The following is a 57,671-nucleotide window of genomic DNA, read 5'->3' as shown; positions in this document are numbered from 1 at the left end:
GGAACAAGCGTATTTAGAAAGGTTATTTGGTTATAAGGTTATTTAATTTTTTAATGAGACAGATTTTTGAAGTAAAAAATCTTATACTTCAACTTAATATCTAGCCTTTGTAGCTGTGAGTTTAGAGAGTTTAACGGGATCAAGAATAAGCTCAACGTTGAAACGTATAATTATCAGGGCGTGTTAGTAACGAGATTAAAAACTTGGACAAAAGTATGTTTATCGCAGTGTCTAATGTCGAACTCAGGAACGTCTCTAGAGGAGATGTCCTCTGCAGCGATCCGATTGCAAAAACCATTTATGCTCCCAATAATAGAGATGACGTTGCTAGCACGTTTCCGAGCAGATTGTTAGTAGACCTACCTCTATTTTGGATTTCTGATAAAACTTGGAACCTATATACTGGTCTAGCAATGACGAATCTCCTGAAGTGGACAAACTGATACGATCAGTGGTCAGTTAAAAGCTACAATACCGATTGAAGTGGTTTATTATACCATTATGCTGGCAAAGATTTTAGTGCTGTAAATGATTTCTAAATTAGTCCTGAATAATATTGTATGGATTGAGTTGAGGTAGCACCCAACTGTTAGCGAATTGATGATTTACGCTATTCTAACTAGGCATATTTCTTTGTATTTTTTCTCTAATTGAAGGTTCTACTAACGCTAATGCCCTATTTATCATGTTCATATCTCTGTCGTGAATGTTCTTAGGCAGTTCAGCGGAAGCTTGTAACCTAATCTTAAGGAAGACCTTCAGCATATCGTCTGACAAAGTCGATGCTAATTTCATGTTTGTCTTACAAAGGTTAATGTATTCTTCATCGTTAGCCTTCTCCCCCATTTCCTTAACTAAACCCTTTAACGTAGATAGTTTCTGATCGTCGTTTAGAGCGAGCAATTGTTGAAATAGGCTCCTCATTGTGGACTCTCTTTCCCTTTCACTTAACCTAGCTATTTGAACGACATCTATTTGCCCTGCCATAACAGATAACTGTGCGAGAAACTTTAAAAAACTTTCTAATGTAAAAACAATATAAATAATTATATCTTTTTCCCCTCCTATTTACCTATACGCTTGTCAATCTTCAATGTTTCTCTTAGCGTTATCCCTTGCTACTTTCTCGTCTTTGATTTCATTATAAACCTGGTAAGCGTGTTCAGCCAAATCTAGTCCATTGAGTGCGGGAAATCGCTTCCGTAAATCACCTTATCTGAAACTTCCTAAGCCTAGGCTTACACTTTAAAATATCTTTAGGAGGTATTGAACATTTCTAGATAAGCGCTGTTTATGAGTCTTGTCATGTGGAGAGCAGTAGAAAATCAAATTGGCCTTACAGCATGGGCACGATTTTAGGAAAATCCTTTGCAACGTCACCTACACAGGTAGGGTCCAGCTCATTCATTCCTGCCTTTAGCTCCAATGCTAGCGTCAGTTTATCATAACTGGCGTGACCTTCTGTTCGTAAATATAAAGTAAATCCTTTGATTCACCTTCCTCGCTATACGCATTGAATGAGATTTACAGGCACGCTCCTTAATCTCATCACACATAACTAGATTTTTTAGCTTCTCATGACTCACGGTCAAGATCAAAGAGGGTCCTCAAGATTACCACTGAATTAATTTAACTCTCATGTTTGTAATAAGGGGCAATCTCTATTATCCCGTTCCTCGAGCCATCTGGTAGATAAAGGTTGTAATAGAAACCAATCTCTATATCATCAATTTTAATGTAGAACTTTCTTTTCTCTACATGTCTTTTACTGTCAGTTCCTAATAGAACGTCTCTTATCTTTATGATGTTTTTCCCTATAGATTTACCTAACTCCAATACTTGATATGTGAATTCGTCCTTTAGATCTCTAAGCATGTATAATTGAGTTTCCCAATATGAGGAACCGTTTACGTATATTATTCCATTCGATTCGCTAACGTACACCATTGGATTACTAGGTATGTCGAAGTAGAACGTTGTGCCTCCTATAGGCACCTCTAAAGTCTTGTCAATTATCACTTTCTCCTTTGCCAATGGGTAAACTTGATGTTGAATCATTTTTGCCACGCAGTTCCTTTATCCTGGGATCAAAAAAGTGGTTAACCTAAGGTGTTAAAGTGCTCAAGATGGGAAGAAATCGCTCACTATACCTAATGTATTAGGCAACTCGTTTGATCGAGAGATCACGCGTCCGGCAGACAAAACGAACGCGTTGGAATTTAGACTAGGTGATGAGAAACGTGAGGGGCCAAAGTTTAAGAACCAAAAATCCATCGAAGGCCTAGGCGTTCACGGTACTGTTTGGTGCAGATCTAGTACGCTCATGCGTTACGTCATTCCAGCTTAAACTACTCTAATATATCCTAAAGAGACGAATCCGTTTAGTGAGCGCACGCGTTGTAGGACACGTACCAACGCTTGCCCTTGTACCAGCGAGGGATCTTAAAGCCTCCATCGTTAAGTTAACTCATTTTCCCCAAAAAGCTGAAGGTTAATGACGATCTTTACTCTTGAACAATTAGTATCGAAGGTGAAAATATTTAGTTTTCATGAAAGGAATGAAACACGTTACGTGTGTCTGTCCAAATAATATTTAACTGATTTTCTTGAGGCCCTACGCAATATCTCCTCTAAAGTCGGAGCGGAAACGCCTAACTTCTCCGCCAACTGAGTTAGAGTTATCTTCCTATCATCATTAAAGTATCCTAATTTATATGCCAATTTTAATATTTCTAATTGTCTTTCAGTTAATTCTGTATCTGATATCTCTGAAACGTTCAGGACCGTTACCTTCAACTTATTCTGTGAAAGGTTATACAACAATTCCTTCAAAGAGGAGTTATTAGGTACTAGCAAGGTGTACAACAAGTTCCTCTCCTTAATCACTTTAACCTTCTCCACGACGACATCAGAGGCGTAAAGTGTCTTACAGACCGCGCAACCGTTAGTTCTTACCCAAACCTTTCTATCGGTTAGTCTTAATACTTTGAGATTATTAGACTTTAATTTCAATATATCGTTCTTCTCAATCTCTTTTTCAAAAACGACTACGTGATCCGTCGTTTGTTCTCTCAACTTAACGTTCTCAACGCTGGCCTTCATACCGGTTTGCGAGATCACCCTCATTGCTTCACAAGGATGATCTTCTATTAGAACTGTGACCTCAAAGGGTGTCTTACGCACATTGTCACGTTGGTAAATCACGGTTTTAATAGCTTCTCAAGGTATTCTTTTAATGCAACTGCGTTGTTGTAAGGTGATTTAGAGGCGTAGACCAAAGTCACGTTAGTATTTTTCCTGATTAATTGTAATAGTATCTCAATTTTAGGATTTTTATCCAACTCGTCAAAGTACCTCCTCTTAAACTCCTCCCATTTGCTTGGATCGTGGTTGAACCACCTCCTCAAGTCCTCACTGGGAGCAACGTCTTTAAGCCACACGTCAACCTTACTCTTACTAACGCCTCTGGGCCATAGCCTGTCCACTAGTACCCTTATCCCATCATCCTTATCGACGGGTTCGTAAACCCTCTTCAGCTTTATCACGATCACCTTTATCATGATCTGTAACCGATGAAACAGCTTAAAAAGGGAGTCGCTAAGACGTTAGCGTAACTAACTTTTAAGTTATTGAGTGACCTCCACTCTAATCGGTTCATTTAAGTGTTGAAGACCTATGTGAGTGATTAGAGTGGGCGTTCGTTTTCTCTTCTCGTGACGTACTGGGCATTCGTAACCGTCTTCCCTTACTAGGTTATATTTAGAATGTTGCAAAACTTTATGCTGGTAATACAACGAATTAACGCTAAAGACCTCCCCACATACTTCGCACTTTAATAAAGTTCTTCTTAACATGATTAAAGTTTGTATAACGCTTTATTTAAACCTAGGCCTTAGCTATTAGGATCAAAGTGGGTTGAGATTGCAGAGGCTCGTGGGGAGTAACAGATAGGAGGAAGGGCTCGGTCCTTGGAACGTGATTAGAACTTCTTCACGATACGAACTATGAAACTCGCCAAGAACGCGACCCCTAAAATCAAAGGGAGGAGGAAGGTGCTCTCATTGGGTGACCCTATGATTGGTCTTGGCGAGCTCACGTTTGTGACGTTTGAGGTTTCAGTCACTCCACCCTTCTGGACGGTTGCGTTCTCGCTCGGTACGCTCTCGTTAGTGCCCTTAGTGGGGACCCCAGTGCTGTTCTCCACTTTAGATACGTTAAAGTTAGATCCGTTCTCTAACACGTTGTTGGAGAAGTAGTTCTGGCTAGAGATCTGCGTGACTGTGAAGTTGCTGTAGATCGAGTTGCCTGATATCTCGTTCTGGTCGCTCCGGTAGAAGTAGAGACCGTAGAAGGTACGATTTATCAAGTTTGTCATCACGTCGTTTAGGTTCGAAAGGTTGAACTTCATGCCGTACGCTCCCTCGTTCAGGACGTTCTTCGTTATGTCGTTAGAGTCTGAGCGGTAGAGGTAGATCTGAGTTAAAGCTACGCTCATCCTGTTTCCAGTCAAGTCGTCGTGATTCGAGTTCGTGAGCGAGATACCGAGCTCGCTTGAAGTCACCGAGTTACCTGATATGACGTCGTAACTGTCTGAGGAGAGGAGAAACGCTAGGTAGGTCTCTCTTATCGTGTTGTCCACGATCTCGTTGTTGTAACCCTGGGAGACGAGCACGCCCACCCCATCTGAACTTTCGTTAAGGTTCAAATCTGAGATCGCCATCGCGTTAGGTTTAATTAAGGTGATCTCGTTTCCCTCCACCACGTTGTTAGAACTTAGGTTGATGTGGATCCCTCCTCTTAACTCGATGAGGCTGTTGTTGACTATCGAGTTAGAACTGGAGTCATTAAGGATAAGACCAGTGTTCCCCATGAAGATCACGTTTCCCTCCACCAAATTGTTTTGCCCTAGGTTCATGAGAAGGCCCACCAGGCTCAAGTTCAGGATCTTGTTGTGCGAAACGTTATTGTAGCTTGAGTCGTAGAGGACCAGTCCCCTTGAGACCGAGCTTATGGAGTTTAGAGATACGTAGTTGTGCGAGCTCGAATTTAGAGATATCCCGTTCGAGTAACTTATCGTGTTGTTTGAGATCCTGTTGTAACTTGAGGAGAGCAGGTTAACCGCAGTGCCGGAGGAGATCAACTCGTTTCCGGTTACGCTGTTGAAGAGAGAGTCCTCGATCGTAATCCCGTTCCTGATCTTGTTCCCTGAGATAGAGTTGTTCCCTCCTTGAAGGATCTCGATCCCGTAGGGTCCCATCCCCTCTATCCCGTTGTGATTAACTGAGTTGAAGTAACTAGAGATCAAGTTGACTGAGGTTAAGAGGTTGCTAAACGTGTTTGAGCTTATCGATGAGTAGTTTGAGTCCATAAGGACTACGCCGTACGTTGAGTTCTGGATGAAGTTGTTTTGAAAGGTGAGGTGAGAGGATCGATAAGCCAGGAAGCTCACGTTGAACCCGTTCATAACAAGGGAATTTATTGTGACGTTATTCACTCCGTTAACCTCTATGCCGTAGTTCCCTCCCGTACCCTCTATCTGAAACCCGCTCCCTGAGAGGGTGATCCCTCCCCTCTCTATGACTATCCCTACTTTCCCCGTGAGCCTCATGTAGCTCTCAACGTAATACACCCCGTTGGAGTCAAAGATGGGGGCTTTCGATGGGGAGACCGTTCCGTTAGGAAGTATGTAGATAGTAGTGAAGGTCTGGGTGGCCCCGATTGATAGAACCGAGGTTAACGGTACGACCAGGGAGATGAGAACGAGTGCCACTAGAGTTAAGCCTTTCATTAGGTCTCTAATTTTAGTGAAAGATCGTGATTTATAAACCTTTTTAGAAAAATTCTTTAAAACAGAAACAACTTTCAACGTGAGCTCCGATACGGTTTAGGTTCAATTCGCCCTAAGTAGGGAGTTGAGGGAGGACTTAAGCTCGCTCGCCGTTGGTCTTACCCTGGGATCTGGGTCAACCGCATCTCTCACCAGCTTACTTAAGGATGGGTTAACGTTTGGTAAGGAGAGGGTCCTGTAGTGATTTGCGTAGATTAGGCGAGCTTTCCTTAAGCTCTCCTTAAAGGGTCGCCCACTAATGTAATTAGACGCGATCTCATCGAAAAGCTTGTACAGCTCAGAGGTGTTGAAGACGTAGCCTGTCAGGAGGGTGTAGCCAGTGGCGCCTAGGGAAAAGACGTCCATCTTGGGATCAGCTCCCCCTCCCGTGACCATGGCCTCGATCTGATCCACAGGGCAGTATCCTGGACTGTACTGGTCTATGCTAGATCCTATCCTCTTTGAGGCGCCGAGATCTCCTAGCTTCACCTTTACCCTCCCAGAGAGCAGGTTCGAGAGCACCTCGTCCCCAGTAGTGCCGGGCTTAGAGGAGAAGAAGACGTTCTGCGGCTTCACGTCCAGGTGGACGTACCCTTCGGAGTGAACTACCTCGAGTGCGCTCGCGAGCTTCAAGAGGATGAAGGTGACTATCCTCTCCCACCTGGAGGAGTAGAACACGTCCTTCACCTTCATGAGGGAGGCCGCGTCACCTCCACCCATGTACTCCATGACGATGGCCGGGGGAGTCCTCAGGTAGATCTCAGCCTTACCTTTTAATATCTCATATATTGAAGTCTTATCTATGAATATCCCGTAAAGGCCAACAGTCTCCTCGGACTTAGTCGAGACCTCTTGGAGTTTGGCCGACTCGTTAGCTACGCTCAGGAACGTGAGCTTAGTCGTTCTGGTCCTCTCGTTACCCTGACTTAGCTCTATTATCGGTACCTTCACGGCGTACTTAGCCCCTTCCCTCTCAGCGAGGAGGACGTAAGATGTACCTCCCTTACCTATCACGGAGCTAACCTTGTAACCGTACAAGTCCTGACCTACCCAGAGGGAGGGGTCCCACTGGGAGAGAGGAGGTAGGTTCAACGCCTTTGCCTTCTCGAGCTCCTGGGTGGAGGACAGGACGTTCCTGGCTATCTCCTTCGACTTGGGGTCTCTGGTCCTCGCCAGGATGAACCCGGCTAGCCTCTCGGCTGCCTCCCTGTCCCTCCTCTCAGTCGCGGTGAGCAGCTTGTAGATCGAGTCCGGGACGTCGTTGGAGCTCACTACGCACTCCACCACCTTCTTCAGGTCAGGGCAGCCGTCGTAGTTGATTGAGTTTACGTTCTTGATCAGCCAGATGACGGCCTCGCAGTTCCCCTCTGAGGAGAACTTGCAGATCAGATCGTCCAAGTTAGAGGGTAGGTAGCGAAGGTACTCAGCGGCCTCCGAGTAGGAGGACCTGGATAGGGCAGAGATCAGGTAGGACTTTACGTTGGAGACGTCGTTGAGACCTCTAGGTAAGACTGAGGCTCCCCCCGCGATGAGAATTAGTGGGAGGAGGTAGTCCTGCCTTATGAGGAAGAGGATTAGGGCTGAAGCTAGGGAGACAGACGAGAGGGTCAGGCTGAACGCTGCGGATCTCCTGAGGACGAGGGAGATGGGGATCAACGTTAGGGAGAGGACGGAGAGGTAGGTGAGGTAGCCGGATTGCTCGAGGCTGAGGAAGTTGACTGGGAAGAGCTGAAGTAGGTAGGCTGAGCCAGCGTAAGCTAAGATCAAAACGGGATAGGTTAGCCCCACCGACCTTAAGGTATCGATGGCTCTCACCCTGCTGTCCCTGAGGGCGAGCGTGAAGCCGACCGAGGAGAGGACGAGAACGGAGAGGTTGGCATAGGTTAAGCTTATCGGACCGAGCGTGTAGATCACGGTGGGATTCAAGTTTACCTCGCTCACGGCGAGCTCAACGAACAGCGTGTAGATAACGAACGCGAGCGCGTAAACTAGAGTCAAGGCTCTCCTCCTGGCCCTGCTCTTGAACCAGAACTTCCCCCTCGGTCTGTAGAGCGAAAGTGAGACGTGAGCGGAGACCCCTAGAGCGAGGATAGAGTAAACCAAGGGGATCACATCTGAGGGAGAGGAGAGTGAGGTTAACAGCGTCCTGAAAAGCAAGAGCAACGGGAGCCAGTTTAGAAGGACTATCCCGTAGACCTTAGGGGCGTTGTTAGCTAGCCCAGCGATGGCCAACATTGTGAGCAGAACGAGAGTGGGACTAATGAAGGAGGGACCTAGATGAAGTATCAGGTAGATCGTGAGTATTAAGGAGAGCTCGATCGCCCCTAGAGCTCTCACTAGGGTGGTCCACTTGGTTAGGGGTGCTCTCACGTTAGCCTTACTCATTAAGCTACTTGATTAACTTCAGTTAAAGAAATTTAAGGGTTGCCACAATAGATGGGTGAAGTTGTGACAAGGGAGAGAAGAGGATCCAGTTCATCGCTTGGGCACACGAGAGCTGAGATTAACTCTAAGGAACCTTAGGTGAGGTCATTTAGGAAATCGATGGGTTAAATACCTCCATCGTGAAAGGACTAGGGATCTTGGACTGGGCCCTAGTTGGAAAGCTGCTTTTCCTCTTTTTCAGGTGTGGTGTAAGCTGCCCTGTAAGCCTCAAGCCACCTTTTTGAGTAGTTACCATCTCTCCTTCTACGATAGGCTTCCTCGTCAGCCTTCTCTGCGAACTCTTTCCAATTACGGACCGGATAGGAGTCCTTGACTATTTCAGGATCAATCCCTAGGAATTCAGCTACCCCCTTAGCGTAACTGTTAGACTTGGCCGCCTCGTGGAGTCCGGAGGACCAGTTTCCTTGTTTCGCAGGGGCGTCTCTCCTCTTGACAGCTTTTCTGTTTTTGCTTGCCATGCATCTCTATTAGAGAACTTCTCATATATATATTAAAGAGTCGGGACGGAGCCAAGCGTTGAGTTGAGTGTCTAGCGAACTCGTGGAACTTCACGATGAGTCGAGAAGAACACAAGCGTTGAGAGGCTAATCCTCTGACCTAGTTCGGCTGAACTTTAAACTGGGTTGTCATGATGAAGGGTTTAGACTCGTGAGGATAATAGGTGAGCTCGATTGCCTTTTGAAGGTTTGACTTCGATGAGGTAGTACGTTAAGCCTCACGTCATCGCGAGTTAGCCACTCTCGTCTGAAAGACCCATCATCTCACGCTTAGATGAAACGCCCTCAAACGCGTCCCTACCCTTGAGTCCCTTATAGTTTAATTTAGTTCAGATAAGAACATGAATTTGTCCAACCTTTAAGTGAGTTCGCCCTTAGGCCAAACTTAAGGTCCTATTGAACTCAAGGTTTTTGATCACGGGACTTGCGAAAGGTAAGGACAAAGAAGACGTTAAGTTATATCTTAAAGTTTTTATCTACTTTTGAACACTTCAACAGATTTGAAGTCGTTTTGAACTTGAGTCCAAGGGTTCCACTTCATCCCTATATGGAAAGGCCACGAACGCGTGCCCGTTATAAAAGTTAACGATAAAAAATTCAAAATCAATTGTCATTGAGGAGGCTTTTGAAGTCTTTAACTCATTCTAATCTTTGAAGATGCTTAAATAATAATAGCAAATCTCTAAATCAAATCTCACTGATCAACGATAGGAGGATAAACTCAAAACCCACATCTTTTTATACTTTATCTTTATTTTCCTTTAGAAAAATAACTTGAAAGAGACTAGAACGTTAGAGAGAACAGCTCGTCCAAACACCTAGCGGTTGCACGATCTCTAAGCTCAATACCTCAATTAGGCCAGGTCTCAGAGTTGTTAACTTACTTCCTCTCCAACCTCAAATTTTTTATCATCAGTCCAATATGAAATATATTTAAGATAAAGTAAAAAAAGTTTAAGTAGTGATTAAAATGATAACTTTCACGGCTCCAGACTGGGTAGGAATATTCATAGGAGCGATAATAGGTGGCTTGGCAGAAATATGGGGAATATCAAACCCGAAAGTTCTCCTTAAATTATCCAAATGGGAAGATAGATTGTTCATAAACTGCATAGCAATAGCGATAGGTGCTGGAGCAGTACTATTGTACGGCTTGTCTTTGTTGGGAGTGGGATTTCACTGGGGAATAAAGCCGTTATACGTTGTAGGAATATTAATGGGTGGACTGCTTTTTGGGTTAGGAATAGCGATTTCTGGCTACGTTCCTGGCACAGTGTGGATGGCCTTGGGTGAAGGACGTAGAGACGCGATATTCGCCCTATTAGGCGGACTATTAGGGGCATCTACATGGACGGTTCTTTATCAGACCTCAGCTGGACAATGGCTTGTAAACACTTTAAACTTCGGTGAGGTATACCTAGGAGGTAAGGTTGCAACTAACTTAGACATAGGCTTTGGAATAGCAATAGCGTGGGCAATTATAATGTTTTTAATATCATATTACTTGCCAAGATATAAGGAAGGGAAGAGCTGCATTTATTATACAAACCCATTCAAACTATAAAATGAGCGATTACGAGTTAGCGATGCATAGGGAGACGAGTGAGATGTTGGTCGAAGGTTCCGCCATGCCCCAAGGACCTGATGACAGATTAGCGAAAAGCGCGAACGAGTATTGGGCTCCCAGCTCTGATTTGAGGGGACTCCTAACGTTCATTGGAGTAATTATTGGAGCTACAGTGGTGTTAGAAATGTTCTTGCACCAAATATTTGGAGAGTCAACAACCTACAGTTGGATAGCTGGCTACTTATGGTTGCCAACCTTTTCATACAGTAAATTAGTGTTTGATACTATTGGTTGGGAACCTTATAGCGACATAGGAACCTTATTGGGAGCGTTCCTAGCTGCTGTATTCGTAACTCGTAGATTCCAAGCGTTTAATAAATGGATGCCAAAAACTTGGACTACTAGATTTGGAGATAGCGAAGTGAAGAGAGCGTTTGGAGCGTTCATAGGTGCTTACCTTGTCCTGTTCGGAGCTAGAATGGCAGGTGGGTGCGCATCTGGCCACATATTAGAGACCTACAAATGGCCGTTAGCAGTATAGAGTTCTTCCTAGCGGTGATGGTTAGCATGTTGATATCTAGTAAGTTAATATATAGCAGAAGGTGAAGAGGTTATGGAGAAAGTAGGGAGAAAGAACGAAAGGGACGTGAAGGCGTTTATCATAGCGATGACAGCATTAATGATCGTTGCGGCAGCCATAACTAACGGTTTCTACAGCGGCTATGATCCTAAGCCCTCATCTGTAGCAATAACCGGGTTCATACTAGTGATAACTTTAGCGATTACTGCGATATGGTATAGATCTAAATATCCGGGGTACGTTAGGAGTAAATAAAATATTTTTTTCTTTTCTAATCTTTATTAGAAATAAATTCTAACTTAAAACGCCTTATAAGGAAATTAAGTGTTTAGATGAACTATTATATGAAATTTTCTTGGTGTAGTTTCATACTCGAGTTCCATAGGTGGAGACGTGATGAGTTCAGCGGCTTCCTCAGTTAAATTCGTAGAGTTTCTTCAACAGCGTTCATGAACCCATTGTGGGACTTAACGACGATGAAAGGTCTTACGTTCTCTTACCTCAATTGAGTTGTTTCGAAGTAGTTCGGATCGAACGGAGGCAGTCCTTCATCTCGAGGGTTTTAAACTTGTGAGTTGTTAGTTTGAGAAATTAACTAATTGAAGCTTAGCCAGGTCGCTAGGCTAGGTTCGTGTAGTCTCAGGTTAAACCAGGAGATCTCTTAGGTCGGAGTTAACTTCAAGTTCTATCGAGTTGAGGATAACATGGTTTCTCAAAGGCGGAATCACGTTTGATTCGAAACCAGATACCTAACGGTTTATGTTAAAAACGTCTTAAGTCTTTTTCATCTTCCCTTCAGGAAGTGATTCACGACCCTTATTACGACGATGAGCACTATCGAGAAGAGGAGGAGGGTCGCTGACGAGGTTATCGACGCGTTAAAGTAAGTTTGATACTGGTTGTAGATGTAAACTGAGGCGTTATAATCCCCGTTGAATATCCACCCAGTGACGTAGGGAGCCACAATGACGATTGAGCCGAACTCGCTTATCGCCCTAGAGATCGAGGTCAAACCCGAGGATACTATCCCCCTTATGGACTCAGGTAACATAACGTAGAGGAACACCGTTCCCTCTGAAGCTCCTAGACCCCTAGCGTACCTCTCGTAAGAGGTGGGAATGGATTCGAAGAAGTTCTGCATTGACCTGATGTAAATCGGTGAGGAAACTATCACCAGTGCCAGAATCATCCCTAGGTAGGTGTAATAGAAGTTTATCCCGTGATAGTAGAGTAGCCTACCAAGAGGATTGGTTGGACTGTCTATGAAGACGAGGGCTATCCCAACTAGAGGATGAGGGATGGAGGCGGGGACGTCAACGAGAGTCTCAATCAGGGGGTTGGAGTGTCTGGCGAGGTAAAACGCTAGGGGAGTGAATATCAAGATTATGATTAGGATAGAGACGGTTGAGGAAAAGAAGGTTAGAGCTATCGAAGAGAGGAGAGATGAGCTGAACGCCTCCGATCTCACGAAGAAGGGACCGTAACCGTAAAAGAGGAGGTAAACTATAGGCACGATCAAGAGAACGATTGAGAAAAAAGAGTATACCTTTAACTTGTCTATCCTAAATTGCCGAGAAGTTTCCCCCATACTTTAGTTCCCCTGAGTTCACGAGGTTCATTATAGGCTTTGGTACGTCATTGGGGTTATTATAGAATATGATAGGAGGACTTACGGGCGTAACGTGGAACATTGAAAGCTCGTTCACGTTTTTGACTAAGAACTCTATGAACTTGTACGCGGCCTGAGTGTCCGATGCGTTCCTGGGTACTGTGACGTAAAGGTATACCGGGTTGCCGCGTATGTTGAGTTGTTGACCGTTTACGCTTATAGTGTAATTAAAGGAGGAGAACCAGCTCGTCTCGTTGGGGTAGTATCCGAAGCTGAGCCAAGGAGGCATTTGGAAGTAATCGAGGTGTTGAGATACCGCGTAGGAGACGTAAGAGAAGGTGAAGTCCAGCTCTCCTGCCTTTAACGGGGCAACGTAATCCGCTGTGGTAGGTTCCACTTTAACGTTAGGGTTGTTCTTAAGTAGGTATGTGAAGTAACTTTCGTTGTGAGCGTAGAGCTTCCCCGCCATTTGGAACATTAGGTTTGCGAATAGGCCCTCTGGATCAGAGCTAGGGTTGGAAATACCTAAAGTGAACTTAGTTGAGAGGAGCTTGAAGAAGTTGAACCAATACGTAGTCTCGTTAGTCTTCATGGCCATGGTGTAGTTAGAGTAGAGCTGAGACCAGTAAGGGGATTGCGTAGTGTAGTTGGAGTAAACTATGGACATCTGATCGGATATGAAAGCTATGGCCCACCCCGGGTTCCTAGATCCCTCGAGCTGTACAGCCTGAATGTAAGCTACCGGTACGAAAACGTTTGCTGGTTCAGGGGTCGTGGTTGCGATCTGAGAGGCCAACGCGAAAGCTCCTCCAGGAACGTTGTGAACCTGTATCCCGGTCTGATTCTCAAACTGCTTGGCTAAATAGTTGAGTATCGCTATGTAAGCGCCCGCAACGTAGACAGTGACGGACTGATTTGTAGGTGTCACGGTAGTGGTTGAGGAGGAGGTAGTGGTTGAGGAATGGGAGGACTTAGCGGAATGTGGGATCAACTCTATGGAGACTATTGCGATAGCTGCTATCACTATGATAACAACTATGAGGACAGCCTGGGTTTTAGTAAGGGCTTTACCAGTCATTATATCCTGTTAGTAATATTTCTATATAAAAAGTTTTCTCTTATTGTTTATAAAGTGTAGAAAAAAGAAAAATACAGGGACGTTAGATCTAAACTAACCCACTGGTGAGAACTACGAAACCCATAACGTAGAGAGTTGAGATCGAAACGACCCTCATTAAGCGCCTGGGGAACTTACGGAATAACAGAGTGGAGGAGGCTAACACCCACGAGAACCCCAAGGTACCCCCTAGGAACGCAAGGGTTAAGTCTCCAGTCATGAGGTAAGAGGAGATCTCGAAGAGGTTCACCTCAACCCCCTCAGCCGCTACACCTAGGGCGGCGGTGAGGAGAGCCCCCTTAGGTGAGGGGTAGTCCCTCCAGAGGAAGACGGTAGCGAAGGTTAAGAGAACCGCCCCCAAGAGGTACCTCATGAGCTGCTCGCTCGTGTCAGTAATGAGAATTGGAAGAGCTAGATAGACCACATAACTCATGAGGAATATCGAGGATATCCCCAGGATGACTCCTACTGTCGCTGACCTAGCGTTAACCGATTTGGCTAGGTAAGTGAACATTGCCATCTCCAGTCCCTCGAAGGAACAGGGCACGAACGATACTATAAAGGGAAGGATCATTAGTGGATCACCTAGAGGACCTCCTCTGAAACGAGGAAGGGTTCGAAGTCACGGTTAAACTGTTCAAGGGAGTTCCAGAACGGGAGAGCTTCATCATCAGATTGGTCATAACCGAGCTAAGGGGCTCACCGTCTCCTGAAAGGGGTAGATCAAGCTGACCTGGCATGTGAGCTAAACCTCCTAGCGAGTAACGCACCGTTGGCTAGGAAACCTATCAGTGAGGCGGTGAGGTAGTACTCACTAACGAAGCTGTAGACGTTGTTAGAGCTGTAGACGTAAGCGGAGATGATAACCGAGATGAGGAAGAGCACCATAGAGTACTTCATAAGGTTTCTCCTTTTGAGAGAGTAAAAGAACAGGCCGAAGGAGATCAAGAGAACAGGTATGAGAGCGAAGGTCTCAGGCATGGGATAGATCTGAGAGTATCCCTTGTAGTTAGGTACGCTGGCTATGTAACCGTAATGTATTTCCTCTTGAAGAGGGATGGGGTAGCTCCAGTTTCCAGGGCTCAGGATAACAGGTGGCCTAGGATAGGAGAAGTTGAAGGACTGAAGGAGACCTTGGACTCCCTCGGAGCTCCACTCTGTGATGTAAGGTAGTTTGAAGTTGTAATCTATGAAACCTAGGAGAGTGTACCCGCTCATGGTGTAGTTATCTATCCAGCCTTCCTTAGCGTAGGGTGAGATGATGAGCAGCGGTACCCTCTGACCTAGACCGAAGTGGTTAATGGCTGGGGGAACCACCTGATCGTAATATCCTCCTCCCTCATCGAAAGTTACGAAGATGACGGTTGAGTTCCAATATCTGCTCTCCATCACGGCGTTTATCACTCTGACGAGCTGAACCTCGCCTGAGGTGACGTTGTAGGGAGGGTGCATGTCGTACTTGTCGCTGGAGCCACCCAGAAACATAACCCAGGAAACGGAGGGGAGATCGCCATCCCTTAGGTTAGAGTAGAAGGTCGATAGGTTCTTGAAGTGAGAAGAGAACTCAGATATGTCCTGGAAGGCGTTCAGCGGATAGGGTATACCCTGAAGTGAGTAAACGTAGTAACCCCAGGACACGTTGTGGCTTGAGAGTTGATACATCACGCTCGCGTTTAGAGGACAGACCTCGTTTGCCTCATCTGTGTAAAAGCTCGGAGGGAAACCAGTAAGGTAAGCTATCCTGTTTGGTTCGGTTAAACCCAAGACCGGGGAAAAGTAATCGTCCGCTAGGACGTACTCCTCAGCGTAGTCCCAAAGGGGGGAGAGCTGTTGATACGAGAAGTACGCTAAGGATTGAGGACCTGAGTAGTAGACGAAACCTGAGGGGGAGCCGAACCAGTAGTCTCCGTGATAGGAGGACCATCCTTCGTAAGGGTCAACGGTTGAGTAAGCGTCTGCGTAATACGGATGGGAGTAAGTTAGAGGCAACCAAGGTACGTCTGGAACCGATATGTAGTTCAGGATCCCGTCCCTCGAGCTCAAGAGCTGAGAGTAATTGCGATAGAGTCCCTCAGGCTCCATTAAAGATAAGGTTACGTTATTTACGATAGGAGGGTAGCCGAAGGGATAGGTTCCGAAGAGGTTGTCAAAAGAGTGGTTCTCCATGATAACGATTATGACGTGCTTAATAGGTGTGGAGGATTGAGAGTGAACCGGTAGAGATACAAGGAAGAGGAGAAGGAGTAGGAAGGTTAACTTTCTCATGAGAGGTGATAACGCTAGTTACATATCAACCTTTCCTATATTGGCTATATACATGTATATAGGAAATGTTTTGAGGAGTAGTTAATCGTTTTAAATGTAATCGTTGAATAATTATTCAATAGGTTTCCTCTAATCTTAAAGCGTGAAGCTTGTGACAGTTCGTCCTCCATGAGGGTAGGATCAAGCGAGATGTGCGATCAAAACTCTTTAAGTATTGATGATAAGCTATCGTAGCACTCATCGCTTCCTTCAGTCCCATCTGGGCAGTAACTCACCGTCACATCCCCCTTATTTATCTTCCCGGCCTCCTTTCCAAGTTTATTTATATCCTCTATTTCCTTCCCGTCTTCTCCTTTTATTTTTATATAAATAACGTTTTTTTCTAACCCGCCGTGAGCTAACATGTTTCTCATGTCGGCTTTACCCCTCTTGTCTTGGCTCTTCATGATATTATTAAGTAAGTCTTTAAGGTAACTCACTTCCGACATTTTGTCTACCTCGTCCTTGATTATGACAGATGTCGTTGTATCACCGTACTCGTCTGCCCACTTATCAAGGAGTTCAAGGGTGACTTCTGGGGCATTAATTTTACTCAAGGCCTTCAACATGGCGTGAACGTAAGCCAGCTCTGAATGTATTGAAAGGATACGCTGTATTGAAAGGTTATCCTTCTCACAAACTGAAGTAGCGTTGTACTCAAGTCTAATCTCGTCACCGTTTTGAGTTACGCTAACGTCAATGTTAGATATGTCAAGTCTCCTATCGATCTCCTTTAACATGCGATCTATCTCACAGGCTAAATGATTAATTAGAACGAAGATACCTCCGTTAGCTGCCCTAGCTAGCCTCTTCAACTCATCTGCACTCTTTAAGACCTTAAAATCTCCCAGACAACTGACGTTAACTGACTTTTTAAAACGGTCAGAGTCCCTCACCAAAACCTCCCTCATTATTTGATTGAAGGCGTAATTCGATTCTATATTGACGCTGTTGACCAGGTTTATTTGATAGCACTCGTTCGTCAAGGTGTTATCTACAAGGACAGGATCCGAGTTGAACACCTTTATGGACACACCCTTTTTTGCATTAGCCATAGCCGCGAGTCTCACCGCCTCCGTTGTCAGATAGGGCATGTAGTTCACTCCATGAGTGAGGTCAACGTAAAGCTCCAACTTGTCCTCGCTGTCCCTTATCGCCTCACTAACTCTCCTGTAGACTTCAATGAAGTAGAGGTTTATTCCCCTCGTCCCGGTCTGTCCCCCCTGACTCTCAGCGTTAACTTTGTTCCTAGTGGGAGGCCAGTAATTCTCAACTAACGTTAGGACCTTTGGTTGGCTCTGACTACCGAGACTAAACTTTCCAACTCCTGGGGCGAACACCATTTCAATCTCCCCTTTTTCAATCCTATCCTTAATTTCAACTATTGCTCCATAGCTATTATCGTTTAATACTAAGTTCCTTAATTTTTTCTCTAAATCACAGTATTTTACAGTCTTATTATTAACAAGCGCGCTCAATTTGTTAACGTATCTAGCGAACAGGGATAGAGAGAGGACTATGATTGTCTTATCAGGTTTATATTTATCTATCAACGCTAAGGTTGAGGAACTACTTTCCGTTTTAGTGTCTTCCACACAGTAATTTACCTTTTTCCAAGTAGGAAGTCCCCAGGCAGCAACTAAAACTCGCATTAAATTAATTCCTTTTTGATTTTTATAAGCTTGTTGTGTTCAAGCTACTCCAAGGAGGACTGTTAGCCCCAGCTAAGCAGGTTCAAAGCCGTGACGTAAGAGAGGTCACTCTCTCCTTAGCCTTAACGTAAAAGGTAAGGTCAACTAACTTCATTAATATTATTAAATTAAGATATATTAAAAAAGTTAGAAAGTTTAAAAGTCACTTCTAAATAAAAGAATTATGGTAAGGCATAAATATATCCTTAAATACATATATAAAGATCTTACATGGTTAAACCTGAGGTCGAGGCCCTAATTCCACTTTTCGTGATTTATTTTGTTGTAGCTGCGGTATTGGCCTTCTTCGTGATGAGGAAAGGAAAGACTAAGCTTAACGCGATAGACTGGGCCATAATTGGAGTTGGAGGGGCACTCATCGCCATTGCGGACCACGTGGTGGGAGACGCCATATTTCTCCCTTCAGGGATCTACCCGATTGTTAATCCTCCCGTATGGTTCAGAATTTTCGTCTTCTTCATTGTGGCTGCAGTAGTTAGAAAGGTGGGGGTAGGAATGGCCTCCATGGCCGTTTACGACATAGTGAGCGACCTAATTCACTTCTCGTTTGCGGGGGAACCTCTCTGGATCATTGAGGACGTGTTAACCTACGGGTTGATGATTGACATAGCCGTTCTTCTAACTAAGGGGAAGCTCTTCGGGATAGGTGTGAAGTCCTTCGCCCTCTTCGCCATAGCTGAGGGCATGATTTTAGGGTTCTTATTCTCCTTCGTTCATCCCTTCTTCACTTACGGTTTCATCGCTCCCATAGTTTTCGGTTTCGTTCCCAATCACGAGAGGGTTACGTACCTACTCTTAACTTACATACCAGGGGACGTGTTCATCGGTGCGGTCTCAGCGATAGTAGCTAACAGGGTAGCTAAGGTGATCAGGTGAGCTTCGTAAGGGTGAGAGACCTTCAGGTTAAGTTTGACAGCCCCGTTCTATCTATAGATAAGTTAGATATTGAGGAAGGAGAGTCGGTCCTCTTAACTGGAAGGTCAGGATCCGGAAAGTCGACCTTCACGAGCGTGATAAACGGCGTAGTGCCTAAGCTGATTCAAGGTGAGGTTTCAGGTGAGGTAAGAGTTTTCTCTAGAGACGCTTCAAGGCTATCAGTGCACGAGATCTCCCTTCTGGTTGGGACGTTACTTCAAGACCCTGAGAGCCAGATCCTAAACTACTACGTCAGGGACGAGATAGCGTTCCCAATGAAGAACCTGGGCTTGAGAAGGGAAGAGATGATCATGAGGATAAACGAGGTTGCGAAGCTGTGCGGCGTATCTCATCTTCTGGAGAGGGACACCATGAGCTTGTCCGGAGGGGAGAAGCAGAGAGTCGTCCTGGCGAGCGTCCTCTCCATGCGTCCTAAAGGTTTCATCCTCGACGAGCCGACCTCAAGTCTCGATTCCCTGGGTACCAAGGAGGTACTTTCCGAGTTGTCCAAGCTGAGAGAGAGGACGAGCTTGATAATAGTTGAACATAAGTTGAGCAAGGTATTAGATTACGTAAGCAGAGTGATTGTCCTTAAGGAGGGAAAGGTTACCTTAGACGTCCCCAGGGAGGAAGTACCTAAGTTCTACGATAAGTTAAACGAGCTGGGAATTGAGACCCCGACCAAGATTCAGAGGGTTAGGAGAAGGAGGGGAGATAACACAATTTTAGAGTCCTACGTCCATGTCAAAAAGGAGAGGACGTTAGTTGAGGCGGAGCTTAACCTGAAGGATGAGGTAACGGTTATGATGGGAGTGAACGGGAGCGGGAAGAGCACTCTCCTGAGGGCGCTCGCTGGACTTCTACCCAACTCGTTCACGTTCGAGGGGTACGTGAAGGTGAACGGAAGGGATCTGACCAACCCTAAGGAGAGGGGTAAGTACATAGCTTACTTACCTCAAGAGGTTGACCTCCTCTTCGTGAGTAGGACGGTGGAGGAGGAGCTGAACTACGTTGCTAAGCTCAGGAAGGCCGACGCTAGCTTGGTTAGGAGATACCTGGAGGAGTTCAGCCTCAAAGGGGAGAAGGACCCTTTACTTCTCTCAGTTGGAGAGAAGAGAAGGTTAGCCCTAGCGTCGGTGCTAATATCAGGGGTCAAGGTCTTGCTCTTGGACGAACCGACCACAGGTCAGGACATGTACCATAAGGAGATTCTGGGCATGGATTTGCTCAAGCTGAAGGGGGTGGCAGTGCTCGTTGTGACTCACGATCCTAGGTTTGCCTACCGTTTCGGTGACAGGTTAATAGTTTTAGATAAGGGGAGGATAAGGCTGGACGGTAGTCCAGAAGACTTGAGGTTCGCAAGCAAGTACGGAGTCGTTACGGAGTCGGAGATCGAGGATGAGCCTAATTAGTGACGTGGTGAGTTGGTACCTATACTTGTTTGGCTTAACCTTCCCTATCTACCTCTTGTTCGCCAAGTTGGGGTTCACCGGATTCAAGAGGCTCACCTCATACGTGGAGAGCAAGACCTTCTTACACGAACTCAATCCCGTCACCAAGTTCGTTATTCTCCTTTTGCTCACCGTAGTGAGCTCCCAATCTATATGGTGGGTCGGAGCCATAACGGGATTGATCACGCTCTCGTTTTTCTTCTTCCTAAGAAGGCTAAGGTTGGTCGCTCTGTTCTCCTTAATGCAGCTCATAGGAACAAGTTGGGGGAGCGCAATATACGCGTCTCCCTCAGTTCTCAACTTGATATTTGGTCCTGATCAGAAGGTTTTATGGGTCTTCCCAAGTTACTTCTCGATCTTTGGTGTCAACCGTGACTTGACGGAGCAGGCGCTCATCTACGGTTTTCAAATATCCATGAGGGTTTGGCCCATGTTCCTCTTCTCCTTCATAATATTAATGACCACTACGGTGACAGAGGTGATAGACGCGTTAAGTGAGCTCAAGGCCCCCCTGGCGCTGACCTTCGCGCTGGGCGTGGCGATCTTAACTATACCTAGGATATTTGACGTGGCTGAGACCGCCTATAAGATCCAGGTGATGAGAGGGGAGAAAAGGGTAATCGCCCTGTTCAGATCTATAGTACCGACGACCGTTTTCCTGTTCAGGAAGGCAGTCGTGATGGGCATATCCGCAGAGACCAGATGTTTCATGGCCACAAAGAGGAGGACGGAACTACAAGACTTGAAGTTCTCTGCTAGGGACAAGGTGGCCCTAGTGATCTCGATCGTTTTCGCCTCAATTGATCTCTACCTGGTCGCAATAGGTTTGATCCCTGCCGTCCCCTTTAGGTGAGCTGAGGGAGTTGGAACGTCCTATACTAACCTCTCGTGTTAACTAGATCACACGGTTTCAGGCAGTGCCTTGTCTCATCTCGAGACCTACCTTTCAAGGAAAACATCCCCTTTACGATAACGTAAGGGTGTATAAAATTAATCAATTTTAAAACTTTTTTAAAAAACTATTTCATATCTTCAGTTTACGAAAGTGAGGACTCATCTCCAGCGTGAGGCTCCTTTAAAGTCTAAAGTTAAAATCACTTCTCCACCTCTTCGAACTCTTTGAAGCTCCTGTCCTCCCCTGTGGCTTCCTCCAGAGGTTTCCTCTTCGTTTCAGGGACTAAAACCAGCGTCGCGATTGCGGCAACGATCCCTAGGAACCCTCCCAAACCCACAGCTAGTCCCAAGCCGAAGTTAGATACTAGAAAAGGAAATATGGCAGAGTTAACTAAGGCACCTGTCCTGTCTATTGCCACCACCAATCCCGAACCTATCCCTCTAATCTTAGTCGGTATTAACTCCACGTTAAAGATCCCCGCAGCGCTAATGTTAGCGGGACCCAGGTTGTGAGTGAAATGGTAAAGCCCAAGAACTATCCCTCCTATCACAGCCAACGTGTCCCCCGAGGAACTCAATATGAAGCTCTTCAAGAGATAGAAGGCTATTAAGGACAGTCCCATCCCTAGGAAACCGATAGCCTCTAGAGGTTTTCTACCCCACCTATCGATCAGAGCTAGGTTCAAAAGGCCTCCCGGTATTGAGGCTAACACGGTCACGAGTAGACTGAAGAGCGCCAAGTTGGTTATCCCTATAGGTTTAGCAACCAAAGCTAGGGAGAACACTCCCCCTGGGTTGACCATGTGATCCAAAAACCAGAGTAGCCCAGCGAGGAAGATGAACCAGGAGTACCTCTTCATGAGTTCAAACCAAGGTGTTCTATCCCTCAGATCAGCGTTAACACTCACGTCAGAGTTTGTAACCTTCTTTATCACGTTCTTCAACTCCTCGTTATCACCCTTTATCCTAGCTAGGTATCTCGGTGACTCGGGCACCTTTCTCCTAAGGTATATTATCGAAGCTGGGATTATGGATCCTAATGCTAGAACTATCCTATAGCTGAGGTCTGTCGGCACGTTAAGGGAGTTCAATGCGAGGATCACAAGGGAGCTGGCTACGCTCCCTAGAGGGCCAGTGACTCCGACGGCGAAAGCTAGGAGCTTCCCTCTATCCCTGGCCTCGGCGAACTCACCTAAGACTATGGGGGACATTACGAAGTCCCCTCCTATCCCTATCCCGAATATGAACTGAGTGAGTATCATCTCAATCGCGTTGTTGGTAAGGGACCCCAAGATCGAACCTATTGACAATAGGAGCGCTTCGTAACCGTAAACCGCTTTCCTCCCCTTAAAGTTAGAGATGAACCCGAAGATGAGCGCTCCTATCACTGCGGCGTAGAGGGAGGAAGTTGCTAAAAGTACAAAAAGTATTCCACTAACGTGAAATATCTTTGAGAGGTTATCTATCTCTATTGCCACAAAAGTTGTGTTGTAACTTATAGTGAACATGCCGAGCGTTGTTATAAGAAGGCTATTGAGATGATAGACGTTGAATTTTGCCTCATCTAAAGGTTTGAAAACGTCTTTAAGGTTCATTTGTCCTGACATATCCTTAATTCCTAATAAAAATGATGAATATAGAAAATATTATCCTATTTATTACTATATAACTTACGTTCTCTATATAGTCCGAGTTAGGGCGACTTTCCCAATCTTGATGACCTTCTTTCGTCTAACTCGTGAACTCAAACCCTCTTCTAACTCTAGATCTTCTCCCTATCCTCAGAGGGCTTCTACTCAAACCAAGAGGGATCATGAAGGGCTCTCCCCTTTGGTAACTGAGGGACGATTTAACTCAAAGTTTCAAAAGGGATCTATTGAACTTGTGAAGCCTAAAAGAGAAGGTCTCTCCTAGAAAACACACGTCTTGATACTCTAAGGAGGTGAACGAAAATCCTAGACCTGCAGGGGGAAAGCTCTGGATTGATGTTAAAACGAATGGAGACTTTGAGACTAGTTTAATCTTCTTACAGTCTACCATGGCCAACAGACCTAACGTTCGCGTTGAGGAGGGAGTAAATCGAAAGTGAGGTGGTTCCTTAGGTCCCCCTTGATCTCCACGGTTACCTTCTTAACTAGACTTTACACCTTCTCAGATCAGCATGAAAGTTAGGACGTGAAACCTCTAAGGGACGCGTTGAAGTCTACGCCTTTAAACTAAATGCGAAAGGGCTCACGAGTTTACCGTGGGGAAAATTTCACACGAAGAAGGAGAGAAGGAACGCAATGAGTTCAATTACTACAATGAATGACGAACCGCCTTCACCTAGGAAAACCGTTCCTAAATATCCAAGGGATCAGCGCAACCCCAAGGTTGGAAATCGATGCACATCGAGGCGGCCAGACCCGATCTGGAGGGATCGTTAACGTATTCTTTCAATCCGGCCAAGGCGGTAGACCAATAGGCGTTCTCAAAGAAACCGTAAAGGAAGTAAGATAAGAGCAGGAACGTCAAGTTCACAGGATAGTTACTTTCAACCCCATGAAGGATTCTAAACGTGATTTCATTATGATTATATTAGCTTTCTTAAATAATAAAGTCAACGAGTCGCTCCTCACAACCTCATGACCTAATTTCCTAATGTTAGCCCTTCCGTTTTTTAAGACGCTCAGGGAATGGGCTGGCCTCACCCTTTCCTTCCCGAGAGGAGGAAAGGCTTATCTCTCCAATTTTAGCGCTCAAGAGATTAGTAAGACCCTCAAGTGAGTAAAGAAGCGAAATTCAAAGATTGAAAGCTAAGCTTATGAGCTATAGCTAACGAGATCTCAACTTGAACACGATATGAGTATCCTTACCTAATGTAAGGCAGTCAGGGAAAAACGGGACGTTAAAGTTTAACTAAGCGGTGAACAACCTCGTGAGAGCTGGGAACGAAAACGTTGAGATCCTCTAGGCCTTTGCCTAGTTACCCTCTTAAGGAGGGTTAGTTTAAACCTAGAGTGATGGATCGCAAGGGTCCACCCTATTGAAGTCATCAAAGTCTCGATCCGCCGTAATCACCTGGGCTCCCAGCCTCTCAGAGATTAAGAGGTGTAGAGCGTCGTAAGGGTTAAGCTCCATCTTTAAGCTCTCAACTACGTCCTCCTTTCTTATCTCTATCACCGAAATGGGTAAAGAGAGGATCGCATTTATCTCGTTCTTCACCTCATCTCTAGGAAACCTAAACTTCATCATTGAGTTACTAACCTCCAGCAACGTTAGGCTGTCGATGAAAGCCTCGATTTCCCTAGAGTATATCTTCTTTATAACTCTACTACAGCACCTTCCGTACCTCTTGTCCCCTATCTTGGCGTAAAAGAAAACGTTGCTGTCTATGAAGTACCTACCTTTCCGCAAGCTCATCAACTACTTCCGGTGGAACCTCTACCTCCTCCTCTTTTCCAATAAGCGTGGAGAGGGGATCCTTAACCTTCTTCACTTTCCTCCTTATGAGTATTTCGTTATCGTTGATCGGGATCACCTCCACGTCCTCCCCTGAGGTCAACCCTATCCTTCTCCTTGCCTCCTCAGGTATCGTAACCTGATATTTCTTTGTGACCTTCACCATAATGTAGTATACGTATACGTATTATTAAAGGTTTACGTCCTGAGCGAACGTAGGGTTTACACAGTATCTTTGCTAAATCTGGTGAGCTCACGAAATCGCTACGCCTTACCCTTGCACCCTCAACGGGACGGGAGTTTGTTAAGCTACCTTTCACCTTTTCGTGAGTGAGGCCATGACTTTTGCTCTACTCTGAGGACTTGCCTTCTCTTCGTGAAGACGTAACGGAAGTGAAGTTTGATCAAGACGGATATTGAAAAGAGGAGGGGGACCTTCGATCTAAAGAGAGCTTAAATCTGACGTGAGCGTTCCGGCGAAATGAGTTTTGATCAGAAAGGTGGGGCGCGAGATGAGAGAACTAAGTCCTACCGTGAAGTTGTTCGCACTAGCTGAGTCACGCTCTAAATTCGCTTAGCTAGGTCTCCCTTTCGCTTCCCTTAGGCTCTCATCCCGGGATAGACATTAGGTTCCTAAGCTCCTAACTTAGAGGCGGCGCCGACTGGCCCTCCGGTCCCTGTGAGCCCAGCTCAGAGATGGTTAAAAACTCTCCGATATTTTTTTGGACACAATCATTGCGGAGAGTGTAACCATAGGTACTCCGATTCCTGGTTGCGTGTACTGTCCCACGTAGAATAGGTTCCTGAATCTCTTGTTCCTCATAGGCATCCTAAAGGGGCCAGTCTGATCCAAGGTGTGAGCTAGACCGAAAGAAGTACCTAGGTAGGCGTTATAGTCTTGAGAGAAGTCCTCCGGTCCGTAAGTCCTCATGTACTTTACCTCAAACTTACTTTCGCTCTTCACAGTTAGGTCCTTCAACGCCGCGTCCACCAGACTGCTCTCTTTCCTAAGTCCTGGAGCCACAGGTATCAGGATTACCAGGTCCTGCCCCATCAGCTTGTCGTCCGTCGCCCTCCTGTAGCTCACGTAATAGGACATGTTCTCAATAGAGGGGAGCCTCCTCTCCTCAATGGAGCTGAAGTGATCCCTCCAGTCTCCGTTTACAATTACGGTGTGATGAGGTAGGTTTACCTCACCCTTAACTCCCAAAAAGGCTAAAATCGAGGAGGGGGCGAGCTTCCTTTCGCTCCACTCTACGGTCGGTTCAGGTAGGAGATTGTCTGCGTAGTGATAGTCCATGTTGAACAAGAAGACGTCCCCTTCAATCCTCTCCTCCCCCGAGTAAACCGCGACAACTTTCTTGTCCTCAACTTTCACCTTATTAACTGGGGAGTTAAACTTGAACTCAACTCCCATCCTCCTGGCTAAGTTATAGAGTCTCTTAACGTATCCCTCAAAACCTCCCTCCGGGTAGTAAACGCCTTGAGCGAATATGGAGTAGTTTATCATAGCGTAGATCGCTGGGATCTTATATGGTGAACCTCCAAGGAAAACGGAGGAGAAGCCCATCGACTTCATCATTATCTCCTCCTTAAAGTACCTAGAGTTGAACCTGTCCAACGTCTCGAATATTGGGAACCTAGAGACGTTACTTAGGATATCCCTGTCCAGGAAGTCCAGAACCGTCATCTCCTTCCTGATGAACTTCTTGGAGAGCTCATACATAAATTTCGTATCCTCCAGGTACCTCTGAAGCTCCTCTCCCCTTTCATCCTTGTAGAACGTTATGGACTCTCCCTTCTCCCCCAACTTACCCTGATCTATCCTAACCTTCGGTTCGACCTTAATTACAGGGTGACCTTCCTCCCCAAGTGAGGAGAAGAAATCCTGAAATACCTCAGGCATGAGGTACCAAGAAGGTCCCATGTCGAACTTGAACTCCCCTTGTTGGAAGTACCTTGCCCTCCCTCCGGGCGTGTCGTTCTTCTCAACTACGACGACTTCGAACCCTCTCTTCTTCAGAAGGAGGGCCGAGGATATCCCTCCTATCCCTGCTCCCACTATAACTACTCTCATGATTTCACTTTGGGAACCTTATCTACACCTTTAATCACGAAGAGGAAACCCCAGTTTCCCTCGCCCTCAGCGTGGTGAACGTCATGAACTAAGATAAGGTCACGGAAGGGTCTGTGCCTCATTCCCCAAGACCTCAAGTGGAGATGCCTATCGTGGATTATCATGTCGTGGACAACGAAGTAGGCAGCACCATACATAGTCATCCCTATTGCTAAGCTCAAATAGTACAGGTCATGGTTCAGTATACCCTCAGCTAAAAGGAGGATCGCTACGCCGGCGAACAACAGGCCGAAAAGGTCGTTCTTCTCAAGCTCAGCCTGTCTTTCCTTATGATGGTCCTCATGAACGCTCCACATGAACCCGTGCATCACGTACTTGTGCATCAACCTAGCTATTATCTCCATGGAAAAGAACATCAGCAAGGCCAGACCTACGAACTGAAGATCTAGTACGCTCATCACGTTTAGATCACCTTCTGACGCATATTAAACCTTAGTTCAAACCTTTCTTTCAGACTAATAAAAGAGTGAGTTAAGCCGGTCCTTACACATTGTTTAATCCTATAAGAGATTCTTTAACATGGTTTAATTGAGGTCAGAACTCAACGAGATATTTAGGAAGGGAAGTACAACTTACTACAACAGCACTCTGTTCTTTCCACCTCACATTAGGGAGGACGTGACTAAGCTCTACGCGTTCGTGAGGGTCTTTGACGACCTAGTTGACAGCGTCCCTCAAAGGGTTCAGGAGTTCTACAACCTCAGGAGGCTATATGAGAGGCAGAGGGACGGAGAGGAGACCGGTAACGTAGTCCTATCTAGCTTCGTGGAGTTAATGAGAAGGAAGAACTTTGAAGAATCGTGGGTTGAAGCGTTCCTAGACTCTATGGAATCCGACATTTACAAGAAAGTGTACTACTCTCTCGATGAGACCCTCAAATACATGTACGGTTCTGCAGAAGTGATAGGTCTCTTCATGATGAGGGTCCTAGACCTGCCTGAGGAGTCCAGAAATTACGCGAGGATGTTAGGTAGGAGCATGCAATACCTAAACTTCATAAGGGACGTAAAGGAAGATCAGTACCTAGGTAGGACTTACCTTCCTAAGGATGAGATGGAGGAGTTCGGAGTGTCATCGCTTGAGTGCACCCCTCAGTTCTCAGAATTCATTAGGTTTCAGGTGAACAGGTACCTCTCCTTTGAGAGGGGGGCAGAGAGAGGATATAAGTACATCCCAAGGAGGTACTTAATACCTATAAAGACGGCGTCGGACATGTACAAGTGGACTGGAATGATGATCAAGGCCTACCCTTGTCTAGTGCTGAGTAGGAAGGTAAAGCCTAGAAGAAGTAGGATAGTGTCCTCAGTTTTTAAGAACTACATAGAGGTGTACTTGTGGACCCTATTTTCCAACCTAAGGTTGCCTATCTTGAGATAGACCTCATGATGTTTTTACCGACGTTAGTGCTCTCTCTGCTTTACGTAAGGAGAGATTACGTAGCTCTAATGAAGTCCATCGCTTTGGTCTCTCCTATCTACTTGATTTGGGATTACTTTGCAACTCTATATCACAGTTGGTCCTTCAACGAGAACTACGTGCTTGGCGTTTACGTGACTGACCTACCCATTGAGGAGGTCATGTTCTTTTTCGTCACACCTTTCGCCACGCTAATGATCTACGACTTCGTAACTAGGTTTGAGGACAGAGAGATCAGGTTCGTCCCTAAGGTTGCCCTCTCACTTAGCTTAACGTCCTTGATACTGGCATTGGTCACGGCTCGCCTTTCTTACACCTCAATAGATCTGATATACCTCTCATTCTCGCTTCTCATAACGTTCGTCTTGGACAGGAGGATGCTCTCCTCACTTAACTTCTGGAGGTTCATAGGTTTGAGTTACGTACCTTTCCTCGTGTTCGATTACCTTTTAACTTCACTACCAATTGTGGAGTACGGAAGGAGTATTACTAACGTTAGAGTCCTTACCATACCTATTGAGGACTTCGTTTACTCCTTCTCGATGCTCACTTTCTACACCCTTTTTTATAGGCGCTTCAAGAGGAGAGAGAGAGTTGAACAGCGATGAGATAGAGCGCCTATTTCAAGGTGACCTCCGGGACCTCTACTACCTCTACTCTAAGGTGAAGGGAGAGGAGGTCATCAAGTGGATGAAGGAGAGACCAAAACAGCAGGTGAGCTTTCATGAGGAGGGAGGGGATCAAGAGATCGTGGTGGTGATACCAACTGCGGACTCCAATGGAGATCTAGCTAGGAGAGCGAGAGAGGTCTACAGGAACGCTCACATAATATTTGTGGAGAGTAGAGGACCCTTCTTCAATTACGCTCACAGCGTTAACGAAGGGATTAAGAGGGCTAAGGAACTCAAACCGTCGTGGATTGTGGTCTCAAACGATGACGTCACGTACGCCGATTCCATAGCTAAGCTGAAGGATGAGCTGAGCGTTGTCTCTAACGCTGAACTCATTATGGCCTCTCCAGGTAAGTATCACACTTACCCAGTTCTGCTTGTTAAGGTGAAGGAAAGCTTCATTAAGGGTATGAGAGTGATGGGTCCTCTTCTCGCTCCTGCTGAAGTTTACGGGAAGGTACTTAGGCATAGGGAGAGGTTAGGGGTGGAGGTTATCACCGTGATAGAGAGTATGGTAGGTCCTTTCAAGCGTTTAGCAGGAGAAGTAGCGGCTAGGGTCATTAACGCGGGGAGCTTCATGATTTTGAAGCCTGAATCCAGGTTAATGGATGAGACGTTCATCAACTCTCACGAGGACTTAGTTTTTTCCTTGGTTTCAAAGAGTGAGATCGTAAATTATAAGGTGAGGGAGATGAGAGGGGCTAGTCTAGGTTTCGGAAGGCTTAGGTTCGCCAGAACGTTCGTTAATGAGATATACTTTAATCATCTAATTCGTTCAGGCTTGTTAAAAGGGAAAATGACATAGGAGTGATCTAGGAGACGTTAAGAGAAAAAGGTGAAATTATTGCTTATGACAGTTTAGAAAGAGGATCAAAAAAGTTTTCTACTCTTTTTACGTAAGTTGGAATTTTCGTTTTAGACAGGAGGTAGCGGTATCGGCGTACTTGACACCAAGTTATCTCCGAGGTTTACAGTAACAGTTTCAATTATAGATTGTGAAGGATTGGGCAGAGGCGTGTTGGGCTGTACGAGGAAGCTTATGTAATAGGTCCCTGGAGTTAGCGTATAGGTGGTTTGCGACGAAATCGGTTTTCCGTTCTGTATTATCTGGATCACGTAAGTTGAAGAGGATGAAGATATTATCAACCACATGTTGTTAATATATGAAGCTGTGGATGGACTTATGGTGACATTAGTGTATAGATTACCAGCTTTGTTAACATTCATCTTAACAGCATTGTAGAAATATGCATACGTCGAGTTGGTTACGTAAATGTTAGCTGTAAATGAGCTGTTACCTTGTGGGACAGTTGTGGAGATGTAATTATTGACGTTGCCGTTAGGTCCCACTGCCAAAGTTATGGGAGATTGAGTGGTGGAAACATTTATTGTACCCTGGTAGAAGTATATTACGTCTGCGCTCACGATGGGTAAGAGGAATGTTAAAAACAATAGCGGAACCAGAAGCTTTCTCTTGCCACGTAACAGAGAACTTAAGCTCATTTTGTTCATTAATTCCTCGAGAATTATCTATTTATAAAATTTTCTAAAAGTCAGAGCTGTCCTTTAGACGGCTTACGTGAGAGGTAATTACGCTAGCTACTAATTTCAAGGAAGGGACTAATACTAGGAAATTAGGTCATGAGGAGGGGCGACTCGTCAAGTTTGTTATTAAGAAAGTCAATGTAAGAAATATAAAATGACGAATATGATCCTTCATGGAGTTGAAAAAGTGATTTTAAACTATAAATTTTTAAGTCCGTTGTACAGAGAGAGGACCTAAAAGTTATCCTCATAGGAGTAAAAATTTTGTATAATTAAACGTTATGCTTAAATTCCAGAAATATATGTACTGCGGACCGCCATACGAATTGATCACACATAACGTGATGTTGGCCTCATAATTTCCTGGAGGTAGCCCTTTAATCATACTCCAAGATACGTTCACCGTGTAAAACGATTGATTAAGCGGAATACTGTAGGTATTATTAATTATAGTTCCGGATTTAACAAGGTAGACGTTCTGATTAAAGTTTTTACCTATTATTGACATCTGAATATTATTAAAAGTTAGGCGATTATTTATTGTATTTATTGAATAATACCTCGGAACAATGATCAACGTAGAAGGAGAATTTACGTTAAACGTTGAAGTATTTATTGTGAAATTTTGTTTAAGAGTAAGCGAAATTGTATAAATTGAAATGGATAGATTATTAGAGTATGATACATGTGAATTTGATGATATGCTATATATCGGAATCCGAATGAAATAGAATTGTAAATATACCAAGTAACCATTCGGGTAACCGTGCGGATTCAACACGCTTACTGTGCCTATCCTAAAGTCATTATGATAGAAGTATACGACGTTTGAGTGATACGTTGAAGGGAGTAGTACAGCGAGCAATAACAGAGCGATTGCAAACCTCTTAATCATAAATTAACTAAAGTCCGTTTAGCAAATCAAAAATATAACCTTAACGTTAGATGGGACTCTCCATATTGGTCTTCCGTCATATCGTTAAATAAACTTCCATCCTCAACGGCGCAGCTTCTTAAGTAAACCTGAATTTAGTGTGAGTTTAACCTTAAAGGTTAAGTGAACGCTTTTGTCAAAACCCTTTAACGGGACTGTCATACGTTATGAGGTGATTACGTCGGAACACGAACTGACTCAAACATTTCATCAAGACGGTTTAACCCAGGGTTCAAAATACGAGTTTACGTACGCTATACAAATTGTGAAATGACGTTCTTATCATTCTTAAGGTTAGGGAGGAAGAAGTGACTGCTTGGGCTAATTTGGTTGAAACGAAGCTAGGCATTGCTCCTCATTAAAGGTTAACCCTTGACCTTAAGCTCACCTTGAAGACCTGTTATCTCATATTATACGTGTTAAAAATCAGGTATCCAATCTAAATTGGATCAAATAAACCTGAAACTGAAAGCTAAAGATCTTATTTGTGATCTCCTCCATCAGATTTGTTGAGAACAGGAGCTCCTCCAGACTCTTGTCGTGTTTAACTCTTCAATATCGCTCAATGCAATATAGATTAAACGTGTAATTACTTGGGGGAGTGGTGTTTAGGGTGGAATAAAGTGAACTCACAATGTAATAAGCGTACCCAGCTCTCAGGTCCTTATCGAACGTCTCAGAACCGTTCACGTGCGTTACGTTGAACACTTCCTTTACGTAGTCTAACCCAGGAGGAAGGCTTTGATCTAAAAATTGAGCTGGCATCCTTACTACTATAGATGATAAGTTGCTATTTACTAAGCTTAAACCTCCAATTTTAACTAATGTGATGTTCACTGGGGTTGAAACCTTAAGGTAAAACGTTAGGGTGTAGTTATAGTAAGTGAAGTTCACAATCTGCGCGCTAATGATTACGTTAAGGTTCACAGGGCTTGAGAAGGAGATGTAAATTGGGTTTCCGTTCATGTATCCCTTTAACACCCCTAAAACCGTTACGGTCCCTAAGTTAACTATTGTCGTCGTTAGAGGAAATGAGACGTTAAACGTTAGTGAGCCTGTAGGACTCACGTTCACCGTTTGCCCCGTGTTATATATCTGAACGTATCCTCCAGTGACGCTCACGTTGTATCCCTCGTTCTTGACAGATATCGTCACCGTAACCTTACCATCGTTTATGACGGCCTCGGTGACCTCCGCGTAAGGAGGGGTAACTCTCCCGGGACTAACTGAGACTCTAGATGCCTCAACGGTTACGATCATTGATACTATTAGCATGATCAGAAGCGAAACGATAAATATCTTGAGTTGATCGTTCATTCATGACTAAGTTCGGTCTATAAAAATATAGTTTACTCATAGCTCTAAGGGGTTCGCTTAGCCAGGACTTCGCCAAGGTAACTAATTTGGTAGGCCCATAAACAACTATGTTACGTCTGACTAAGCTATATTTGAGACCTCGAGTTTAATCTTACTAAAGTCCTTGAAATGAGGAGAGTCGAGGTAAAGAGAACTTAATGCGGTTGTGTGCTTTAAGCCTGATCTTCAATGAAGAGATTATTTAATTAGAGCTGAGCTGGCGCTCGGTCTAACGTGTACAATTAAAGGTCTCCTCATAGTCGTCTTAAACTCAGCAGCTTCAATCAGTTAGGGATGAAAGAGAACTTAAATCGAGAACTTAAATCAATCCAACCTATGATGAGCCAACGCGTTGACATTAGTATTTAAAGCCTGAAATCCCCTATCGAGTTATGACCTCCCCGTTAAACTCGTTGTTCTCAATAGCGATAGCCAACCTCTTAACTATTGGGAGCTCAGTTTTACTATCTTGTCTGACAAGTAGCGAGAAAATTTTAGGTATGAAAGGGATAACCGCCTTTAGGTCAACGTTAAGTTCTCTAACTGCCTTAATGATCTTTGAAAAGTCCGCAGGTAAAGGAGGGACCATGTTAACTATCAGCGCTTTTACCCCACCTATCTTATCTAGATACTTTAACGTAGAAGCCAACGCTAAAACGTCAGATATCACAACGTTTATTATGTCTTGTGAGGGATCCTCTATAACTTTCAACAGGTCAGGGTCATCTATTATAACGTAATCGTATCCGCTCATCTTCCTCAGTTTATCTAGATCTCCTAGCTCCCTTCTTGCCTCTACGTCTTTCAATCGAAGGATCTCTATCAAACTTGATAGATGACCTAAATTGTCCAGATCGATAACTAGGACGTTCCCTCTCTCGCTCAGGTATTTAGCCATGAACGCGGCGACAGTGGACTTACCTACTCCTCCCTTCACGCTTGTGATCCTAATTATTTTACTCATAAAGCTCAGCTACTTCTCCTCTCTTAAGGCTTGATCTTTCAATCAATTTAATCATTGCCAGCTTTAGACCCTCTTCAACGGTTAAATACTGAACGTTCCTATCCTCATCGATGTGTAACGCTCCGTCCTCCCCCATTATTATTACCTCGCCTTGCGGGAAGAAGATAGACAAATCGTTAGGTAGTTCGGTCCTACTGTCAGCTTTCGTGATGATTAGTCCACTTGTTTTAATAGCTCTCTCCTCCACTTTGGCGTCTACCCCTAGGTTATCAACAAATAACGAAAGGCCCTTTATTAACTCGTTGTTTTTTAACTTAAAGTTCATCTTCTCTATGAGGGAAAGTCTCCTCACGGGTAACCATCTAGCCTTGGTTATGGCGTTTACCATTGAAAATCCTGCGCCTATAAAAAGGAGGAAGAGCGGGAGGTTATACGTTGATGATAAGGGAAAAGAGATGTAAAAGTAACCAGTTTCAGTAGGTAGCACTGAGTACCCATTGAAGTGTAGGTACCTCTCTTGAAAGATGAAGGAGTTAACGATCATAGCCACACCCAAAAGCGATGACGCTAAGGACAAGTAAAGGGAGTACCTAGTTGAGGTCCAGATAAAGGGTATTATTGCGGAGAGAGCAAAGAAAACTAAGGCAGTTATAGTTAGGGGCGAAATCAAGATGTAACTTTGGTTAAAGAGCACTGTTTTGAAACCTATGGGCGTGATGCTCAGGTCGTAATTTATGCCCTTAATCTGGAAAACAGGTAGGAAGAGCCAAAGGATCAGGCCGGCTAACGTAACAGCTCCGGACGTTATAACCTCCTCTACTACCGATTTCATCAGTTAGGATCTAATTTTAGCGTTTAAAAGGTTTAATCTCACCTCTGTAACTATCGCATCAATCACGTTGTGTTGCCCTTTGAGATCTTAAATATCGAGAGAGGAATTCCAGAATGAGAGTACTAGAACGGAGAACGATTTAGATCCTATCCGAAGGGCTAATTATGTTTCCCCCCGGGTTATTATCTGACATTGTTGATCTTCAACGAGAGTAACAGCTGTTAGGACATAAGAGGTCTTTTATCCTAAAGCCATGTGATGAAGCTTAGGCGATAAAGAGCGAGAGATATGCAGCTCAAAGTTTTGAGGCTAGTTTACCTTGTAATGAGAGTAAGTTGAATGTCCACGAATTAAGTAATGAAGAGGTCCGCAAGGAAAGGATTGGTTAGATCTAAAACACATAACCAAGCGACGTTAAAAAAGTGAGCGTAACGTGAGGTAGTTGATGGATGAACTACCATAACTAGACGAAATAGCTTCTTGCTAAGCAAACTCTCCGTGATTTTTGCTCTACCTCATACTAAGATAAAAAACAGTTTGATACCACAATTTGGTCTCTCAACCTATAACTCCAACGATATCAACAAATTGACGTCTCACGTTTTCACGTGCCCTGATGGAGAAAACTTACAGTCGTGGATGATAAAGGCGAACGATTAAATTCGTTTTGGATATTAAACAAACGTTTTTCCTACTAAACTTTTTAAAATGATTAAACCATTTAAATCATTTTAAATAAAAATCTCAGATCAGTTCTGGACTTCCTTAGCCTCTAGAAGGTAAACTAAAAATACGTAAACTTTTATGTCTTTACCATTTAAAACTCTAGGGAAGGATATCGCGTGATAGTTGTTCTGCTAAGTTTTATAATAACTGAAAAGAGTATAAATCATGCCTTACACCTTAAAGTGGCTGAGGAACTATTCTGACCTAGTATTCATCCTAGCTACGGACGTGATTGTTTTCAACGAGTTGATCTTCAACGGTTACATAGGTTTTTTAGACATGGAGACCCAACCCCCCTTCGTTCCTCTAAACTTTCCGCTAAACTTGCTGACAGGTATTTCAAACCAACCTCCAATTTTCTCGATAACACTAAACCCTGGATTAAACTTAGTAGAATTTGTATTTTATTCGTTATTTAAAAATTTTGGAACAAACCTTTTCTACTTCTTTTACTTAGCTATGTACTCTATAGGAGTGTGGTACTTAGTTAGAACGTTCACTGATAACAAGTTCCTCGCAGTTCTGTCAACGCTAATGGCCATATTTAACGCTGGCGTACTCTTTGACGTGGAGGACTCACCTACCACCCTCTACGTAGCTCCAATACCTTGGTTCCTTGCGTTCTACTTACGGTATAGATTAAATGGGGATAAGAAGAACCTCATCTACTCGTTCGCTCCGCTTACCGTCCTAGGCATATACGGTCCACCTATACCAGCCCTCATGCTCTCGTTGATTTCCGTTGAGTTCTACGTTTGGTACAGGGCTAAGGGGGCTTTTAAGGTGAGGGAAAGCGTAATCTCGATGAGCTTAGTACTATTAACCTTCACCCTCTTTCACATTAATACTCTTTACTTAGTTTTAACGCGCGGGAAGGAATACTTAGCTATAACCAACACGGTATCTAATTACTTTTCTAACAGTTATTTTATACATAATTTCAACTTAATTGATATAATCTTGATGTATATCACGGCTCTTCACAGCAACCCCTTTGGGAACTCTCTCATGCTTTGGTTCCCACAGGGAACTTACTTGATCTACAACTCAATATTAGTCTTGTTTGTAGCTCTACTTACCTTAGTTCTCGTCATAAAGAGAGAGGTCTTCCCAATATTTTTCCTAGGTCTTTTAATAGCTCTCGCCTCTTACGAAACCAACTACCTAGGTCTCTTCTCTTTGATACGTTCTACTATCACAGTGTTCGCCGGAGTTGATCCAACTGAGTATTCGCCTTTGGTAGGTTTAGCTTTAGCCGTGGGGATAGCTAATATTGGAGGATTGAAAGGAGCGCTCAAGATCGTTGGAAGGATATTAATTTTACTTTCGCTTTTCTTAATAATTGTAGGAGGGATCGTACTTGGCTTAAACTTCTCCATAATTTGGCATCCAATAAAGGTCCCTCAGGACTACGTAGACGCTTACAACGCTCTCTATGACAGACCGGGCGAATTAGTGTTAGTAATACCCCCAGCTTTGCGATTTGGAATGCCTTTCTACGATTACAACGGCTCTTTGGCAAATCCAAACATAATGACACCTCCCGTAAGCTTCTTTTACTTCTCTAAAGGAGGTCAGATAGTCGCTACGGTCGGTGACTACAACGATTACACAAGGTTCTACTACTGTCTTTTGAACCAAAACGTCTCTGAAGCGGAGAACCTATCGAGCTACTTAGACATAGGTAAGGTTTTAATTGTCAAAAACCCTATATCTCCTGTTGGATACATCTTTTTCTATAATTTTAGTAAAATGAATTTCACCTCCTTTCTATATGACCTTGAAGCTGACGTGTTCTTTTATCGCTCTAACTACTTAAACGTTCCAGGTAACGTAACGTTTAACAACTCTAACTTCATGGTTATCACATTTAATCAGAACAAGGACTTCTCGTTCAACCTTACATGGTTTGGACTTGAAGTTTATCCTCACGGTACCAATAAAGTGGTTCTCCCATATCCAGGTGAGTTCGTAATAGATAAAGATTACAACGCGGAGGCAGTCAACGGAACGCTCGTTATTTCATCTAAGTCTCATCTCTCTACCTTCATTATCTATTCGAATTACGTTATAGCTAACTTGATCTCTGTAGCTATCATATCCACCTACTACGCGCTTTTGTTACTTATTGAAGTCAAGAGGAGGATAAAGAGATCACTGCTCGAACCTTTTGTAAAACGAGTCAATTGATTTCAGGATATATCTTAACCCATCCTTGATGAAGCCACTTAGGACAGTGAAGATGAACGACATCAAAGATATGTATAACCCAAAGATCTCTAAAGAGGCCCCTGGATAGAGCAGTGAGATAACGTTTCTACCTGGAGGCAGGACAAAGTTAGTCGAGTTAGTAAACTGTCCGTTAACCTTTACGTTTAAGCCTAAGGGCTCTATAGTTACGTTTAAAGGTAGGTGTGATTCGATTGTGATGTCCTCTCCATTGAAGATGGATTCAAACCTTACGAACGTAGAGGTGTTAACTGGAAGCTTTCCTACTAAGTAGTAGGTCTTTGTGTAAACTAACTTGAGGAGAGTGAGATTATGAAAACCTGAACTCGAGTTGATTGTTATGTCCTTTACGTCCTTGAGAAAGGAACCGTTACCTACGATCTGGCCGTTAACTTCTACCTTTACGGCTGGGAAGAAGTAGATGGTTCCGCTCAATGGATAAGACGGTATTACTTTAATTGAGGAGGGATAGGGGGAGTACCAAGACACCCAATTATCGGTAAAGTTAATGGGGAAAAAGTAGGAGACCTCGATTGAACTAAGGTTTATCTCATCCCTCAGGGGCATTATGAAACCGAAGGAGTTTAGCTCCCCCGAAGCGAGAGTAGTGTTCTTATTGAGTATGATCTCCCTTCCGTTAATTTCCTCCATGTACAGGAAGGTGTAGTTATCCTTATCCAAGAACGATAACGAGAAGTTCAACGAACCGTTTTCTGGGATGGACCCCAGGTTACCGAGGAACTTAAAGCCGTTATCATATATGAAAAGGGGACCAGATCTTTTCAAATAAAACTCTAAAGCTGTAAAATTTATTGAAGTGGAGAGGCTCTCATTGTGTAACCCTTTAGCTAGGAAAAATATGGAGTTAGCCACTTTAGTAAGAAGGCTCCCTTTGAAGGATATCGTAAAGTTAGAAACGTTCTTGGGGAGGGACCAACCTATGAACTGGTATCCTATCAAGGACTTAATTTCAACGTTATTGTCAACAGTGTAACTGATACCGGCTGACGAGTAATTTAAATAAAAGGATGACGAGTTTATGGTCAGTATGGGAGGGGTGTTTGGTAAGAGAGTGTAGTTAACTTTAGTTAAGTTATAAAGTATCGGTTTAGCCGACACTAATCCCACGTAATCTGGGTTTTCCTCAACCCCTCCGGAGCTCGTAACGTAGTACTGTATGGCCTTACTGGATAAAGGAGTGAGGTTGATAGGAACTGGGGAGAGGTAAGGATAGGAATAGTTCCAAGACACTAGCGTAGCGTTATCTATCTCCTTGTTAATGGCTTGAACTGAAGAAGGTAACGAAAAGGGATGGTATGTAGCGAATTGGAATAACGGAAGTAGGAGAAGGAAAGCTATGGTCACACCAGAAATCAACTTCTTGATCCCACTCCCGCTTATCGCTAGTAAAGTTGAGGCTATGGCAACTGGATAAAACGCCTGAGAGAGAGGCAACCCAGAAACGAGGTAAACCAACGAGATAAGGGAGAGCAAAACCTTATCTCTCTCTCCGAACTTCATGAGTATTGAGACGATGGGTAGTATTAGAACCATAGATAGGAAGTTCGTGGAGGACAGGTGAGGAGACCCCAGAAGTAGATACGGAACGATCCAGAACGCGTTGCTACCTACCATTACTAAACCAAACCAAAGTAAGTTCCTTTTAGAGGTCAAGTAACCTAGGAGGATAGCCGAGATTATGAAGAGGGGAAAGGAAGAACCGATCATCGAGGACAACGCAACTGTGGTGTACTTGATTGGGACTTTCATGGCGGTCGTCATTAAGTAGGCCGTAAGGGGAAGGATAGCGTAGCCGACGAGTAAATATGGATCATAAAAGGGAGAGAGGAGCTGGTACGCCAGGGCGAAAAGAGCAGCTCTCTTCACCCCAAGCCTCTTGAACATTAGGTAGCTGAAGAGACCAGAAAGGTAAGTAAGCAAAAACATGTAGAAGCTGACTCCTGTAGGATAAGGAAGGAAGTGGGAGAGAGGCCACGTCCCAAAGATCTGATTCAACTGTGGAAAGTATCCGTATTGAACCCAGAGCGATAGAGGATTACTTTTAAACAGGAAGGAAGACTCGGTCCACCAGTAGTACTGACTAGGAACTCCTATCGTTAGCATAATCGTGGCGTAAGGGAGGAAGAGCAGAGGGGTTCTCTTTAACGCTTTAGGTAGGTTCCTACCCTGTATTGCGAGCCCTATAACCCCAAAAAATATAGAGTAAAAAGTTATATCTGATAAGATATAAATAATTGAGGACTGTATACCTTGAGATGGAAGGAGTATTGAGGCTATCACCATGAAAAGTATACCGTTAGCTATAGTTCCCCTAAGATCCAACCCAAGGTAGACTAGTATCCCTATGAGGAGGAGGAAGGAGAGTACCTGAAGCTCGGGTCTTAGGGAGAATACAACTAAGGAAGTCGTTAAGGTTGTTAAAAAGGAGGTAGCCTTATCCTTAAGGTAAAAGGAGAGGGCTGAAGAAACGGTTGCGATCAGAAGGAGAGAATAGGAGTGAGCTATAAGAGAGAAGGGGAGCAATGAGATCGGGAGGGTTACCGAAAGGTCACTGGCTACGTAAGAGAATACCGCAGCCACCAAGAGTATTACGCCCAAGTCATCGTAAAGCGGAAGATGAAGAAAGGGAGATGAGCCAGCTATTACATCTAAGAGAACTGCGATGAAGTAGCTTATTATCCTTTCCATAAGGGGCTCTGGCAGTCGTGACTTAAATGTTCTATTATAAGAAGCTTAGTTTAGGTTAAGGCTAAGCCTTGAGGGGTTTCTCTATAATCTATCACGTTGTAATTGAACCGCTAACTCGGGACTAGAGAGAGGAATCGACTGATCTAGTCTTTCGCAAAGCCTTGAAGTTGCGATGAATGAACGGCACCATCGTAAGGTTTCAAGCTATTTTAAAAATTTTACTATATGGCTATAAATAATAGTGATCGTACAACTTCCTCTGAAGGACTTTAGCAAACGTTAATAATTTCTGGATAGACTATCCATATGGATCTTTATGAGGCAATAAAGGGGAGGAGGGACGTCAGAAGTTACTTTAAGCCTGATCCCATACCTGATGAGGTATTAGCGAGGATATTACACGCTGCTCACTTAGCTCCATCAGTGGGGTTCTCGCAGCCCTGGAACTTCATCGTAGTGAAGGATAGAGCCATCAGGGAGAGGATAAAGGAAGAGGCGGAGAGACAAAGAAGGAGATATGAGGAGCTACTAACGGAGGATAGGAAGGCAATCTTCAATAAAATTAAAATAGAGGGGATACTAGAGTCTTCGCTGAACATTGCAGTTACTGCTGATTGCACGAGGTTCGGTCCTCACGTCCTAGGTAGGATAACCATGCCTGAGACCTGTCAGTACAGCGTGGTGTTAGCTATAGCCAACCTATGGTTGGCCGCAAGGGCTGAAAACGTGGGGGTAGGATGGGTTAGTTTTTTAGATAAGGAGTTAGTGAAGAGAATACTCGAGATCCCGGATCACGTTGAGCTCATAGCTTACCTCACCATGGGTTACGTAACTTCCTTCCCTGAGAGACCAGAGCTGGAGGAAAAGGGGTGGAACACCAGGTTGCCTCTTTCCGATCTGGTCTATCAAGATAGGTGGGGGAGGAAGAACGAAGATCTTCGGAGGGCTTTAGAGGAGACTAAGGTTTAACTAGCGTTGTTTAATTGGCTCTCCATTTTGCCGAGACGTTTCAACCCTTCGATTTCATGAAATCGCTTGGAGTACGTTCCGTTCAGTAACCGCAGATCTCCCGTGCTTGCATTTTGAGATGCTACCAAGCTCCAGTCAAATCACAAGTCAATAAACTGGGGGCTCGATTGGGTTTTTAACGCTCTCTTCCTACCCTTTAAATCTCTTGTTTGAACTTCGCTCTCAGGTCAAAAGTTGAACTTTAGTAAGAGGTTAACCTGATCTACCTAACTACTCTCATCTGTTCAGCGGATGAGGAGGACTTGAACAGAACGATAAGTTAGTTCAAATAGACTCCCTTAATCTCCTCTATCCCTAATTTGATCTCAATCCTAGAGTCGAAAGCGTCTCTTCACATCGAGCTTCTAAAGGCATCACATACTCATTCTGCTCCCCATAACTGGTCTCACGATGTCTTTTACGTAGCGGTTGAAGTCCTCTGCCAACTTGAATTCCTTCAGTGACGCTCTCGCAGCCTCGTCTCCCCTTTAGTTCCTCAACGGTAACCTAAAGAGTCCTAAACCTCTACCTGCCTTGAATTTAAAATAGTCAGGACTCAAGCGTTGCTCATCAAGTGAGCTTAATGATCTAGTTCGTCCCACACCTCTATACTCACGAAGCGAATCAATTTAACATCACGTATGAGATCAATTATAATTTTTAATATACGATCAAATATCTTTCCTATTTTAAGAACGAAGTTTTGGATTTAACGACCTCACACGATCTCGAATCAAATCTTAATGATCCTGAAATTAAGACGAAAGTTTAAGTAACAAAATAACAACTTATAAGTAGGTCACGTAGAGAGCTGATTAAATTGAAGGTAAATCCCTTAACTTACTTAACACTTTATGCTTTAAGGTTATAGTTCTTTTTCTTACTAACTTAATTAAAGTAGAAACTTTCGAAGAGGGTCTAACTAAAGCGTAAAAGCATCTAAGTCCGTTATTAAAATATCTGTCATCAAGATCATTATAATTGATGGCGAGTTTAAATATTCCCTTAACTAGAATATACTTGAATAGGAATGCTAAGGGTTTTGGTTTCGATAAAGCAGGTCCCTGACGCCGACGACCTGAGAGTTGACCCGGTCACAAACACGTTGGTCAGGGAGGGAGTTCCCGCCGTGATAAACCCTCCCGACCTTCACGCCATAGAGGAGGCAGTTCGAATTAAAGAGAGGTATGGAGGGAGAGTCACCGTGATAACGATGGGACCCCCTCAAGGTGAACAGGCCCTCAAGGACGCCCTGGCCTTAGGGGCGGACGACGCGTTCTTGATAACGGATAGGGCGATGGCTGGAGCGGACACTTGGGCCACCTCCTATACGTTGTTTAAGGCTATACAAAAGTTAGGAGGAGCTGACCTTTACCTTTTCGGTAGGAGAGCGGTTGACGGAGAGACCGAACAGGTGGGACCTCAGACCGCTAAGTGGCTTGGGATACCGATCTTGGGCTACGTTAAGGAGATCAAGGAGATCAATGAGAGGAGCTTAGTGGCAGTGAGGGCTACGGAGACCGAGGAGGAGATCGTAGAGGTCCCAACCCCCGTAGTTATGACAGTGTTAGAGAGCGCAAACAAACCTAGAGAGCCTGACATAGGCTCGCTGATCAGGGCCAAGACCTCCAAGGTAATTAAGCTATCTAAGGATGACATACAGGCTGAACAGAACAAGATCGGTTTGGCAGGATCTCCAACTAAAGTAATAAAGGTGCACCCTCCCCCCAAGACGAGGAACCCTGAAATTAGGAACTGGAAGGACCCCGGATCATTGGACTGGTTGGTCGAGAAGATAAGGGATTCATTAAGGAGCGAGGAGGCTCTATCCGGCGGATACGTTAAGCCCTCTCCTAAGGTTAAGGTGAGAGGAGAGGTTTGGGTTTACCTAGATCACGTAGGAGGTAAGGCCAACCCAGCCTCATGGGAGATAATGGCTGAGGGAAGGAGGTTAGCGGACCTGATGGGAACTAACCTTTCAGGGGTTGTAATAGGAGAGCACGTGGACTCTGTAAAGGAGGAGGCTTTTAAACACGGTGCTGACAAGGTATACCACGGGTTAACCAAGGGTTTCAACCATTACGATAACGACGTTTTCACTCAAGCGCTCTCCAGGTTGATAAAGAAGTATCAACCCGAGGCGGTTCTGTTCCCCGGCACTAGGAACTCTAGGGAGTTAGCCTCCACCACCGCGATCTCAGTCAACACCGGTCTGATAGCCGATTGTACTAGCTTTGAAGTTGACGAGAAGGGAGTTTTGAACTCAACGAGACCTGACTTTGGAGGGAAGGAGATGTCTACAATAATATGTCCAACCTCCAGGCCCGTCATGGTGACAGTCAGACCTGGGGTGTTCAGGCCGTTATTGATTGAGGGTAAGGGTGAGACGATCAGGGAAGAGGTGGAGGACCTCTTCACTAGGTTCAAGGTCTTGGAGAGGAAGAGCCTCGAGAGGCGGAACGTGTTAGCTGAAGCTGAGGTCGTGGTTGGAGTAGGTAGGGGGATCAGAGACAAATCTAACATCAGGATGGCAGAGGAGTTAGCCACTAAACTAGGTGGTGTGGTTGGCGTGACCAAACCGCTAGCGGATGCTGGATGGTACCCCAAGGACAGGCAGGTTGGACAGACCGGAACTACGATCAGACCTAGACTGTACATAGCCCTCGGTGTGTCCGGGGCGGTTCAGCACCTGGTTGGGATCTCCGGCGCGAAGAGGGTTATCTCAATTAACTTAGATCCGGATGCGCAGATATTCAACAACTCGGACTACGGACTGATAGGGGACATATTTGAGGTCGTTCCTGAGCTAATTAGGAGGTTATGATCATGTATGACGTAGTTGTGGTAGGAGGAGGTCCGGCAGGAAGCGCCGCGGCCTTAAGGGCAGCTAAATTGGGGGCCAAAACGATAGTGATAGAGAGGGGCTCGGAGCCTGGGGCCAAGAACGTATCCGGAGCAATGATAAGGGTGAACGACCTCTCCATGTTCGACGTTAAAAGCTTACCTTACGAGAGAGAGGTGAGTAAGGTTAGACTCTCCTTCGACGGAGTTCAAATAGAGATGAAACCTAAGGATAAGTTGGTGAACGTTGGAAGGTTAAAGTTAGACAGGTGGTTGGCCTCTCAGGCTGAGAGCGCTGGCGCAGTCCTAATCACCAAGACGACGGTACTCAAGGTCGACGGGAGAAGGATCGTAACTGATAGGGGAGAGATTGAGGGGGAGAGAGTCATATTAGCTGAGGGAGCTAACGCTCTCGTCTCGATTAACTCTGGACTGAGGAGGGAGTTAAAGCCCGAGGAGACCGTTCAGACGGTCAAGGAGGTCTACTCTCTTAGCAAAGACGAGGTCAACAAGAGGTTAGGTTTAGGGGAGCAGGAGGGCATCTCAGTTAGGTACCTGTTCTCAAATCCAATACCTGGGGCTGGATTCCTGTACACGTATAAGGATTCCATAGCCTTCGGGATAGGAGTTCACATGCGGTCGCTAATATCTCACAGAGTGAGGCCTCAGGACGTTCTGGAGGAGGTAAAAAGATCCCTTGGAATAAACGAGTTGGTCAAAGGGTTCTCGTTGAGGGAGTACTCAGCTAAGATAATACCAGAGAACGGTTTTCCAGCTTGGAGGGCGTGCTCAGGAAACCTATTCCTAACGGGAGACGCGTTGGGGGTAGTTAACCCAATTACGTTTAACGGAATAGGTCCTGCGGTTATCTCGGGCTACATCGCTGGGGAGTTAGCGGTGAACGATCAATGTGGGAGCTACGAGAGCTCCCTTATGATGGAAAGAACGTTAAGTCAGGCGATTAAGTTGAGGCCTCTCGTTAAGGAACTCTTGAAGGAGGAAAACATAAGGGCTTACATCTCCATGACAAGCGACGCCCTCTCCTCTTGGACTTCTGGAGACCTTTCGTTAGACCTTAAAGCTAACCTCTGGAGGTTAACTAAACACGCCTTACTCCTTTTGGAGGCGATATCATGAAGGTCGAGGAGAAGCTCTACACCTTAAGATATAAGAGAGACGATGAACCTCACCTTAAGATAAAGAACTTCGATGTGTGCTCTAGGTGTGAGAAGGAGTACGGCACGCCTCAGCCCTGCATCTCAGTTTGTCCAGCGAACGTTTACGTATGGGATGGGACGAGAATGGTCATATCTTACGAGAACTGTGTAGAGTGCGGCGCGTGCAAGATAGCTTGCCCTTTCAATAACATAGCGTGGAGCTTCCCCAGGTACGGCTTGGGAATGTCATTAAGGTATGGCTAAGTTTTTTAACTTCATCTCTATATATTATAATTTAATGAACGTTGGTCAACTTGTTTCAAAAAAGATCGTTACGTTATCCGCATCCTCTTCCGTTAGGGAGGCCGCGAAGACGATGAGGGAGAACGATGTTAGCTCCGTTCTCCTCGTTGGCGAGAAAGGTGAGATCAGGGCGATCGTAACGGAGAGAGACGTGACGAGAGCGGTCGCAGAGGGGTTGGACTACTCCATCCCAGCCGTAAAGATTGGGATGTCTCCAGTCATCTCGGTTGATAGGAACTTGAGCGTGTTGGAAGCGTTAGAGATCATGGGGGAGAAGAGGATAAGACACGTGTTGGTCAAAGACGGAGATAAGCCTATCGGCGTTGTCTCCTTGAGGGAGATGGCTAACGCTCTTTCCCTTTTAGCCTTTGCTGAAACTTCATATTGACTAGGAAGGGTCTTAATTATTTAATATGAAGGGTTTTTTAATTATTTAATATAAAGTAATCCCTTTTCTCTAAAGCACTCCTCTAAGGTGAGTCTAACCTTCTCTTGTTTAACCCCCTCACAACTCACGGAAACTACCTTATCTAACCTTACGTCGAACAGGACCTTACACTCCGACTTATAGTTCCTTGATTTCAACGTGATCTCCATAACTGGGGAGAGATTAGATTTAACCTCATAAACGCATCTAACCCCATCAAGCTCTACACTTAGGTCTCCTGTCCTCATGACTTTAACTTCATTGCAGTTAAAGAGTTGCGAGATCATTCCAATATCACCGTTAACTCAGAATTACATGCCAGGTTTTTGTTCCTAAATAAGGGATATAACTTATTTTGAACCTCCCCTGCAATACATCTGATATAGTTTGAGTACTCCTCCGGAACCAAAACGATCTGGATCGTTAACATTCTATTTTTTAGGAACGGAGGTATCTCATAGGAACCTAGCGATCCTTCCTTAACGTAATCTACGAAAAGTACCCTACCTTGGCTTTTGAATATCATAATGACGTTCTTCTCATAGGCCAACCTACCCTTTATCTGGGATGGAAAAACCTCATCTCCCTTAAGTTTTATCTTCACTAACATTCAGCCGAACATCTCCTTCTGCACTCTAGCGTAAAGGGTTAGTACACCGATTTGAATTACGCAGAGTATCATTATGGATACTATGAAGGCCAAGACGTCAAGACCTGGCCTAAAGGCTGCCCAATAGCCTGTATAAATTATTATAGCTAAGATCGACTTAGCCAACCCGTAATATTCTGCGTATTTCAATCCCATGGAGAGCATAGAGAGTATTAACCCGTTGAAGACACCTGAGATAAGTGGCACCGCTATCAAAACGCTCCTAAGGTCCAAGTTACTTACAGGTAAAGAGATCTGGGTCAACAAAGTGTAGAGCGAAATCGAGAGTATCACGTTGATTGAGTAAAGAAATGAGGCTGAGATGAGAATCGTTCTGTTTAATGACTTAATGTCCATTTAGGACACCCAATCATTATATTTAGAAAGAAAGTTTAAATATTTTTCTTTTCCATCGTCTTAATTCTTCTATACTTTAGAATCTTATAAAAAGCTTAACAATTTTTTATGATTTAATTCAAGACTATTTAATAGATTACTTTTATTTAGCTTAAACCTCTTGATAGTTTTAATTAAAAGTCGTAATTTTATACGTTACTTTCTCCCGTAAACTAAGGTGAGAATCAATAAGAACGACACTAGCGACATGGCTGCAGCGAAGACGTAAGCGTGAGTGTAGCTAATCTGATAGAGGAGACCCATTACGCTGTTACCTATGAATATTCCAACACTTCGTCCTACAGATAGGAAACCCATACCCGCCCCGTAGGACTCCTCTCCAACCAACTTCGACATTATAGTGGGCTCGAAAGTCTCAGTCGAGGCAACGCTCACTCCCATGACGAAGGATAGCGGATATAGAGACGAAATACCGATCCCTGAGAGGAAGGCAAATCCAAAGGACGCTATCGCCCCGACTAGATACCCCAAGAAAGCTAAACCTCTATACTCGTTTAACCTTAATCTTCCAAATATGTAACCAAAGAGGGAGGAGGACCCCAGGAAAACACCATACGATAATATTCCCAAATAGTCCTCACCAGTTATTTGCGTTGTGGTTATTATAGGGAAACCGAAGCTGTACTGACTGAACCCGAAGAACATCGTAGAGATAATTAAAGTCCAAAAGACTCTTCCCCTCTTTGCGCTGGAGCCCTTCTTAAACTTGTTCTGACCTGCCTTCACTGTGCTAAGGATTAAAGTTGATACTACTAAAGGAAGGGCAGTGAACAACATGAAAATGAATATCGAGAGGTGAAGGTATAAGGAAATGACCAGAGCAACGATTGAGAGCATGGCCCCCGCTATGTCCAGAGAGTGAAGTATACCGTAAGCCTCTGATCTATCTTCAGGTAATGTGACCTCAGCCATCATCGCCCTCCTTGGGGGAGTCCTCAAGTTCCTAAACCACCACCCTAACATGAAGGCTATCAAGGCCTGAACGTAATCTCTGGATAGCCCCATGAGCGCTATAAGTGTTATAAGGGAGTTACCTAGGATAGCTATCCTCTTCCTTCCTATCCTGTCCCCTAACGTTCCGCCAACGTATGCCAGAAACGTTCCTATCCCGTAGTTTAGGGACTCGGCGAGGCCGTAGAGAGGAATTGGTGCGTGATAGATCACAACGAAAATTATTGGAAAGGCGGCGATCCCAGCTTGATACCCCAAATCAGCGAAAAACGCGGAGAAGGCTATCTTAAGTACTTCATTCCTGTTCTTAATCATATTGAAACTTGAACTAGTTAAAAAATAAATAATTATCCTCTATTAGCACGTCGAGGACTTGAAAAGGATTTAACTCAAGGACAGGAGAATTAATTAGAAGGGCTTAAAATATCACTTCCCGTTTCATCGCAAACCCCTCATTAAGTTAGCTAAACAAAATTTATCTTATTAAAGTTTTATATTTCAACTATTGTTTTGAAACGTTAACGATTATAAAACTTTAGTAAATCTCCGTGAGCTCCACTAGGTGATAAGTGTGGTAATTTTTAGCGCTCTTCGCTTGTAAAGACCGAGTTTAAGGTAACTCTGCCACAGCAGGACGAAAGTCACTAAAAGGTTAATAATCAATAAAAAATATTGATTATCAAGTTTTATTTCTAATATTATATAATATCCTTATCATTAATGGGTAGTAGAACGTCCTTATCACGAAAGTGTCAATTACGATCGAGACGACGAAAGATATACCTAACTCCTGGAGGAAAGCAATTGGTATAAAAGCTAGCGTTCCTAGAGAGATAGCTAAAATTATCCCAAGGGTAGTTACTATAGAACCAGTTCTTCCCATTCCCCTAGAAACGTAATCTCCATCCTTCTCTCTCTCCTCCTCAACAGAGGATATTATAAACACCGAGTAGTCGCTCCCTAAGGAGGTTAGTATCACGAAAATTATAACCGGAACTAGGTAGATTAATTCTATGTGGAGTAGAAATCTAGCTATCAGGTAGAGTATTGCGGTAGCCTCTGTAACGCTTATGAGTACTCCAGAGAGCGAGATCAGAGGGTACTTCCACGTTCTAAATGACAGACCTAGAACTAAACCTACTGCGCTAACTACTAGGAGTTCAAGGAGAGAGTACACAGTAACGTTCTCCCTCTGAAGGGCTAAGATGTCGGAGGTAAGTCCTCCAACGATCAGGTGGTGATTTTCTAGAGTTTTCACGACATTGAGCGTTTCCGTGGAGTACGGGGATCCCTTTACGTAGATAAGATAGTATACGTATCCGTTGTTAACCGTAAACTGAGATACGTTAGAAGTACTGACATAGGGACCCACTACGTTACCGTACTTCTGCAAAAATGAGGCTAAGGAGGCGCTAGCTTGGGTTTTATTGACCAGGACAATGATTGGAAACCCATAGTCTCGCTCAAGAATAGTTAATCCCTTGACGCTGTTTAGGCTAGAAGGCAAACCCGTGTTGAAATTGTAAGTTGTAGGAACGTGAAAGAAGAAATATATTGCAGGGACGGCAACCAAGAGTATCAGGACTAGGTAAACTAAACTGACTCTTGAAGCCTTGGAGAAGATGGACTCTTTTGTTCCGTACTCTGATGTCTTCACTAGTTTTCCGCCAAAAATCGAAATAACCGCAGGTAACAGGGTAATCATGAGAAGAGCGGAGAGTATAACGCTCAAAAGCAAAACTATACCCCAACTTAGAAAGCCCTTCACTAGTGAAAAAGTAGCTAAGCTAAAGCCTACCGTCAAACCTGAGATTAAGATCGCCTTTCTAGACCCATTGATAGATTTCTTATCCCTCTTATATCTGTAGATAAGGAAGATGAAGTAGTCTGTCGTTATCCCTAAGATCACCGCGGTTAAAGTGTAATTTACAACGTAATCTACCCCTCCTAGTATTAACCCGGTCAAGTACACTGAGAAGTAAGACATGTAGAGGGTTAAACCCACGAAGACGAAACCTAGGAGGCCAGCCCTGATAGATCTGAGGGCTACTCCTATGGCTATCGCTAAGACTAAGAAGAGTGATGGGAAGACAAAGGCGTACTTTTGGGTCAACTCCTGAGTTTCGTAATCTATAGCTCCTGTACCAGTTACGTAAGCCTCAGGACCCAAGGGTCTGATCTCAGATTGAACGATAGGAGTTAGGATCTCTGAAGGAGTGGAACCGTTCTTATAGACGAAGTTATTAGAGTAATTTAAGGTCAAAGTTATTAAGAATGAAGAGTTGTCAGAACTCACAAGCTCCCTAACGAATGGAGGAGATCCTTGAAGTCCGTGAGACAGGACGTAATTTCTGGCTAGCGTTGAGTTCCCAGTAACTTGAGTTAAAAAGGACACATATTGAGAGTAAGGAGAGGACACCAAACCGTATTGAGAGAGATTCCCTTCAACCTCAAGTACCGCCTTAGAAAGTTGAGGAGTTGGGCTTTCGTTAACTATCACGTAGATTGTCTGCCTATTGAGGGACGAGTTGGCTAATAGCTTGTCAGCTAAGGTCTGGATGTTGTTCTCGTTTGAGTAAGCGAGATAATGAGTATAAACCATCGCACCTGGGATCATTCCTATCAGAACTACAGACCATATCACAATCCATATCTTTGCGTCCATAAGATACATAATTGGGGGGAATGTTATTATCTCCTAAGAGGTATTTGTAGCAAGATTTAAAAAGCGCTCTTAACTTGGAAGTTCGTAACTATCATGACCTTTGACGAAATATCAGATTTCTTAACTTGCTTCACTAGGCCATCAGCAAGCTTCAGATCATGAACGAAACATATATCCACTACGCCTTCGTCTGATGAAACCTTCAGTACCCTACAGGGGTCCATTAGGTTAAACTCTCCCTTTGAAAATATAGCCAAGATTAGTGCCTTCAATCTAGACAGGTCGACTTGCGGTATCACTCTTACGTCTCCTTTAGAGAGCATGGAGTTCAGAGTGTTAGCAACGAACCTTACGCTTGCTCCCATCCTTCTGGCCAACTCTCCCGGAGAGGCTCTAGGATCTTCTCTAAGGGCTTTGATTAACCTGAGCTCATAAGGTCTCAACTCCCTAACATTTTGTTGTGGAATGTAAGTCATAATGGGCTCTCCAAGCTCATCGAATAAGGAACTTATCAATTGATCGAATTCTTCCCTCTTAGCTTGAACGCCGTAGACGTTAAACTCCTCAAGACATGTGAACTTCATGAAAACGTTCTCTGAATCGAAACTCTTAGTGTTAGGAAAGGCGAGGAAAGCGTAGTGAGAGTTTAATAAGTTGGGATTTACGAATAAACTGAAGCCTTTAATTATCCCTTCCTCCTTTAGGTTGTTAATTCTGTAGCTCAAAGAGGATTCAGTTATTCCAATTAGCTTTGCTAACCTCTTTTGAGATATCCTACCGTCCTTCAGGAGGTGGAAAACTATGGATTTGTCTGTTTCATCTCTCATGGTATCAGATCCTTCTTTTAAGTTATAAAACTCTTAAAATATTAAATCTCTAACCATTAAAGTGGGTAAACTATGAAGGTCATTATTAAGACTATCATGGATGGGGCTCATAAGATCAAGAGTTTAGCTTAAGGTCTGACCTTTACGTGGTATCTCATGTAGTTAGCCTTTAAGCTCTTAACGCTCGCATTAAGCTCTGATCGGTAAAGTTCTCAATTCCGTTCGTTCCGTAAATCTTTTAGTTTTTACAGGCCTCAATGACATCCCTAGTGAATCTCAGTCCGTAGATTAAGCTTAGCTTTCTTGTTTGAGACTTCCGGCCTCACCTTCTGAAGCAAAGACATCACGTTTTTTGGCTGTTCTATCTCTCCAATCTACTCTTAACTTACCCCTTTATAACGAACTCATTAGTTCCAGCGTAGACAGCTATTTCGATCTTATTCTCATTTTAAATCTGGTGAACTCCGTTGTTATTCCGTGATTTTGTGACACTCGTTGAACGAACTTCCTTGTTTCCTCCTCAAGACTAAGCTAAAGTATTTCCCACGCATCACCTTAATTAACTCCTGTGAGTTCCTGATTACCTGCTCTTGTAGTCTCTTTATCGCTATGATGTGTTCGCTACCTGCTCTTGGAGCTTGACTGTAGCTTCCTTGTTCTTTCAGTTCAAGTTTGAAACTCGGCCTCAAGTTTCTTGTCTCTTCGTAGAGTCTTTTTTCAAACTCAACAAATTTCTCGTCAATCAGTGTAGTTAGATCGTTGAGGAGTATCCTCATCTCGCCTTGAGATATTTCATCAGCTAACCCTCTTAATGAACTCCTTCTTTAGTCTATCTGCCGATTCATAACTCATATAATATCAATTCTTAGCTCGATCTAAAAACTTATTCAGGAGATGGCCTACCTTAAGTGATCTTCCGTATTAAAACCATTTAGATAAATCCAGGATCAAGTTTCAGTAAGAGATAGACAACAGATCGTCTAGAGTTGGGTTAAAGGGTAAAAATCTCTAGAAAACGTAAAAAGAAGAGGATGAAAGCTTAGTAGTTGGTTGGCTGATATGTTAAAAGATTCTAAAGCCTCTACCCTTTGTTCTCAGTCTTCTCTTAATCAGCTCGAGCCTCCCTCTATAGTGAACTGTCCTTTACCTACAGTTAAAGAGGTTATTGGTTCCTGCCTCCCTGAGCCTTGCCATTCCTTTTACACTCGTCCTCAATGACTGATATCATAGTTAAAATGACCAAAGTCTGCGGGTCTATGTCCTCATCATACGACTCGTTTTGAAAATACCTTATCCTCCTCTTAGTCTCCTCTATAACCTCTTCTAAGCTACCGGTCCTTTTGGATATCCTCTCTAATACCGAAATGAACGAATCAATAGACGCTGTGTATGAGGGGATCGTTCTTCCCATAGTAACCAATTACGTCCAGGGTTAAAATTTACAGAGAGTAAATCGAAAGTTATCCCTTTCTAGACTCAACGGACCTATTAGCGTGACTAATCTTCTATGGAAAATCATACATTATGATGAGAGAACTCAGGTAATACAAAGGGTTTAAGGGGTTTACGCGAATGTAATCACGTACTAGTTCGTGAATTATACTGACTAAAGGTTAAAACTCAATTTATGAAAATAATCCTTAAGTCTTTGACCAAGCTTGTCTTATAGCTCAAGGTCCGCACTCGCTTCACCGAAATCTAGAAACGGCAATTGACCAGGACCTGTAACTTACGGATCTCTTTGAATTCGGTTTTCCTTATGAGAGAGTTGCGATCGATGCCTCGATGACCAAGTTGAGTTCCCATAGCTTTGTTTTTCAAAGCTAAGGGAATTGATAACTGAAAATCAAACAAGTCGTAGTTGAAATAGTACGTTACCTAACGGCTTAACGTTTAAGTGTATCCCTCTAAAACGTCCCACGTAATTTTATGGGAGTTTTGACTATGACGTTTGTGACAACTCGATTCTCGTCTAGCTCAGATCGCTTTACGGCCTCTTAAAAGCCCTTTATGCGTATCCATCTCCATTGTGCCGATTAGGATAAAGATAATCTCTTATATAACGTCTTTATTCTATAAAGACTAGTAGAAGAAGAAAATTCGTTCTTATATCTAGAAAATAAATACTAAACGCTTTCGTATCTAATGGACATAGTAAGTAAAATTTATATATATAGTTCCCTGAATTTTTATTATGACTCAACAAAATCTTGAGATTGAGGGCATAAAAAATCTGAAATCCGGCGCCCTATTTTACCTAATAACCGTAATACTTTACATTGTTTCTTTAGCGTTTATAATAACTCTAGTTGGAATTTTAATAGGTGTGATAGTTGGAGTGATAGATTTCGTTACATTGTTGTTAGCTTTTCTTAGGACTAGGAGAGGTTTCTCGCAACTGGAAACGGCTGGGAGACATGTGGGTGGGAAAACCGCTACTACGCTAATAATCGCTGGATATGCATTAGTTTTCATAGGATCAATTGTGGCATTAGCTCTCTTTATTTCAGCCGTAGGACTGACCTTCGGCTCGGCGATCTCGGGGAGCTCCGCCTCGGCAGCGGCCGGGATAGGTCTAGGTTTAGGTTCAATACTTGGCGGATTAGCTGTTATTATAATTGGTGCGTTGATCATGTACATAGGTTACATATTGTTGGCTTCAGCATACAAAAATGTGGGATCCCTTTATAACGTAGGAAGCTTAAGAACGGGAGGTACTCTAATGTTAGTGGGTTCTATACTCTATTTTCTAAGTTTAATACCTCTTGTAGGCGTGGTTTTCGATATAATAGGCGGACTACTAGTTTTCATAGGTATTATCATGGTTTACTCTGGATTAGGAACGCTATTGAGTACGCTTCAATCTGGTAGGTACCCTGGTTTCAATCAGCCTTACTATGGTCAACCTTATCAGGGAGCTCCTTTACCACCCCAGTACCCACAACAACCTCTTAACAGGATATACGGAAACGGCGTAGCTGAGGTGAACGTCTACTCCCCTGGACCCGTTCAAGTGACCAGCGCTACGATAATTGGAACCTCTTACTTCTCTGATCAAGTTACCCCTACGAATCTGGCTACAGGGAACAACGTGATAAGGATATCGTTCAACGGTCCGCTCAATCTAGTTCCAGGCAACGTTTACGCCATACAGATTACCCTATCTAACGGACAGCTTATAACGGTTAACGCTACTTATCAACCTTAAATAACATAGGCTCATCTAAAAAAGTCTTAATTAGTATAAGTTCTATTAAAGTTGATATCCAATGTTTAAAAGAGTTATTAATCCAAAAATTTTTTAAACTAGTTAAGTTTATATCTATTATGACATCCACTCAGAATAATCAAGAAATTCTGAATTTAAGAGAGAGTATTAATCAAATGAGAATAGGATTATTTTTTGAGATATTCGCTGCTATAGTAGGATATTTAGCCTCAAATTTATGGCTTAACTTAGTGACAGGTCTCCTAGTCTCTCTCTCCTTCTCCGGTTCCGCTTTGGTAACCCTTAACCAGTTCATTTATCCAATAATAATAACCACAATACAGATAGTGTTAGCTCTCATAGCTTACCTGAAAATGAAGGGGCTTTTCTCAGAACTGGAAATGACCACGAGAGACATGTCCTTAGCGAAAATAGGTTTGTTACTAGCTATCTTCCCGTTAGTGATGTACATTGGCTACATATTGATAGCGGCTGGCCTGTACTCCATAGGTGAGAAATATGGAAGCGACTTTAACAAAAACGTGATGAGGATCGGAAGTTTGATAACGGGTATACCCTTATTAAATTTCGTAGGATTAATATTTAATTACATAGCTATAGGAAGTATAGTTCCTTTCGTTCCACCGGTGAAGCAGTACAGACCACCTATTAACGTGCCTCCATATCAATGGCAACCGGGTTATCAACCAGGGTATCCGTACTACCAATCCTATCAACCCGTTCAGGTCTATCAGATGGGTCAAGGGGTTCTGAAGGGAAACGTTGCGATGTTAAGTCTGTTCTCAACCGGGCAACTGAGGATCAATAGAGCCTCTCTAGAGGGGTTCAACACCTTTGCGATTAGAATTGAACCTCTAGTTGTCGTACCAGGTAAAAACGACATAAAGGTTGAGTTTCCTGAAACCCTCCAAGGGTTGACTAAAGGGTCCACATATAGATTAAAGATTGAGTTAGAAGCTAACGTTACAGTCTACGCGAACCTAATCAACGAATGACACTTTAATTTTACAAAATAGTCTAAATTAAAAAGATCAGAAAAGATTTCAGATATTTCTTAAATTAAAAAATGAGACAGGGTACTCTCCGTCTAGTTTTATTTAATATCTGAATAATTTTATTAATTATCTCTTTTTCTTTTTCATTTCTGAGTTTTACTCCCCTGACTTTCCTCATCTCTCTCACCTAAAACGAAGTATGGTCTAATCCAGGTTAACAAGAGATTCCTAAAGGTTATGGACACACCTCTTTTAATGGCTAACCTCTGGTTAAACGCCTCTAGTAGGGTAGTTTACCTTCACGTTATTGATTTGATTTCCCCAATCATAATATGTGTAGCTTTGATATTGATCTTCAGCGTATGAGGAGTTGTCAGAGGAGTTGGTCTCATGATCTATGGATGAGTTAGAGACGTTTTGATATTGATCTTCAGCGTATGAGGAGTTGTCAGAGGAGTTGGTCTCATGATCTATGGATGAGTTAGAGACTTTTCCTATCCCATTCAGTGGACTTAAAAATTGATAATATAGGCCTAGGGCGTTAGCGATAACTTGAGGTGTTACAGTCTGATTGTTCTCGTAAACCCCTGAAACGAACATTTTAAACTCAAACTCGTGATCAGTTACGACAATTTGAGCTTTTGTGTTATTTAAACTCAACGATGTGGTATTACCGTCGTCCTTGTAAATTAGCACATACAAAGAGCTGAATCCCTTCGGGTCAATTCCTATCAAGTAAGTTCCCAATTTAGACACACTTAACCTCACATCGTACTCATAACTGAAACTCGTTCCATTTAAAGTTCTGATGACTTGAGTCGAGCCCTGATTAGAACTTAGACTAGAACTGTTAAGATATATGGTTTGAGAGGAGGCCGTTTGAGGATGTATTAGACTGTAAATCTGATAACCTAAAAAAGCGTTCGACGCCAATACCACGAGAGTTATCCAGATTAATACGTTTTGTCTCACTTTTCTCACATGACTAATCTTGTTGTACATTTCTTATAAGATACAGGAGCGACACAACTGAAACTCTTAATTACTTCTAACAATTTTGAGATAAAAACGATTGTGCCGTTTCATTGAAACCAATTTATAGAGAAACGCCTAGTAAAACCTATTAAATTTCAATTAAATCTAATTATATTCAGCCTCTTTATGAGGTTTTCACCGAAAATTTGGAAATTCCTTATAAGGTAGAACTATGAACGGCTGATCATGGGTTTAATACAGTTCGTTGGCGAAGCCTCAATATATCTCAGTTTAATTGGAATTTTTATTTATCATCTATCAAGAAGGAAAGTTTTAGAGAAAACCCCCCAGCTCAGTGGTAAAAAATTCATAAGATTCTACTCAGAGAGTCAAATTTTATTCCATTGGATCTCCTTCGTTGTCTTAGCCGCAGCTGGGGCAACGGGTTATTTCATCCTGTTCACTAACAACTTCATCCCCCTTCCCTTCCATGAGTTTACTCTATTTCCTCTCATCTCACTTTTAGCGTATCACGTCGTTAAGGATAGCGGCAATCTCAAATCTATTTCCCTTAATTTTAGCGACTTTAGCAAAATAAAAGTTCATAAATCGTTAGGAAGATATCATCCCTTAAAGAAGGCATATCACTTGACTATATCTTTGGCTATAGTGACCTTAGGGATAACGGGGTTTCTCCTGTGGAACCCCTTTAAAATCACATTTTTATTTCAGTATTTCCAAGATATTCTAATCTTACATTTGATGTCTACCCTCTTATTGACTAGTTTAGGCATGTTCCACATTTACCTCTCACTAATGCCATCAAATAGACCTCTGTTGATAGCAATGATAACAGGCTATTTGGATGAACAATACTATAAGGAAAATTACGTTGAACAGAACTTGATAAGGAGTGTCAGTAAAGGAGTAGATCGAAGTAGGAGAGCCTTCATCAAGAGCCTAGGGGCTTCGATCTTAACGCTAGGAATTATAGCGATCCTGAGCAGAGGTAATGGCACGGGCTCGAACGTTTCCAGACCACAGACTAGCTCACTGCAAGCGCAAAGTCCATATGGTCCGATAGCTAATTCCAATCAAATGAGTCCCAATACGGCTAAAACTTTTTATCTGCCAAACGGATCTCCAGGGATACTAGTGAAGCTCTCTAACGGTCAACTTAAGGCTTATAGCGCTGTTTGTACGCATCAGGGCTGCACTGTGGGATACGTACCAGGGCAGCAAATCTTTCTCTGTCCGTGTCATGGAGCTGAGTTCGCTGCGAGTAACGGAGATGTACTTAGAGGTCCGGCCACCTTACCTTTACCGCAATATCCGATATCGGTAGATAG

At 43.7% G+C, this 57,671-nt stretch carries 54 protein-coding genes (2 of these 54 only partly in view); 20 read left to right on the top strand and 34 right to left on the bottom strand.

Annotation, left to right across the window (positions count from 1 at the left end):
* Both MCUP_RS05240 and MCUP_RS05235 read left to right on the top strand, forming a co-directional pair.
* Window positions 1-46, top strand: partial view of an NAD(P)/FAD-dependent oxidoreductase gene (locus tag MCUP_RS05240; protein ID WP_013737673.1) — the final stretch only. Its footprint begins 1,130 nt before the window's first position; the window shows 46 of its 1,176 coding nt (coding positions 1,131-1,176); the start codon falls outside the window, past its left edge; the stop codon is at window positions 44-46.
* Window positions 47-227: 181 nt separating this feature from the next.
* The gene (locus MCUP_RS05235) at window positions 228-443 is read left to right on the top strand and encodes a hypothetical protein (RefSeq protein WP_148230907.1); all 216 of its coding nucleotides are present in this window, start codon (window positions 228-230) and stop codon (window positions 441-443) included.
* A gap of 172 nt (window positions 444-615) precedes the next feature.
* On the opposite strand, the gene MCUP_RS05230 is transcribed toward MCUP_RS05235, so the two are convergent.
* From MCUP_RS05230 to MCUP_RS05200, 7 genes are all read right to left on the bottom strand, one after another.
* A complete protein-coding gene (locus MCUP_RS05230) occupies window positions 616-987 on the bottom strand; it encodes a hypothetical protein (protein ID WP_013737672.1) in 372 nt (123 codons plus the stop codon).
* A 642-nt stretch (window positions 988-1,629) separates the two neighbouring features.
* Window positions 1,630-2,058: a hypothetical protein gene (locus tag MCUP_RS05225; RefSeq protein ID WP_013737671.1), complete on the bottom strand. Its 429-nt coding sequence runs from the start codon at window positions 2,056-2,058 to the stop codon at window positions 1,630-1,632.
* Window positions 2,059-2,568: 510 nt separating this feature from the next.
* Window positions 2,569-3,183: a helix-turn-helix domain-containing protein gene (locus tag MCUP_RS05220; RefSeq protein WP_048057506.1), complete on the bottom strand. Its 615-nt coding sequence runs from the start codon at window positions 3,181-3,183 to the stop codon at window positions 2,569-2,571.
* Between the two features lie 17 nt (window positions 3,184-3,200).
* The gene (locus MCUP_RS05215) at window positions 3,201-3,545 is read right to left on the bottom strand and encodes a DUF488 domain-containing protein (protein ID WP_048057737.1); all 345 of its coding nucleotides are present in this window, start codon (window positions 3,543-3,545) and stop codon (window positions 3,201-3,203) included.
* Window positions 3,546-3,979: 434 nt separating this feature from the next.
* Window positions 3,980-5,788 carry a NosD domain-containing protein gene (locus MCUP_RS05210; protein WP_148230906.1) on the bottom strand — a complete coding sequence of 603 codons (1,809 nt, stop codon included), beginning with the start codon at window positions 5,786-5,788 and terminating at the stop codon, window positions 3,980-3,982.
* Between the two features lie 102 nt (window positions 5,789-5,890).
* On the bottom strand, window positions 5,891-8,212 hold the full coding sequence (locus MCUP_RS05205; RefSeq protein WP_013737666.1) for a protein kinase domain-containing protein: 2,322 nt from the start codon (window positions 8,210-8,212) through the stop codon (window positions 5,891-5,893).
* 209 nt (window positions 8,213-8,421) lie between these two features.
* Window positions 8,422-8,730 carry a hypothetical protein gene (locus MCUP_RS05200; protein WP_013737665.1) on the bottom strand — a complete coding sequence of 103 codons (309 nt, stop codon included), beginning with the start codon at window positions 8,728-8,730 and terminating at the stop codon, window positions 8,422-8,424.
* A 1,009-nt stretch (window positions 8,731-9,739) separates the two neighbouring features.
* Between MCUP_RS05200 and MCUP_RS10100 the strand changes: the two genes are divergently transcribed.
* From MCUP_RS10100 to MCUP_RS05190, 3 genes are all read left to right on the top strand, one after another.
* Window positions 9,740-10,333 (top strand): YeeE/YedE thiosulfate transporter family protein, encoded by a 594-nt coding sequence (locus MCUP_RS10100; protein ID WP_013737664.1) that lies wholly within the window; start codon window positions 9,740-9,742, stop codon window positions 10,331-10,333.
* Between the two features lies 1 nt (window position 10,334).
* Complete coding sequence (locus MCUP_RS10095) at window positions 10,335-10,877, top strand: YeeE/YedE thiosulfate transporter family protein (RefSeq protein ID WP_013737663.1); 543 nt, start codon at window positions 10,335-10,337, stop codon at window positions 10,875-10,877.
* A gap of 72 nt (window positions 10,878-10,949) precedes the next feature.
* A complete protein-coding gene (locus MCUP_RS05190) occupies window positions 10,950-11,171 on the top strand; it encodes a hypothetical protein (protein ID WP_013737662.1) in 222 nt (73 codons plus the stop codon).
* Between the two features lie 529 nt (window positions 11,172-11,700).
* On the opposite strand, the gene MCUP_RS05185 is transcribed toward MCUP_RS05190, so the two are convergent.
* The 5 genes from MCUP_RS05185 to csx1 form a co-directional block, all read right to left on the bottom strand.
* Window positions 11,701-12,504, bottom strand: a complete 804-nt coding sequence (locus MCUP_RS05185) for an ABC transporter permease (protein WP_013737661.1) — start codon at window positions 12,502-12,504, stop codon at window positions 11,701-11,703.
* The gene (locus MCUP_RS05180; RefSeq protein WP_048057504.1) at window positions 12,479-13,603 is read right to left on the bottom strand and encodes an extracellular solute-binding protein; all 1,125 of its coding nucleotides are present in this window, start codon (window positions 13,601-13,603) and stop codon (window positions 12,479-12,481) included. The genes MCUP_RS05185 and MCUP_RS05180 overlap by 26 nt, the downstream gene beginning before the upstream one ends.
* An 88-nt stretch (window positions 13,604-13,691) precedes the next feature.
* Complete coding sequence (locus MCUP_RS05175; protein WP_013737658.1) at window positions 13,692-14,216, bottom strand: hypothetical protein; 525 nt, start codon at window positions 14,214-14,216, stop codon at window positions 13,692-13,694.
* A gap of 149 nt (window positions 14,217-14,365) precedes the next feature.
* Window positions 14,366-15,907 (bottom strand): alkaline phosphatase family protein, encoded by a 1,542-nt coding sequence (locus MCUP_RS05170; RefSeq protein WP_013737656.1) that lies wholly within the window; start codon window positions 15,905-15,907, stop codon window positions 14,366-14,368.
* A gap of 197 nt (window positions 15,908-16,104) precedes the next feature.
* Window positions 16,105-17,598: a CRISPR-associated CARF protein Csx1 gene (gene csx1, locus MCUP_RS05165; protein WP_013737655.1), complete on the bottom strand. Its 1,494-nt coding sequence runs from the start codon at window positions 17,596-17,598 to the stop codon at window positions 16,105-16,107.
* A gap of 270 nt (window positions 17,599-17,868) precedes the next feature.
* On the opposite strand from csx1, the gene MCUP_RS05160 reads away from it, so the two are divergent.
* Genes MCUP_RS05160 through MCUP_RS05150 form a run of 3 tightly spaced genes read left to right on the top strand, consistent with a single transcriptional unit; the run spans window position 17,869 to window position 20,877 of the window.
* Window positions 17,869-18,534, top strand: a complete 666-nt coding sequence (locus tag MCUP_RS05160) for a hypothetical protein (protein ID WP_013737654.1) — start codon at window positions 17,869-17,871, stop codon at window positions 18,532-18,534.
* Window positions 18,531-19,985: an ABC transporter ATP-binding protein gene (locus tag MCUP_RS05155; protein ID WP_013737653.1), complete on the top strand. Its 1,455-nt coding sequence runs from the start codon at window positions 18,531-18,533 to the stop codon at window positions 19,983-19,985. The genes MCUP_RS05160 and MCUP_RS05155 overlap by 4 nt, the downstream gene beginning before the upstream one ends.
* Window positions 19,972-20,877 carry an energy-coupling factor transporter transmembrane component T family protein gene (locus MCUP_RS05150; protein ID WP_013737652.1) on the top strand — a complete coding sequence of 302 codons (906 nt, stop codon included), beginning with the start codon at window positions 19,972-19,974 and terminating at the stop codon, window positions 20,875-20,877. The genes MCUP_RS05155 and MCUP_RS05150 overlap by 14 nt, the downstream gene beginning before the upstream one ends.
* Window positions 20,878-21,118: 241 nt before the next feature.
* Here the strand turns inward: MCUP_RS05150 and MCUP_RS05145 are convergent, their stop codons facing one another.
* From MCUP_RS05145 to MCUP_RS05115, 7 genes are all read right to left on the bottom strand, one after another.
* Entirely contained in the window at window positions 21,119-22,513 is a 1,395-nt protein-coding gene (locus MCUP_RS05145) for an MFS transporter (RefSeq protein ID WP_013737651.1), read from the bottom strand.
* Between the two features lie 259 nt (window positions 22,514-22,772).
* Window positions 22,773-22,958, bottom strand: coding sequence for a hypothetical protein (locus MCUP_RS09860; protein ID WP_013737650.1), 186 nt, complete (start codon window positions 22,956-22,958; stop codon window positions 22,773-22,775).
* Window positions 22,959-23,258: 300 nt separating this feature from the next.
* Window positions 23,259-23,438, bottom strand: a complete 180-nt coding sequence (locus tag MCUP_RS05135) for a hypothetical protein (RefSeq protein WP_013737649.1) — start codon at window positions 23,436-23,438, stop codon at window positions 23,259-23,261.
* Between the two features lie 474 nt (window positions 23,439-23,912).
* Window positions 23,913-24,320 carry a type II toxin-antitoxin system VapC family toxin gene (locus MCUP_RS05130; protein WP_237697966.1) on the bottom strand — a complete coding sequence of 136 codons (408 nt, stop codon included), beginning with the start codon at window positions 24,318-24,320 and terminating at the stop codon, window positions 23,913-23,915.
* Window positions 24,301-24,525: an AbrB/MazE/SpoVT family DNA-binding domain-containing protein gene (locus tag MCUP_RS05125; protein ID WP_013737645.1), complete on the bottom strand. Its 225-nt coding sequence runs from the start codon at window positions 24,523-24,525 to the stop codon at window positions 24,301-24,303. Before MCUP_RS05125 ends, MCUP_RS05130 begins: the two co-directional genes overlap by 20 nt.
* 534 nt (window positions 24,526-25,059) lie before the next feature.
* Window positions 25,060-26,436 (bottom strand): phytoene desaturase family protein, encoded by a 1,377-nt coding sequence (locus tag MCUP_RS05120; RefSeq protein ID WP_013737644.1) that lies wholly within the window; start codon window positions 26,434-26,436, stop codon window positions 25,060-25,062.
* A complete protein-coding gene (locus MCUP_RS05115; RefSeq protein WP_013737643.1) occupies window positions 26,433-26,894 on the bottom strand; it encodes a sterol desaturase family protein in 462 nt (153 codons plus the stop codon). The genes MCUP_RS05120 and MCUP_RS05115 overlap by 4 nt, the downstream gene beginning before the upstream one ends.
* 130 nt (window positions 26,895-27,024) lie before the next feature.
* On the opposite strand from MCUP_RS05115, the gene MCUP_RS05110 reads away from it, so the two are divergent.
* From MCUP_RS05110 to MCUP_RS05100, 3 genes are read left to right on the top strand one after another with little or no spacing between them, the layout of a single operon-like run.
* On the top strand, window positions 27,025-27,873 hold the full coding sequence (locus MCUP_RS05110; RefSeq protein ID WP_013737642.1) for a phytoene/squalene synthase family protein: 849 nt from the start codon (window positions 27,025-27,027) through the stop codon (window positions 27,871-27,873).
* Window positions 27,874-27,878: 5 nt separating this feature from the next.
* Window positions 27,879-28,520, top strand: coding sequence for a lycopene cyclase domain-containing protein (locus MCUP_RS05105; RefSeq protein WP_013737641.1), 642 nt, complete (start codon window positions 27,879-27,881; stop codon window positions 28,518-28,520).
* Window positions 28,507-29,388, top strand: a complete 882-nt coding sequence (locus MCUP_RS05100) for a hypothetical protein (protein ID WP_013737640.1) — start codon at window positions 28,507-28,509, stop codon at window positions 29,386-29,388. Before MCUP_RS05105 ends, MCUP_RS05100 begins: the two co-directional genes overlap by 14 nt.
* Window positions 29,389-29,498: 110 nt before the next feature.
* Here the strand turns inward: MCUP_RS05100 and MCUP_RS05095 are convergent, their stop codons facing one another.
* From MCUP_RS05095 to MCUP_RS09760, 5 genes are all read right to left on the bottom strand, one after another.
* A complete protein-coding gene (locus MCUP_RS05095; protein WP_048057502.1) occupies window positions 29,499-30,095 on the bottom strand; it encodes a hypothetical protein in 597 nt (198 codons plus the stop codon).
* Window positions 30,096-30,375: 280 nt separating this feature from the next.
* Window positions 30,376-30,636 (bottom strand): hypothetical protein, encoded by a 261-nt coding sequence (locus MCUP_RS05090; protein WP_048057501.1) that lies wholly within the window; start codon window positions 30,634-30,636, stop codon window positions 30,376-30,378.
* 978 nt (window positions 30,637-31,614) lie between these two features.
* The gene (locus MCUP_RS05085; RefSeq protein ID WP_013737637.1) at window positions 31,615-32,379 is read right to left on the bottom strand and encodes a hypothetical protein; all 765 of its coding nucleotides are present in this window, start codon (window positions 32,377-32,379) and stop codon (window positions 31,615-31,617) included.
* Between the two features lie 421 nt (window positions 32,380-32,800).
* On the bottom strand, window positions 32,801-33,382 hold the full coding sequence (locus MCUP_RS09765; protein ID WP_013737636.1) for a ParA family protein: 582 nt from the start codon (window positions 33,380-33,382) through the stop codon (window positions 32,801-32,803).
* A complete protein-coding gene (locus MCUP_RS09760; protein ID WP_013737635.1) occupies window positions 33,375-34,214 on the bottom strand; it encodes a hypothetical protein in 840 nt (279 codons plus the stop codon). Before MCUP_RS09760 ends, MCUP_RS09765 begins: the two co-directional genes overlap by 8 nt.
* An 891-nt stretch (window positions 34,215-35,105) precedes the next feature.
* On the opposite strand from MCUP_RS09760, the gene MCUP_RS05070 reads away from it, so the two are divergent.
* On the top strand, window positions 35,106-37,130 hold the full coding sequence (locus MCUP_RS05070) for a hypothetical protein (RefSeq protein ID WP_013737633.1): 2,025 nt from the start codon (window positions 35,106-35,108) through the stop codon (window positions 37,128-37,130).
* Here MCUP_RS05070 and MCUP_RS05065 read toward each other — a convergent pair.
* A complete protein-coding gene (locus tag MCUP_RS05065; RefSeq protein WP_013737632.1) occupies window positions 37,095-39,878 on the bottom strand; it encodes a hypothetical protein in 2,784 nt (927 codons plus the stop codon). The two genes, MCUP_RS05070 and MCUP_RS05065, sit on opposite strands and share 36 nt — an antisense overlap.
* 306 nt (window positions 39,879-40,184) lie before the next feature.
* Here MCUP_RS05065 and bluB point away from each other — a divergent pair, with 306 nt between their 5' ends.
* The 5 genes from bluB to MCUP_RS05040 all read left to right on the top strand — a co-directional run bounded on the left by bluB (window position 40,185) and on the right by MCUP_RS05040 (window position 45,575).
* Window positions 40,185-40,847: a 5,6-dimethylbenzimidazole synthase gene (gene bluB / locus MCUP_RS05060; RefSeq protein WP_013737631.1), complete on the top strand. Its 663-nt coding sequence runs from the start codon at window positions 40,185-40,187 to the stop codon at window positions 40,845-40,847.
* 1,063 nt (window positions 40,848-41,910) lie between these two features.
* A complete protein-coding gene (locus MCUP_RS05055; protein ID WP_148230904.1) occupies window positions 41,911-43,710 on the top strand; it encodes an FAD-binding protein in 1,800 nt (599 codons plus the stop codon).
* 2 nt (window positions 43,711-43,712) lie between these two features.
* The gene (locus MCUP_RS05050; protein ID WP_013737628.1) at window positions 43,713-44,864 is read left to right on the top strand and encodes an NAD(P)/FAD-dependent oxidoreductase; all 1,152 of its coding nucleotides are present in this window, start codon (window positions 43,713-43,715) and stop codon (window positions 44,862-44,864) included.
* A complete protein-coding gene (locus MCUP_RS05045; protein WP_013737627.1) occupies window positions 44,861-45,148 on the top strand; it encodes a ferredoxin family protein in 288 nt (95 codons plus the stop codon). Before MCUP_RS05050 ends, MCUP_RS05045 begins: the two co-directional genes overlap by 4 nt.
* A 34-nt stretch (window positions 45,149-45,182) precedes the next feature.
* Window positions 45,183-45,575, top strand: a complete 393-nt coding sequence (locus MCUP_RS05040) for a CBS domain-containing protein (RefSeq protein WP_013737626.1) — start codon at window positions 45,183-45,185, stop codon at window positions 45,573-45,575.
* Window positions 45,576-45,616: 41 nt separating this feature from the next.
* On the opposite strand, the gene MCUP_RS05035 is transcribed toward MCUP_RS05040, so the two are convergent.
* From MCUP_RS05035 to MCUP_RS05000, 8 genes are all read right to left on the bottom strand, one after another.
* Entirely contained in the window at window positions 45,617-45,901 is a 285-nt protein-coding gene (locus tag MCUP_RS05035; RefSeq protein WP_013737625.1) for a hypothetical protein, read from the bottom strand.
* Window positions 45,898-46,224: a hypothetical protein gene (locus tag MCUP_RS05030; protein WP_013737624.1), complete on the bottom strand. Its 327-nt coding sequence runs from the start codon at window positions 46,222-46,224 to the stop codon at window positions 45,898-45,900. Before MCUP_RS05030 ends, MCUP_RS05035 begins: the two co-directional genes overlap by 4 nt.
* Complete coding sequence (locus MCUP_RS05025; protein ID WP_013737623.1) at window positions 46,225-46,620, bottom strand: hypothetical protein; 396 nt, start codon at window positions 46,618-46,620, stop codon at window positions 46,225-46,227. It lies immediately after the preceding gene.
* A 195-nt stretch (window positions 46,621-46,815) separates the two neighbouring features.
* The gene (locus MCUP_RS05020) at window positions 46,816-47,946 is read right to left on the bottom strand and encodes an MFS transporter (protein ID WP_013737622.1); all 1,131 of its coding nucleotides are present in this window, start codon (window positions 47,944-47,946) and stop codon (window positions 46,816-46,818) included.
* Window positions 47,947-48,310: 364 nt separating this feature from the next.
* Entirely contained in the window at window positions 48,311-50,296 is a 1,986-nt protein-coding gene (locus MCUP_RS05015) for an MMPL family transporter (protein ID WP_013737621.1), read from the bottom strand.
* Between the two features lie 56 nt (window positions 50,297-50,352).
* Window positions 50,353-51,123 carry a winged helix-turn-helix transcriptional regulator gene (locus tag MCUP_RS05010; RefSeq protein WP_013737620.1) on the bottom strand — a complete coding sequence of 257 codons (771 nt, stop codon included), beginning with the start codon at window positions 51,121-51,123 and terminating at the stop codon, window positions 50,353-50,355.
* 470 nt (window positions 51,124-51,593) lie between these two features.
* A complete protein-coding gene (locus MCUP_RS05005; RefSeq protein ID WP_013737619.1) occupies window positions 51,594-51,899 on the bottom strand; it encodes a hypothetical protein in 306 nt (101 codons plus the stop codon).
* 386 nt (window positions 51,900-52,285) lie between these two features.
* Window positions 52,286-52,534 carry a hypothetical protein gene (locus tag MCUP_RS05000; RefSeq protein ID WP_013737618.1) on the bottom strand — a complete coding sequence of 83 codons (249 nt, stop codon included), beginning with the start codon at window positions 52,532-52,534 and terminating at the stop codon, window positions 52,286-52,288.
* 783 nt (window positions 52,535-53,317) lie between these two features.
* Here MCUP_RS05000 and MCUP_RS04995 point away from each other — a divergent pair.
* Both MCUP_RS04995 and MCUP_RS04990 read left to right on the top strand, forming a co-directional pair.
* Window positions 53,318-54,331, top strand: coding sequence for a DUF973 family protein (locus MCUP_RS04995; protein WP_013737617.1), 1,014 nt, complete (start codon window positions 53,318-53,320; stop codon window positions 54,329-54,331).
* Window positions 54,332-54,450: 119 nt separating this feature from the next.
* On the top strand, window positions 54,451-55,347 hold the full coding sequence (locus tag MCUP_RS04990) for a DUF973 family protein (protein ID WP_048057499.1): 897 nt from the start codon (window positions 54,451-54,453) through the stop codon (window positions 55,345-55,347).
* Between the two features lie 270 nt (window positions 55,348-55,617).
* Here MCUP_RS04990 and MCUP_RS04985 read toward each other — a convergent pair whose 3' ends face one another.
* Window positions 55,618-56,328, bottom strand: a complete 711-nt coding sequence (locus MCUP_RS04985) for a hypothetical protein (RefSeq protein WP_148230903.1) — start codon at window positions 56,326-56,328, stop codon at window positions 55,618-55,620.
* Between the two features lie 240 nt (window positions 56,329-56,568).
* Between MCUP_RS04985 and MCUP_RS09755 the strand changes: the two genes are divergently transcribed.
* Window positions 56,569-57,671, top strand: the 5' portion of a protein-coding gene (locus tag MCUP_RS09755) for a Rieske 2Fe-2S domain-containing protein (protein ID WP_013737613.1). 97 nt of this gene lie beyond the right edge of the window; the window shows 1,103 of its 1,200 coding nt (coding positions 1-1,103); its start codon is at window positions 56,569-56,571; its stop codon lies off the right edge, out of view.

The organism is Metallosphaera cuprina Ar-4 (assembly GCF_000204925.1).
Taxonomy (GTDB): Archaea; Thermoproteota; Thermoprotei_A; order Sulfolobales; family Sulfolobaceae; genus Metallosphaera; species Metallosphaera cuprina.
This window is presented reverse-complemented; position numbering and strand designations above follow the sequence as displayed.

Coding starts and splice junctions, on each gene's coding strand:
- MCUP_RS05040 (WP_013737626.1), top strand. CDS start 45,183: ATGAACGTTGGTCAACTTGTTTCAAAAAAGATCGTTACGTTATCCGCA.
- MCUP_RS05200 (WP_013737665.1), bottom strand. CDS start 8,730: ATGGCAAGCAAAAACAGAAAAGCTGTCAAGAGGAGAGACGCCCCTGCG.
- MCUP_RS05045 (WP_013737627.1), top strand. CDS start 44,861: ATGAAGGTCGAGGAGAAGCTCTACACCTTAAGATATAAGAGAGACGAT.
- MCUP_RS05230 (WP_013737672.1), bottom strand. CDS start 987: ATGGCAGGGCAAATAGATGTCGTTCAAATAGCTAGGTTAAGTGAAAGG.
- MCUP_RS05065 (WP_013737632.1), bottom strand. CDS start 39,878: ATGGAAAGGATAATAAGCTACTTCATCGCAGTTCTCTTAGATGTAATA.
- MCUP_RS05210 (WP_148230906.1), bottom strand. CDS start 5,788: ATGAAAGGCTTAACTCTAGTGGCACTCGTTCTCATCTCCCTGGTCGTA.
- MCUP_RS05015 (WP_013737621.1), bottom strand. CDS start 50,296: ATGGACGCAAAGATATGGATTGTGATATGGTCTGTAGTTCTGATAGGA.
- MCUP_RS05010 (WP_013737620.1), bottom strand. CDS start 51,123: ATGAGAGATGAAACAGACAAATCCATAGTTTTCCACCTCCTGAAGGAC.
- MCUP_RS05175 (WP_013737658.1), bottom strand. CDS start 14,216: ATGATCCTTCCCTTTATAGTATCGTTCGTGCCCTGTTCCTTCGAGGGA.
- MCUP_RS05170 (WP_013737656.1), bottom strand. CDS start 15,907: ATGAGAAAGTTAACCTTCCTACTCCTTCTCCTCTTCCTTGTATCTCTA.
- MCUP_RS09760 (WP_013737635.1), bottom strand. CDS start 34,214: ATGAAATCGGTAGTAGAGGAGGTTATAACGTCCGGAGCTGTTACGTTA.
- MCUP_RS10100 (WP_013737664.1), top strand. CDS start 9,740: ATGATAACTTTCACGGCTCCAGACTGGGTAGGAATATTCATAGGAGCG.
- MCUP_RS05095 (WP_048057502.1), bottom strand. CDS start 30,095: ATGAACAAAATGAGCTTAAGTTCTCTGTTACGTGGCAAGAGAAAGCTT.
- MCUP_RS05025 (WP_013737623.1), bottom strand. CDS start 46,620: ATGGACATTAAGTCATTAAACAGAACGATTCTCATCTCAGCCTCATTT.
- MCUP_RS05180 (WP_048057504.1), bottom strand. CDS start 13,603: ATGACTGGTAAAGCCCTTACTAAAACCCAGGCTGTCCTCATAGTTGTT.
- csx1 (WP_013737655.1), bottom strand. CDS start 17,598: ATGCGAGTTTTAGTTGCTGCCTGGGGACTTCCTACTTGGAAAAAGGTA.
- MCUP_RS05020 (WP_013737622.1), bottom strand. CDS start 47,946: ATGATTAAGAACAGGAATGAAGTACTTAAGATAGCCTTCTCCGCGTTT.
- MCUP_RS10095 (WP_013737663.1), top strand. CDS start 10,335: ATGAGCGATTACGAGTTAGCGATGCATAGGGAGACGAGTGAGATGTTG.
- MCUP_RS05005 (WP_013737619.1), bottom strand. CDS start 51,899: ATGAGGATACTCCTCAACGATCTAACTACACTGATTGACGAGAAATTT.
- MCUP_RS05000 (WP_013737618.1), bottom strand. CDS start 52,534: ATGGGAAGAACGATCCCCTCATACACAGCGTCTATTGATTCGTTCATT.
- MCUP_RS05145 (WP_013737651.1), bottom strand. CDS start 22,513: ATGAACCTTAAAGACGTTTTCAAACCTTTAGATGAGGCAAAATTCAAC.
- MCUP_RS05160 (WP_013737654.1), top strand. CDS start 17,869: ATGGTTAAACCTGAGGTCGAGGCCCTAATTCCACTTTTCGTGATTTAT.
- MCUP_RS09860 (WP_013737650.1), bottom strand. CDS start 22,958: ATGGTAGACTGTAAGAAGATTAAACTAGTCTCAAAGTCTCCATTCGTT.
- MCUP_RS05070 (WP_013737633.1), top strand. CDS start 35,106: ATGCCTTACACCTTAAAGTGGCTGAGGAACTATTCTGACCTAGTATTC.
- MCUP_RS05190 (WP_013737662.1), top strand. CDS start 10,950: ATGGAGAAAGTAGGGAGAAAGAACGAAAGGGACGTGAAGGCGTTTATC.
- MCUP_RS05205 (WP_013737666.1), bottom strand. CDS start 8,212: ATGAGTAAGGCTAACGTGAGAGCACCCCTAACCAAGTGGACCACCCTA.
- MCUP_RS04990 (WP_048057499.1), top strand. CDS start 54,451: ATGACATCCACTCAGAATAATCAAGAAATTCTGAATTTAAGAGAGAGT.
- MCUP_RS05225 (WP_013737671.1), bottom strand. CDS start 2,058: ATGATTCAACATCAAGTTTACCCATTGGCAAAGGAGAAAGTGATAATT.
- MCUP_RS05150 (WP_013737652.1), top strand. CDS start 19,972: ATGAGCCTAATTAGTGACGTGGTGAGTTGGTACCTATACTTGTTTGGC.
- MCUP_RS05090 (WP_048057501.1), bottom strand. CDS start 30,636: ATGTCAATAATAGGTAAAAACTTTAATCAGAACGTCTACCTTGTTAAA.
- MCUP_RS05035 (WP_013737625.1), bottom strand. CDS start 45,901: ATGATCTCGCAACTCTTTAACTGCAATGAAGTTAAAGTCATGAGGACA.
- MCUP_RS05085 (WP_013737637.1), bottom strand. CDS start 32,379: ATGAACGATCAACTCAAGATATTTATCGTTTCGCTTCTGATCATGCTA.
- MCUP_RS05105 (WP_013737641.1), top strand. CDS start 27,879: ATGATGTTTTTACCGACGTTAGTGCTCTCTCTGCTTTACGTAAGGAGA.
- MCUP_RS05120 (WP_013737644.1), bottom strand. CDS start 26,436: ATGAGAGTAGTTATAGTGGGAGCAGGGATAGGAGGGATATCCTCGGCC.
- MCUP_RS05125 (WP_013737645.1), bottom strand. CDS start 24,525: ATGGTGAAGGTCACAAAGAAATATCAGGTTACGATACCTGAGGAGGCA.
- MCUP_RS05130 (WP_237697966.1), bottom strand. CDS start 24,320: ATGAGCTTGCGGAAAGGTAGGTACTTCATAGACAGCAACGTTTTCTTT.
- MCUP_RS05050 (WP_013737628.1), top strand. CDS start 43,713: ATGTATGACGTAGTTGTGGTAGGAGGAGGTCCGGCAGGAAGCGCCGCG.
- MCUP_RS05030 (WP_013737624.1), bottom strand. CDS start 46,224: ATGTTAGTGAAGATAAAACTTAAGGGAGATGAGGTTTTTCCATCCCAG.
- bluB (WP_013737631.1), top strand. CDS start 40,185: ATGGATCTTTATGAGGCAATAAAGGGGAGGAGGGACGTCAGAAGTTAC.
- MCUP_RS05115 (WP_013737643.1), bottom strand. CDS start 26,894: ATGAGCGTACTAGATCTTCAGTTCGTAGGTCTGGCCTTGCTGATGTTC.
- MCUP_RS09765 (WP_013737636.1), bottom strand. CDS start 33,382: ATGAGTAAAATAATTAGGATCACAAGCGTGAAGGGAGGAGTAGGTAAG.
- MCUP_RS04995 (WP_013737617.1), top strand. CDS start 53,318: ATGACTCAACAAAATCTTGAGATTGAGGGCATAAAAAATCTGAAATCC.
- MCUP_RS05185 (WP_013737661.1), bottom strand. CDS start 12,504: ATGGGGGAAACTTCTCGGCAATTTAGGATAGACAAGTTAAAGGTATAC.